The organism is Paenarthrobacter sp. YJN-D (genome assembly GCF_015040335.1).
Classification (GTDB): Bacteria; Actinomycetota; Actinomycetes; order Actinomycetales; family Micrococcaceae; genus Arthrobacter; species Arthrobacter nicotinovorans.
In genome coordinates this window covers 2,803,999-2,861,669 of the sequence record NZ_CP053549.1, presented here as the reverse complement: position 1 = coordinate 2,861,669, position 57,671 = coordinate 2,803,999, and the positions used below count along the sequence as shown (strand labels likewise).

The 57,671-nt window shown below is 63.4% G+C and carries 49 protein-coding genes and 2 tRNA genes (2 of these 51 only partly in view); 36 read left to right on the top strand and 15 right to left on the bottom strand.

Features of this window, described 5'->3' with window-relative positions:
• Positions 1 to 1,264, top strand: partial view of an ATP-dependent DNA helicase UvrD2 gene (locus HMI60_RS13225; protein WP_193589786.1) — the 3' portion only. It extends 869 nt beyond the left edge of the window; only the last 1,264 of its 2,133 coding nucleotides appear in the window; its start codon lies off the left edge, out of view; the stop codon is at positions 1,262 to 1,264.
• Positions 1,264 to 1,887 carry a M48 family metallopeptidase gene (locus tag HMI60_RS13220; RefSeq protein ID WP_055971893.1) on the top strand — a complete coding sequence of 208 codons (624 nt, stop codon included), beginning with the start codon at positions 1,264 to 1,266 and terminating at the stop codon, positions 1,885 to 1,887. Before HMI60_RS13225 ends, HMI60_RS13220 begins: the two co-directional genes overlap by 1 nt.
• Positions 1,888 to 1,944: 57 nt before the next feature.
• Here the strand turns inward: HMI60_RS13220 and HMI60_RS13215 are convergent, their stop codons facing one another.
• The gene (locus tag HMI60_RS13215) at positions 1,945 to 3,381 is read right to left on the bottom strand and encodes a zinc-dependent metalloprotease (protein ID WP_039242198.1); all 1,437 of its coding nucleotides are present in this window, start codon (positions 3,379 to 3,381) and stop codon (positions 1,945 to 1,947) included.
• A 213-nt stretch (positions 3,382 to 3,594) separates the two neighbouring features.
• Between HMI60_RS13215 and HMI60_RS13210 the strand changes: the two genes are divergently transcribed.
• From HMI60_RS13210 to HMI60_RS13190, 5 genes are all read left to right on the top strand, one after another.
• Positions 3,595 to 4,749 (top strand): PDZ domain-containing protein, encoded by a 1,155-nt coding sequence (locus tag HMI60_RS13210; RefSeq protein WP_018776488.1) that lies wholly within the window; start codon positions 3,595 to 3,597, stop codon positions 4,747 to 4,749.
• 126 nt (positions 4,750 to 4,875) lie between these two features.
• On the top strand, positions 4,876 to 7,860 hold the full coding sequence (locus HMI60_RS13205) for a UPF0182 family protein (protein WP_193589785.1): 2,985 nt from the start codon (positions 4,876 to 4,878) through the stop codon (positions 7,858 to 7,860).
• Positions 7,861 to 8,014: 154 nt separating this feature from the next.
• Positions 8,015 to 8,088 (top strand) — tRNA-Met (locus HMI60_RS13200).
• A 317-nt stretch (positions 8,089 to 8,405) separates the two neighbouring features.
• Positions 8,406 to 8,479, top strand: a tRNA-Met gene (locus HMI60_RS13195).
• Positions 8,480 to 8,608: 129 nt separating this feature from the next.
• Positions 8,609 to 9,433, top strand: coding sequence for a GntR family transcriptional regulator (locus HMI60_RS13190; protein ID WP_227453531.1), 825 nt, complete (start codon positions 8,609 to 8,611; stop codon positions 9,431 to 9,433).
• A gap of 80 nt (positions 9,434 to 9,513) precedes the next feature.
• Here the strand turns inward: HMI60_RS13190 and HMI60_RS13185 are convergent, their stop codons facing one another.
• Together HMI60_RS13185 and HMI60_RS13180 are read right to left on the bottom strand one after the other, a co-directional pair.
• Positions 9,514 to 10,302, bottom strand: coding sequence for a PspA/IM30 family protein (locus HMI60_RS13185; RefSeq protein ID WP_018776485.1), 789 nt, complete (start codon positions 10,300 to 10,302; stop codon positions 9,514 to 9,516).
• Between the two features lie 99 nt (positions 10,303 to 10,401).
• The gene (locus HMI60_RS13180; RefSeq protein ID WP_018776484.1) at positions 10,402 to 12,456 is read right to left on the bottom strand and encodes a TPM domain-containing protein; all 2,055 of its coding nucleotides are present in this window, start codon (positions 12,454 to 12,456) and stop codon (positions 10,402 to 10,404) included.
• A 321-nt stretch (positions 12,457 to 12,777) separates the two neighbouring features.
• Here HMI60_RS13180 and HMI60_RS13175 point away from each other — a divergent pair, with 321 nt between their 5' ends.
• From HMI60_RS13175 to HMI60_RS13150, 6 genes are all read left to right on the top strand, one after another.
• Complete coding sequence (locus HMI60_RS13175; RefSeq protein ID WP_193589784.1) at positions 12,778 to 14,433, top strand: S1C family serine protease; 1,656 nt, start codon at positions 12,778 to 12,780, stop codon at positions 14,431 to 14,433.
• 233 nt (positions 14,434 to 14,666) lie between these two features.
• The gene (locus tag HMI60_RS13170) at positions 14,667 to 15,470 is read left to right on the top strand and encodes an electron transfer flavoprotein subunit beta/FixA family protein (protein WP_035733182.1); all 804 of its coding nucleotides are present in this window, start codon (positions 14,667 to 14,669) and stop codon (positions 15,468 to 15,470) included.
• A gap of 14 nt (positions 15,471 to 15,484) precedes the next feature.
• Complete coding sequence (locus HMI60_RS13165; RefSeq protein WP_018776480.1) at positions 15,485 to 16,438, top strand: electron transfer flavoprotein subunit alpha/FixB family protein; 954 nt, start codon at positions 15,485 to 15,487, stop codon at positions 16,436 to 16,438.
• A 5-nt stretch (positions 16,439 to 16,443) separates the two neighbouring features.
• Positions 16,444 to 17,223 carry a PIG-L deacetylase family protein gene (locus HMI60_RS13160; protein ID WP_018776479.1) on the top strand — a complete coding sequence of 260 codons (780 nt, stop codon included), beginning with the start codon at positions 16,444 to 16,446 and terminating at the stop codon, positions 17,221 to 17,223.
• 74 nt (positions 17,224 to 17,297) lie between these two features.
• Positions 17,298 to 17,843, top strand: coding sequence for a gluconokinase (locus tag HMI60_RS13155; RefSeq protein ID WP_193589783.1), 546 nt, complete (start codon positions 17,298 to 17,300; stop codon positions 17,841 to 17,843).
• On the top strand, positions 17,840 to 19,243 hold the full coding sequence (locus HMI60_RS13150) for a gluconate:H+ symporter (protein WP_193589782.1): 1,404 nt from the start codon (positions 17,840 to 17,842) through the stop codon (positions 19,241 to 19,243). Before HMI60_RS13155 ends, HMI60_RS13150 begins: the two co-directional genes overlap by 4 nt.
• 81 nt (positions 19,244 to 19,324) lie before the next feature.
• On the opposite strand, the gene HMI60_RS13145 is transcribed toward HMI60_RS13150, so the two are convergent.
• The 4 genes from HMI60_RS13145 to HMI60_RS13130 form a co-directional block, all read right to left on the bottom strand.
• Positions 19,325 to 20,158: an anti-sigma factor gene (locus HMI60_RS13145; protein ID WP_039242163.1), complete on the bottom strand. Its 834-nt coding sequence runs from the start codon at positions 20,156 to 20,158 to the stop codon at positions 19,325 to 19,327.
• A 1-nt stretch (position 20,159) separates the two neighbouring features.
• Positions 20,160 to 20,876, bottom strand: coding sequence for an ECF RNA polymerase sigma factor SigK (gene sigK, locus HMI60_RS13140; RefSeq protein ID WP_144401306.1), 717 nt, complete (start codon positions 20,874 to 20,876; stop codon positions 20,160 to 20,162).
• Between the two features lie 77 nt (positions 20,877 to 20,953).
• Positions 20,954 to 21,421: a tRNA (cytidine(34)-2'-O)-methyltransferase gene (locus HMI60_RS13135; RefSeq protein WP_039242162.1), complete on the bottom strand. Its 468-nt coding sequence runs from the start codon at positions 21,419 to 21,421 to the stop codon at positions 20,954 to 20,956.
• Between the two features lie 66 nt (positions 21,422 to 21,487).
• A complete protein-coding gene (locus HMI60_RS13130; protein WP_039242159.1) occupies positions 21,488 to 22,426 on the bottom strand; it encodes a J domain-containing protein in 939 nt (312 codons plus the stop codon).
• Between the two features lie 120 nt (positions 22,427 to 22,546).
• Here HMI60_RS13130 and HMI60_RS13125 point away from each other — a divergent pair, with 120 nt between their 5' ends.
• From HMI60_RS13125 to HMI60_RS13060, 14 genes are all read left to right on the top strand, one after another.
• On the top strand, positions 22,547 to 23,479 hold the full coding sequence (locus HMI60_RS13125) for a diacylglycerol kinase family protein (protein WP_227453530.1): 933 nt from the start codon (positions 22,547 to 22,549) through the stop codon (positions 23,477 to 23,479).
• Positions 23,480 to 23,574: 95 nt separating this feature from the next.
• Positions 23,575 to 24,249 carry a hypothetical protein gene (locus HMI60_RS13120; RefSeq protein ID WP_055971925.1) on the top strand — a complete coding sequence of 225 codons (675 nt, stop codon included), beginning with the start codon at positions 23,575 to 23,577 and terminating at the stop codon, positions 24,247 to 24,249.
• 46 nt (positions 24,250 to 24,295) lie between these two features.
• Positions 24,296 to 25,519 (top strand): cysteine desulfurase family protein, encoded by a 1,224-nt coding sequence (locus tag HMI60_RS13115; protein WP_193589781.1) that lies wholly within the window; start codon positions 24,296 to 24,298, stop codon positions 25,517 to 25,519.
• 129 nt (positions 25,520 to 25,648) lie between these two features.
• A complete protein-coding gene (locus HMI60_RS13110; protein ID WP_193589780.1) occupies positions 25,649 to 26,566 on the top strand; it encodes a LysR family transcriptional regulator in 918 nt (305 codons plus the stop codon).
• A 153-nt stretch (positions 26,567 to 26,719) separates the two neighbouring features.
• Complete coding sequence (locus tag HMI60_RS13105; protein WP_193589779.1) at positions 26,720 to 28,063, top strand: MFS transporter; 1,344 nt, start codon at positions 26,720 to 26,722, stop codon at positions 28,061 to 28,063.
• Positions 28,060 to 28,965, top strand: coding sequence for a shikimate dehydrogenase (locus HMI60_RS13100; protein ID WP_193589778.1), 906 nt, complete (start codon positions 28,060 to 28,062; stop codon positions 28,963 to 28,965). The genes HMI60_RS13105 and HMI60_RS13100 overlap by 4 nt, the downstream gene beginning before the upstream one ends.
• Positions 28,966 to 28,967: 2 nt before the next feature.
• Positions 28,968 to 29,738, top strand: a complete 771-nt coding sequence (locus HMI60_RS13095) for an SDR family NAD(P)-dependent oxidoreductase (protein WP_193589777.1) — start codon at positions 28,968 to 28,970, stop codon at positions 29,736 to 29,738.
• 82 nt (positions 29,739 to 29,820) lie between these two features.
• A complete protein-coding gene (locus HMI60_RS13090) occupies positions 29,821 to 30,945 on the top strand; it encodes a Gfo/Idh/MocA family protein (RefSeq protein ID WP_193589776.1) in 1,125 nt (374 codons plus the stop codon).
• 9 nt (positions 30,946 to 30,954) lie between these two features.
• On the top strand, positions 30,955 to 33,024 hold the full coding sequence (locus tag HMI60_RS13085; RefSeq protein ID WP_193589775.1) for an FAD-dependent oxidoreductase: 2,070 nt from the start codon (positions 30,955 to 30,957) through the stop codon (positions 33,022 to 33,024).
• Positions 33,021 to 33,890, top strand: a complete 870-nt coding sequence (locus HMI60_RS13080; protein ID WP_193589774.1) for a sugar phosphate isomerase/epimerase — start codon at positions 33,021 to 33,023, stop codon at positions 33,888 to 33,890. The genes HMI60_RS13085 and HMI60_RS13080 overlap by 4 nt, the downstream gene beginning before the upstream one ends.
• Positions 33,887 to 34,726 carry an aldo/keto reductase gene (locus HMI60_RS13075; RefSeq protein WP_055971943.1) on the top strand — a complete coding sequence of 280 codons (840 nt, stop codon included), beginning with the start codon at positions 33,887 to 33,889 and terminating at the stop codon, positions 34,724 to 34,726. The genes HMI60_RS13080 and HMI60_RS13075 overlap by 4 nt, the downstream gene beginning before the upstream one ends.
• A gap of 13 nt (positions 34,727 to 34,739) precedes the next feature.
• Positions 34,740 to 36,578 (top strand): FAD-dependent oxidoreductase, encoded by a 1,839-nt coding sequence (locus HMI60_RS13070; protein WP_193589773.1) that lies wholly within the window; start codon positions 34,740 to 34,742, stop codon positions 36,576 to 36,578.
• 110 nt (positions 36,579 to 36,688) lie between these two features.
• A complete protein-coding gene (gene mnmA, locus HMI60_RS13065) occupies positions 36,689 to 37,810 on the top strand; it encodes a tRNA 2-thiouridine(34) synthase MnmA (protein ID WP_229778574.1) in 1,122 nt (373 codons plus the stop codon).
• 93 nt (positions 37,811 to 37,903) lie between these two features.
• Entirely contained in the window at positions 37,904 to 39,529 is a 1,626-nt protein-coding gene (locus tag HMI60_RS13060; protein WP_146230279.1) for a hypothetical protein, read from the top strand.
• Positions 39,530 to 39,568: 39 nt separating this feature from the next.
• On the opposite strand, the gene HMI60_RS13055 is transcribed toward HMI60_RS13060, so the two are convergent.
• Positions 39,569 to 40,396 (bottom strand): caspase family protein, encoded by an 828-nt coding sequence (locus HMI60_RS13055; protein ID WP_018776457.1) that lies wholly within the window; start codon positions 40,394 to 40,396, stop codon positions 39,569 to 39,571.
• A gap of 246 nt (positions 40,397 to 40,642) precedes the next feature.
• On the opposite strand from HMI60_RS13055, the gene HMI60_RS13050 reads away from it, so the two are divergent.
• The 4 genes from HMI60_RS13050 to HMI60_RS13035 all read left to right on the top strand — a co-directional run bounded on the left by HMI60_RS13050 (position 40,643) and on the right by HMI60_RS13035 (position 46,209).
• Complete coding sequence (locus tag HMI60_RS13050) at positions 40,643 to 42,271, top strand: ABC transporter substrate-binding protein (protein WP_026266945.1); 1,629 nt, start codon at positions 40,643 to 40,645, stop codon at positions 42,269 to 42,271.
• Positions 42,272 to 42,395: 124 nt separating this feature from the next.
• Complete coding sequence (locus HMI60_RS13045; RefSeq protein WP_018776455.1) at positions 42,396 to 43,487, top strand: ABC transporter permease; 1,092 nt, start codon at positions 42,396 to 42,398, stop codon at positions 43,485 to 43,487.
• Between the two features lie 2 nt (positions 43,488 to 43,489).
• On the top strand, positions 43,490 to 44,506 hold the full coding sequence (locus HMI60_RS13040) for an ABC transporter permease (protein ID WP_035733098.1): 1,017 nt from the start codon (positions 43,490 to 43,492) through the stop codon (positions 44,504 to 44,506).
• Positions 44,503 to 46,209 (top strand): ABC transporter ATP-binding protein, encoded by a 1,707-nt coding sequence (locus HMI60_RS13035; protein WP_018776453.1) that lies wholly within the window; start codon positions 44,503 to 44,505, stop codon positions 46,207 to 46,209. The genes HMI60_RS13040 and HMI60_RS13035 overlap by 4 nt, the downstream gene beginning before the upstream one ends.
• Positions 46,210 to 46,280: 71 nt before the next feature.
• Here HMI60_RS13035 and HMI60_RS13030 read toward each other — a convergent pair whose 3' ends face one another.
• Positions 46,281 to 46,937 carry an NADPH-dependent F420 reductase gene (locus tag HMI60_RS13030; protein WP_193589772.1) on the bottom strand — a complete coding sequence of 219 codons (657 nt, stop codon included), beginning with the start codon at positions 46,935 to 46,937 and terminating at the stop codon, positions 46,281 to 46,283.
• A 92-nt stretch (positions 46,938 to 47,029) separates the two neighbouring features.
• On the opposite strand from HMI60_RS13030, the gene HMI60_RS13025 reads away from it, so the two are divergent.
• Complete coding sequence (locus tag HMI60_RS13025; RefSeq protein ID WP_018776451.1) at positions 47,030 to 47,419, top strand: chorismate mutase; 390 nt, start codon at positions 47,030 to 47,032, stop codon at positions 47,417 to 47,419.
• A gap of 3 nt (positions 47,420 to 47,422) precedes the next feature.
• Positions 47,423 to 48,457: a hypothetical protein gene (locus HMI60_RS13020; RefSeq protein ID WP_018776450.1), complete on the top strand. Its 1,035-nt coding sequence runs from the start codon at positions 47,423 to 47,425 to the stop codon at positions 48,455 to 48,457.
• Here the strand turns inward: HMI60_RS13020 and HMI60_RS13015 are convergent.
• The 6 genes from HMI60_RS13015 to HMI60_RS12990 are packed head-to-tail and all read right to left on the bottom strand — an operon-like array spanning position 48,454 to position 54,500.
• Positions 48,454 to 49,173, bottom strand: a complete 720-nt coding sequence (locus tag HMI60_RS13015) for a DUF4166 domain-containing protein (RefSeq protein ID WP_193589771.1) — start codon at positions 49,171 to 49,173, stop codon at positions 48,454 to 48,456. The two genes, HMI60_RS13020 and HMI60_RS13015, sit on opposite strands and share 4 nt — an antisense overlap.
• 24 nt (positions 49,174 to 49,197) lie before the next feature.
• Positions 49,198 to 50,490 (bottom strand): DUF58 domain-containing protein, encoded by a 1,293-nt coding sequence (locus HMI60_RS13010; RefSeq protein ID WP_193589770.1) that lies wholly within the window; start codon positions 50,488 to 50,490, stop codon positions 49,198 to 49,200.
• Between the two features lie 29 nt (positions 50,491 to 50,519).
• Positions 50,520 to 51,638, bottom strand: coding sequence for a MoxR family ATPase (locus HMI60_RS13005; RefSeq protein WP_039242139.1), 1,119 nt, complete (start codon positions 51,636 to 51,638; stop codon positions 50,520 to 50,522).
• Positions 51,635 to 52,834 (bottom strand): DUF4350 domain-containing protein, encoded by a 1,200-nt coding sequence (locus HMI60_RS13000; protein WP_193589769.1) that lies wholly within the window; start codon positions 52,832 to 52,834, stop codon positions 51,635 to 51,637. Before HMI60_RS13000 ends, HMI60_RS13005 begins: the two co-directional genes overlap by 4 nt.
• Positions 52,831 to 53,469, bottom strand: a complete 639-nt coding sequence (locus HMI60_RS12995; protein ID WP_179128288.1) for a DUF4129 domain-containing protein — start codon at positions 53,467 to 53,469, stop codon at positions 52,831 to 52,833. The genes HMI60_RS13000 and HMI60_RS12995 overlap by 4 nt, the downstream gene beginning before the upstream one ends.
• 50 nt (positions 53,470 to 53,519) lie before the next feature.
• Complete coding sequence (locus tag HMI60_RS12990; protein WP_193589768.1) at positions 53,520 to 54,500, bottom strand: glycerophosphoryl diester phosphodiesterase membrane domain-containing protein; 981 nt, start codon at positions 54,498 to 54,500, stop codon at positions 53,520 to 53,522.
• A gap of 530 nt (positions 54,501 to 55,030) precedes the next feature.
• On the opposite strand from HMI60_RS12990, the gene mtrA reads away from it, so the two are divergent.
• The 3 genes in view from mtrA to HMI60_RS12975 are tightly spaced (each overlapping or abutting the next) and all read left to right on the top strand, a layout consistent with a single transcriptional unit that may run on beyond the window.
• Positions 55,031 to 55,705, top strand: a complete 675-nt coding sequence (gene mtrA / locus HMI60_RS12985) for an MtrAB system response regulator MtrA (RefSeq protein ID WP_018776443.1) — start codon at positions 55,031 to 55,033, stop codon at positions 55,703 to 55,705.
• Positions 55,677 to 57,635, top strand: coding sequence for an MtrAB system histidine kinase MtrB (gene mtrB / locus HMI60_RS12980; protein WP_026266943.1), 1,959 nt, complete (start codon positions 55,677 to 55,679; stop codon positions 57,633 to 57,635). The genes mtrA and mtrB overlap by 29 nt, the downstream gene beginning before the upstream one ends.
• On the top strand, positions 57,632 to 57,671 hold the beginning of the coding sequence (locus HMI60_RS12975; RefSeq protein ID WP_018776441.1) for an LpqB family beta-propeller domain-containing protein. Its footprint extends 1,679 nt past the window's final position; the window shows 40 of its 1,719 coding nt (coding positions 1-40); it begins with the start codon at positions 57,632 to 57,634; the stop codon falls past the right edge of the window. Before mtrB ends, HMI60_RS12975 begins: the two co-directional genes overlap by 4 nt.

Here is a 57,671-nt window from a genome sequence, read left to right as displayed (position 1 = left end):
GCTCATCCGTGACTACCGGTCCACACCCCAGGTCGTGAAGCTGGCCAACGATCTTCTCGGATCCCGGCGGAGCGGGGGACCCGTCGCCGATGCCGCATGGGCGCCGCCCCTCAAGCTCGTGGCCCAACGACCGTCCGGTCCGGAACCGAAGTTCATGGAGTGCCCGGACGACGAAGCCGAGGCAGCTGTCGTCGCAGGCAGGATCCAGGAGCTGCTCGATGCCGGGGTCCAAGCCAGCGAGATAGCCATCCTTTTCCGTACCAATGGCCAATCCGAGGCTTACGAACAGGCGTTGGCATCTGCGGGCATCGGTTACCAGCTTCGGGGTGGTGAACGGTTCTTCGCCCGAAAGGAAGTCCGTGATGCCATCCTGCAACTCCGGGCTGCCACCCGGGCCGTTGCGGAGGGCCCCCAGGAGCCCCTGGGCCAGATCGTTCGGGACATCGTAGCGTCCCTGGGATACACCGAAGCTGCGCCGCATAACGGGGGAGCCCTCCGTGAGCGCTGGGAATCTTTGGCCGCGCTGGTCGCCCTGGCTGACGAGTTGGCTGTGAGTCGCGGTGAGCCATTCACGTTGGCTGAGTTCGTCAACGAGCTCCAGGAACGTTCCGTGGCCCAACATGCCCCGACGGTCCAGGGTGTCACGCTTGCCTCGCTCCACTCTGCCAAGGGCCTCGAATGGGACGCAGTGTTCCTGGTGGGCCTCAGCGAAGGCCTGATGCCGATCTCCTTCGCCGATACGCCCGAAGACGTGGACGAGGAACGGCGGTTGCTCTACGTGGGCATCACCCGCGCACGTGAACACCTGAACCTGTCATGGTCAACGGCACGCACACCCGGCGGGAGGGCCAACCGTAAACCATCGAGGTTCCTGGACGGCCTTCGCCCCGACTCCGTGGCGTCCGCAAACGCCCGTAGCAAGACAGGCCCGGTGCGCAGGAAAGCTGCCGCACCGGCGTCGTGCAGGGTGTGCGGAAGCATGCTCGCCACCGGCGCTGAACGGAAGGTGGGACGCTGCAACCAATGCCCGCCCTCTTACGAAGAACAAACGTTCGACGCCCTGCGGCAATGGCGCAAAGACGAGGCAAAATCCGCCGATGTCCCTGCCTACGTCGTTTTCACCGACGCCACCTTGACTGCAATCGCCGAGGCCAAACCGACCTCCCTGGAAGAGCTGGCGGGCCTGGCCGGCATCGGACCGTCCAAGCTGGAGCGCTATGGCGAAGCTGTCCTGGCGGTCTTGGCGGAGAGCGCTGTTCTCTGATGGCAGGCGCGCGGGCAGGGGACCGCGACGTGCCCCAGGTGACCGACGACGGAGCTCCGGTTGTCGTGCGCCGGTCAACAAGGCGGCGTCGAACGGTCGCAGCGTTTTGGGAAGACGGCAACGCCGTGGTCGCTATCCCGGCGAGCTTCACCAAGTCCCAGGAACGTGAATGGGTACGGCGCATGCTCGCCAAACTCAAGAAGCAAGGCGAGCAGCGGTCCGGCAGGAGCAAGCGCCGCCCCGCAACTGATGAAGTACTTGCTGAGCACGCCGCGCATCTTTCGCGTACCTACCTCGGCGGGCGTGCTGTCCCGTCGTCGGTCCGTTGGGTCGGTAACCAGAACTCGCGGTGGGGTTCGACGACGCCCGCAGATGGCAGCATCAGGTTGTCCAACAAGCTCCAACCCATGCCGCAGTGGGTGATTGATTACGTCCTGGTACACGAGCTCGCGCACTTGCTTGTCGCAGGGCATAACGCGCACTTTTGGTCGTTGGTTGATGCCTACCCCGAGACCCAGCGGGCCAAGGCCTTCCTGGAGGGAGTGGCCTTCGCGACGTCGAGGGGGCTCACCGGAGAAGCCGGCCCCGAAGACCACTCCGATACAGCCTCGGACGAGGATTAAAGCAGCAACGGCCGCCTTTCGAGGCGACCGTTGCTGACGGTTGTGTTTGGGACCCGGTTATTTAACCGGCGGCTGGGGATCGTTGCCGTCGGAGTCAGGCTCGTCGGCCGGGGTGTCGGAAGATTCGGTTTCACCAGCGTCGTCGGCTGTTTCGTAGCCGCCGTCCAACAGTTTCTGAAGGGCATCGTCCACTTCACTGTCGCTTGCCTCGGCGAGGCGCCTGCGCTCGGAGAAGCCCTTGGGATCGTCCAGGTCGGCGCCGGTGGGCAGCAGGTCCGGATGGTGCCAGATGGCATCGCGTCCGGCGATGCCGCGCTCTTCCTTGAGGGTGGCCCACAAGGTGGCAGCCTCCCTGAGGCGTCGAGGACGCAGCTCCAAGCCGACCAGTGAAGAGAAGGCATGTTCTGCCGGTCCACCGGTGGCGCGCCGGCGTCGGACGGTCTCACGCAGGGCGGTCGCGGAGGGCAGGACCTTGTCGGTGGCCTCAGCGGTAAGTTCGTCCACCCAACCCTCGACAAGAGCGAGGGCAGTCTCAAGCTTTTCCAAGGCGGCCGTCTGCACGGGGGTGCGTTCCGGAGTGAAGACGCCCTGGGACAGAGCCGCCTGGATGCCTTCGGGGTTGCTGGGATCGAGATCCCGGGCCAGGTCTTCAATGCGGGACATGTCGATGTGGATGCCGCGGGCGTAGGCCTCGATGGCACCGAGCAAGTGGCCACGCAGCCACGGAACCTGCACGAACAACCTGGCGTGCGCTGCTTCACGGACGGCCAGGAACAAACGGACGTCGTTCTCCGGCAGGCTGAGCCCTTCGCCGAACTTGGCTACGTTCGCCGGCAGGAGTGCCATTTCCAGGTCCGCCAATGGGACACCGATATCAGTGGAACTGACAACTTCCGCGGACAGGGCACCGATTGCCTGGCCCAACTGCATGCCGAAGATCGCTCCGCCCATGTTCTGCAGCATGGAGGAGGCTCCGCCCATCATGGACTTCATTTCCTCGGGCATTTGTTGGGTGAGTGCATTGGACAAAGCGTTGGCAACGCTGTTCGCTACCGGTTCGGTCAGCCGCTTCCAGGTCCCAAGCGTCGCTTCCACCCATTCAGCGCGCGACCAGCCGCGTCCGATCAATCCTGTGGCGGACAGGTCAGTGACGGGGTCGAGCCATAGTTCGGCGAGCCTCAGGGCTTCGTCGACTTCCCTGGCTTGTTGGGCAGTGACCGATGGGTCGCTGCTGGAGGCGGCCACCCGGCGGGCGTTCTCATGCGCAAGCTGCCAATTCACGGGGCCCTCGGAGGTGGAACTCATCATGGCCTGGACCTGGGCGAACATTTGCTGGAGCAGCTGGGGATCGTTGGGCAGGCCCGCAGCCTTGGCCAGTTCAGCGGGATCGATGTTGCCCATGCCCTGTCCGCCCATAAGGTTCTGCAGCATTTCTGCCAGGGGATCCTTGGGAGTCTCGTCGTCGTTGGACGGGTTGTTTGGGTTGGAAGTCATGGTGCCGCCGATCGTCGAACTGGCTGGTGATCTCTTTCACCGTACCGCGCGGCCGGAAAGCTGTCTGCCCGGACGCGGCGTCGTTCGCTGTAGGCAAAGCAGTACAGCTGCGCCGTACCGCGTAGTGTTGATGTTTGGTATGTGCTGCCGCCGCCTGCGGCGGGAGCAAGCCATAGGAACCGGTCACGCCATGCCGGAAAAAGAGAGGCCTCAATGCTTACTTCACCCAGCCCCGAGGGCTCCTTTACCTCGCGCCAGAGCCAGGATCCGCGTCAAAAGTCCGACGCCGATCCCTCCACGGTGCCTCCCGCACCGCCGGGTAACGGCCGCTACATGATCATGGTGATTTCAGGGCTGTTGGCTTTGGGCCTCGGCATCGGGGCGGCCGCGTTGCCGGTCCCGTACGTCATTGAGTCGGCCGGCCCGACGTTCAATACTCTGGGCAAGGACGGTGACAAGCCGGTCATCAGCATTTCCGGCCACGAGGCGTTCCCGGCCAAAGGGAACCTTGACCTCACTACGGTGGTCATGACCGGCGGTCCCAAGACTCCCGCCACCATTTTCGATGTCTTCCGTGCCTGGCTCGACAGTTCCAAGGCGATCTACCCCGAGGAACTCATTTATCCCAAGGGCACCACTGCAGAGCAGACGGTCCAGCAGGGCGAAATCGACATGGAGACATCTCAGGAGAATGCAGTGGCCGCAGCGTTGCGGCAGCTGGATATTCCCTTTGAGCAGCGGCTGGATGTTGCCGGCTTGTCGGACCCTTCGCCGTCCGCCGGCAAGATCAAGGAAGGTGACCGCCTGAAGACCATCAACGGGAAGGCCATCACCTCGATGGCCGTAGTGCAGGCCGAACTTGCCGCGGGCGCGGGTGCTCCGGTCGCCGTCGGGGTGGAGCGGAATGGCGCCCTCGTCACCGAAACAGTTACCCCCACCAGGAACCAGGCTGACCGGTATGTCCTCGGGGTGCTGTTGTCGAGCGATTTCACCTTTCCTTTTGATGTCAGCATTTCGCTGGACAACGTTGGAGGTCCCAGTGCGGGAATGATGTTCGCTTTGGGGATCGTGGACAACCTGACACCGGGTGATCTGACCGGGGGCAAACACATCGCCGGCACAGGCACCATCACCGCCGACGGCAACGTGGGCGCGATTGGCGGCATTGCGCAGAAGATGATCGGTGCCCGCCAGCACGGAGCCACTATGTTCCTGGCTCCGGCGGCGAATTGTTCCGACGTCGTGGGGCATGTCCCGGATGGACTTCAGGTCGTCAAAGTGGAGACGTTGGCCGACGCGACCGCTGCCGTGGAGCGACTCGGGTCCGGACAGGACACGGCGGGCCTTCCCACCTGCACAAACAACTAGACTGGCGGTGGAACTTAGCTCCACCGCCACTCGTGGCATATATGACGGCCTCCGCCATATCCCAGCGGCAGAGAATGTCAAGTACTCGCACACCGACTGTTCACTGACACCAATGAGGTACAGAGTTTGTCCCGTCCCGCCAGCTCCAACCCGCCCGGAAGATCACCGCTGAGACGAGGTGCCCTGACTCCGACGCTCATTGTCGTGGCCGTGGCCGTCGTCGGGTTCATTTTCTTCGCCAATGTGTGGACTGACGTCCTCTGGTACCAGCAGCTTGGTTTCTTCGAAGTTTATCTTCGGGAGAATCTTGCCAGGATCATCACGTTCCTGGTCGGTTTCGCCATGATGTTCGCAGCGGTCTTCTTTGCCATCAGGATCGCGTACCGTTCACGCCCCGTCTACGCTCCTGATGCGGAGTCCCGGGATAACCTCAACCGCTACCAGGCGCAGCTCGAGCCTGTCCGTCGGGTGGTCATGATCGGCCTGCCTATTCTCTTCGGACTCTTTGCCGGAAGCGCGGCAGCCAGCCAATGGCAAAAAGCCTTGTTGTTCTTCAACCAGGAGCCCTTCGGCCAAACGGACCCCCTGTTCAACCTCGACATCAGCTTTTACCTGATGTCGTTGCCGTTCCTGGGTTTCGTCACCGGGTTCCTCATCAGTATTACCGTGGTGGCCGGCATCGCCGGCATCCTCACCCACTATCTCTATGGCAGCATCCGCCTCATGGAGCGGGGCATCTTCACCAGCCGTGCAGCGCAGATCCACATTGCGGTGACGGGCGCGCTCTTCCTGATCCTGCTGGGCGTCAACTTCTGGCTGGACAGGTACACCACCGTCCAGAGCAACTCCGGCCGCTGGGCCGGCGCCTTGTACACGGACGTCAATGCCGTGGTGCCCACGAAGGCGATCCTCGCAGTTGCCGCGGCTTTGGTAGCCATCCTGTTCATTATTGCTGCGGTGATCGGCCGATGGCGCTTGCCGGTCATTGGTACCGCGATGCTGGTAATCACGGCGATCCTCGCCGGCGGCGTCTATCCCTGGGTTATCCAGCAGTTCCAGGTCCGCCCCTCGGAGAACACCCTTGAGCGGGAATTCATCGACCGCAACATCAACATGACGCGGTCTGCCTACGGCCTGGACAAGATTGATGTCTCTGCCTACAACGCCACGACGACGGCGACAGCCGGTGCATTGGCCGCGGACGCGCAGACCGCAGCCAACATCCGGCTCCTTGACCCGAACCTCATCTCATCGGCCTTTGCCCAGCTTGAGCAGTTCCGCCCGTACTACCAGTTCCCGCAGACCTTGAACGTCGACCGCTACATGGTGGACGGCAAGGTCCAGGACACGGTGATTGCAGTCCGTGAACTGAATCCCGACGGCCTGAGCGCGAACCAGCAGACCTGGGTCAACAGGCACATCGTGTACACGCACGGCTACGGCGTGGTGGCTGCAAAGGGCAACAAGTTCACCGCTGACGGCAAGCCCGAGTTCCTGCAGTCCGGCATTCCGTCCAACGGTGTCCTGGGCAACGACACTACCTACGAGCCCCGGATCTACTTCGGTGAGAACTCGCCCGAGTACTCGATTGTTGGTGCCCCGGATGGCGCTCCGAACCGCGAGCAGGACCGTCCGGCGAGCCGCGAAGGCGGGGGAGAGACGCAGTACACCTTCAATGGCAATGGTGGCCCGAACGTGGGCAACTGGCTCAACCGAATCCTCTACTCCATCAAGTTCCAGTCTTCGGACCTGTTGCTCTCGGACGGCGTCAACGCTGAATCGCAGATTCTCTACGACCGCAATCCCCGCGAACGGGTGGAGAAACTTGCTCCCTACCTGACGGTGGACGGCAATGCCTACCCGGCAGTGGTTGACGGCCGCGTAAAGTGGATTGTCGACGGCTACACCACCAGCCAGTACTTCCCGTATTCGCAGCCGCAGCAGCTGCAGAACGCCACGGCTGACTCGCAGACCAGCGCCGGTCGGACCGTTGCCCTGCCGAACAGCTCCGTGAACTACATCAGGAACTCGGTCAAGGCCACGGTTGATGCCTACGACGGTTCGGTAAACCTCTACGCCTGGGACGACCAGGACCCCATCCTGAAGGCATGGCAGAAGGTTTTCCCGACCACTATCAAGCCGTACTCGGAGATGTCCGGCGACCTCATGAGCCACGTCCGCTACCCGGAGGATCTCTTCAAGGTCCAGCGTGAACTCCTGGGCCGCTACCACGTGACGGATCCTGACAACTTCTACCAGAACAACGACGCGTGGAGCGTTCCGAACGATCCCACCGTTTCCGAGGCAGTAAAGCAGCCGCCGTTCTACATGTCCCTGCAGATGCCTGACCAGGAGAAGCCTGCGTTCCAGCTGACCTCGTCGTTCATCCCGCAAACCGTGAACGGAAACGCCAGGAACATTCTGTACGGCTTCCTTGCGGCAGATTCCGACGCCGGCAACGTCAAGGGCGTCAAGGCAGACAGCTACGGCAAGCTGCGGCTCCTGCAACTGCCAACCGACACACAGGTTCCTGGTCCGGGACAGGCGCAGAACAAGTTCAACTCGGACCCCACAGTGTCACAGGCGTTGAACCTCCTGCGCCAAGGTGCGTCCGACGTTCTGAACGGCAACCTGCTCACCTTGCCCGTTGGTGGCGGCCTGCTGTATGTCCAGCCTGTCTACCTGAAATCCACGGGTGAGACGTCCTACCCGACACTGCAGCGTGTCTTGGTTGCCTTCGGCGACAAGATCGGTTTTGCGCCGACGCTTGACGCGGCCCTGGACCAACTGTTCGGCGGCAACTCCGGAGCCACGGCGGGCGACTCGGCCAATAATGGCCAGACGCCCGCCACGCCCCCGGGAACAACTACCCCGCCAGCCGGACCTACGGATGCCAAGGCTGACCTCAAGGCAGCCTTGGAGGCGGCCAATAAGGCCATCCAGGACGGTCAAGGAGCCCTTGCCAAGGGTGACTTTGCCGGTTACGGCGAACAGCAGAACAAGCTGTCAGAAGCCTTGAAGAAGGCCATGGACGCTGAAGCCCGACTGGGGACATCGTCGACGCCGTCAGCTACTCCAAGCGCGACGCCGTCACCATCGCCGAGCAGCTAAGGCCGCGCGTCGATTGAAGGCCGGCACCCGCTCCTTATGGAGCGGGTGCCGGCCTTTTTTGCACGTGCCGACCATCCGTGAGGCGGGGGGAGATGCACATCACGTCGCCAGGATTTGGTCTGCCATTCACCGGACGGTAATGTTGTTCTTGCGACGCGGGGTGGAGCAGTTCGGTAGCTCGCTGGGCTCATAACCCAGAGGTCACAGGTTCAAATCCTGTCCCCGCAACTGGAGAAAAGGTCCGGATCAGTTATAGCTGATCCGGACCTTTTGTTTTGCCTCCAACCCTTGCTCACGTCCCGCGTGTTTGCCCCCAACCCTTGCTCACGTCCCGGCTGTTTGGGCGCGACCCTTGCTCACGTTCCGGCTGTTTGCTCCCAACCCTCGCTCACGTCCCGCGTGTTTGCTCCCAACCCTTGCTCACGTCCCGGCTGTTTGGGCGCGACCCTCGCTCATGTGGACCAAGACTGCAGCGTGATCTGCGGCACCTTTGATGGCCTATGGTCAGAGACACCCTGAACCGTGGGGTAGAGTTGTTCTTGCGACGCGGGGTGGAGCAGTTCGGTAGCTCGCTGGGCTCATAACCCAGAGGTCACAGGTTCAAATCCTGTCCCCGCAACTGGAGTAAAGATCCGGATCAGTGAAACTGGTCCGGATCTTTTGTTTAACCCAGGGCGCTGAAAGATGTCGTTGACGACGTGGGTGCTAGCATCGAATCCGGATTTGCTGAGGCAGGAAAAATTCTTCGATGGGACAGCCTATGGTCAATGGTGACGTCAACTCAGGCCCCGAGCACAAAACACTTCAGAGGGACAGCCCTGTAGCGGTGTACCAGCAGGTGGCTGACGTCCTGACGGACCAAGTGAGCCGTCTGGAACCGGGATCGCGCATTCCAACCGAAGAGGCCCTCATGGACGAATATGGGATCAGCCGAACGACTGTCCGGAAGGCAATCGAAACGCTGGTGTCCAAGGGGCTGCTGGTCCGTCGGCAGGGGAAGGGCACTTTCGTGATGGCCCAGCGCCCGGTGAAGATGCTGAATCGACTGGCACCCTTCATGGAAACCTTTACCGCTGCCGGCATGAAGACCGTCAAGGGCCTCATCGAATACAAATGGATGGAAAAGGACCGCAGTGTTCCAGCGAAATTGGTTTCCGATGACAACCTGGTCTTGGTAATCCGACGTTCCTACTCGAGTGCTGGGTGGCCGTACGCAATTGCGGAGATTTTCATTCCCTCACATATTGGGCGGCACATCAGCTTGGCTGACGCCGAGCGGAATTCCATCTACCAGGTCATCCAGGACAGAACGCTGAAGCCCCTCCATCGTGCCGAGATCACCGTGACCATGCATGCACCCCCTGAGCACCTTGCAGACGCTCTGAACGTGCGTGGGTTCGCGATGGTGCCCAGGCTCGAAAGGACCACGCTTGGACCCCATGGAGAGGTCCTGGAGTGCACAGTGACCTATTTCCATCCGAAGAGATTCGAAATTCGCGCCGAGGTTGCAACAGATGCCAGCCCGGGGCAAGAAACGCCGTCATCCACCGAAGGACAGGCGGCCAGCGCTTAAAACGAAGTGGGCAGGACCCCTCGGGATCCTGCCCACTTGGCTGTCAGCAACGCGTGGAAGGGGGTACCCTCCCGTTCGGCCTAGAGTTTGTCGAAGTCAGCTTCGTCGACCGTCGCCTCGGCGGATGCAGGGGCTCCGGCGCCGATTGCCGGCTTGGAGCCGCCGGACTTCAGTGCAGCAAGACGGGCTTCGATCTCCGTCTGCTCACCAAGGTCCTCAAGCTGGTTGAATTGTGCGTCGAGACTGGAGCTGGCAAGCTCCTGCTGGCCGAGGACCTTGGCCTCTTCCCGGCGGATCTTTTCCTCGAAGCGGCCAACCTCGCTCGTGGGATCCATGATGTCGATGCTCTTGAGGGCATCGTGTACCTGGGACTGCGCGGCAGCCGTCTTGGAACGTGCCACCAGCTCATTGCGCTTAGCTGTGAGCTGGTTGAGCTTGTTCTTCATCTGGTCAAGCCCGGTCTTGAGCTTGTCCACGACCTCGGTCTGGGACGCGATGCTCGGTTCGGCCGCCTTTGCCTCGGACTCTGCGGTCATCTGGCGCTGGATGGCCACCTTGGCCAGGTTGTCGAACTTCTGGGCATCCACGGTGTCGCCAGCTGCGCGGTACTCGTCGGCTTTCCGGGACGCGGCCAAGGCTTTGTTGCCCCAGTCCTGTGCGTTCTTGATGTCCTCGTTGTAGTCCGCCTGCAGCATCCGGAGGTTGCCGATGGTCTGTGCCACGGCGGACTCGGCTTCGGCAATGTTGTTCGTGTAGTCGCGGACCATCTGGTCCAGCATTTTCTGCGGGTCTTCTGCTTGGTCAAGCAAGGCGTTGATGTTGGCCTTTGCCAGCTGCGAGATCCGACCGAAAATGGACTGCTTAACCATGGTGTTGCCTTTCGTCCTGCTCAGTGATGCCCACTGAATTCAGTGATCAGTTGTTGTACCGCTTCTATGCGGGGCACGGACCCCACTTAGTCTGTTGGGTCAGAAGCTGCCGGAGTCGCCGCCGCCGAAGTCGCCCCCACCGCCGCCGAAGTCGCCGCCGCCTGAGTCGCCGCCGAAGAAGCCGCCGCCTCCACCGCCGTCGTTGTGGCCGCCGCCCCAGCCACCTCCGCCGCCATTCAGGATGGAGTTGATGAGGATTCCACCTAGGATTGCGCCGCCAAGGCCCCCGCCACCGCCTCCGCCGCCAAACATGCCGCCGCGGCCATAGCCTTGGTCGGCGTAGCCGAACTGGTCGACATCGGATTGTGCGAGCTGGGCGGCCTGTGCCGCCAGCGAGTGGGCCTGCTGAGCGTAGGTCAGCGCGGTCACCGGGTCATTGCGGGAGATGGACAGGGCGTAGTCGAGATTGCGCTGGGCTTCGGCCAGCCGTGTCCTGGCTTCTGTACCAACGCCACCACGACGAGCCGTGATGTAGTCCGAGGTCGCACTGATCTGGGCCTGTGCAGCCATGATGGTTTGCTGCAGTGAGGCCTGCGCACGACGGGCCTGCTCCTGCTGATCCCGGATACCGGAGAGCGACTGGTCCAAGGCCTGGTGGGCCGACTCAACTCGGCTGAGAGTGGCAATGGGATCGATCTTGCCGCCCTGGATTTCGGTCTTCACCTGTGCCAAAGCGGCTTCCACACCGGCCACCGGTCCCGCGAGTTCCGGATGGGCACCCGATTGGATCATCGCCCTTGCCTGGGCGAGGTCCTGACTGGTCTCGGCTACGGCACCATCGAGGGAGGCGCGTGCTTCATCCAGGCTGCCGGCAGTCTTGGAGATGGCCTCGATCAGGATGTTGGTCTGGTGAAGGCTTTCCTCAGCAGCGCGCACAGCAACTGCTGCCATGCTGCTCTCGCCAGCCGTCAGCTTCTCCTCTGCCGTGGTTGCTGCGTTCTGGACGAACGCCAGGCGTTCCTTGGCCTGCAAAATGTTGTCGGAGACCTGGGTCAACGCGGATTCAGCGTACTTGGCACGGAGGCCGTCGAGAGACTGCTCGGCGTTGGCGATCTTGGCGTCGGCTTCCTTCGCCCCGGCCGTCACTGCTGCCAAGGCCTGCGGCGCGTTTTTTTCCAGTTCGCGCAGGGAGTCGAAATCAGCCTTCTGGTCACGCAAGGACGCCAGGGCTGCTTCGGAACGACGGATGATCTCGCCGAGCCAGCTGCGCTGCTGTTCTTCAGTGTCCGGGATGTGGTCGTCCAGTTGCTGCTGAAGCTTGAAGGACTCCGTCATGTGGCCCTTGGCCTCTTCCAGGGCCTTGGTGAAGTTGCCAATCGCGGTGTCACCGTACTGCGCCTGCGCAAAGCCCAGCTCCTGTTCGCTGGAGCGGATGGCGTCGTCTGCTTCGATCAGCAGCGAGCCGCTCTTCTGACGCAGTTCCGGGATACTGAGGCCCGCGAGCGGGTCAAGCTGTTCGCCTTGCGGTCCGTAGCTGGCGCTGACGGCTTTGGTACCGCCCTTCTTACGCCGGTTTCGGAGATACAGGTAGGTTCCCGCGCCGCCGGCAGCTACAACACCGATTCCGACAAGGACGCCGACGCTTCCGTTTCCGCTCGGAACAGTCCCGCTGCCTCCGCCTGCGGCATCACCAATGGCGGCTGCAGTATCGATCGCGGCCTGGGCAAAGTCTTTCTTACCCCCTGCGAGATTGGCGGTCACCGCGTTCTGCGTGATGTTGGCCTGTTTGGAGGCAATTGAACTCGCCGAGTTCACTACGAAGTTGTACTGGCCAGCAGCGGAGATGGCGAGGATGGCGTCTGCCTTGCCCATCTTCTTCGCTGTCGCGACGGCCTTTGTCCATTCTTTGGGATCCGTCGGGTTCTCGAACGAATCCACCGTCACCACGTACAGGTTGTACTTGTGGTCCTTGAGCGTCTTCTGGATGGCGTCCTGGACTTCACCCTTGCGGCTTCCCAGGAGGTTTGCATCGTCCACGATGTTTTGACCGGACGGGATTGTGACTGGATCCGCGGCCCAAGCCGCGCCGGCCGGTAGGGCCAACAATCCAGCCACGCCAATGACAGCGAGTACGCGTTTAAATATTGACCGCATGTGCAACCCTTCAGCACGTCTGCGACTGGAACAAGGCGTACCAATCGTCACAGAATGCTCAGCGCCCCCACGCATGGTGTAAAGCCGCAGGTCGCTGTGGCAATTCCTCTTGATTCTATGGTGCACCCCATGGCCCGTCCACAGGGGTGAATATGCCACCAGCGAAATATAGGAGAAACATGGATTGTTGCCTCGTTGAGAGGCATCTAGGCGGCCCCGCAAGCGCAGACCTTAGCCTTTCAGGAAGCTCCCAGCGAACGTCCCCTTTTGTTCCAGTTATTGGGTACATAGTTGTTGAAGACGAGGACGAAAGGAAGACCCATGACGGAGAACCCAGCGCAGGGCAACGGACCGGAAGGTCGAGAGCCATCACAGCCCCATGCAACGTCGGGCCAGCACAATGATGCCAGCGGGCACAACGATGGCGCCCAGCAGCAACCTGCCTGGACTTCAGGGCAAAACCAGGGCGCGGATGGCGCGTCCCAGGCCACGACGCCCCTGCCGGCGTTCCAGCCGCAGGCCCAGGACCAGCAGCAGGACCAGCAGCAGGGCCATGGTCAGCAGCAAGGCCAGCCGCAGAACCAGCAGCCCTACTACGGCACTCCACAGCATCAGGATCCGGCGCAGCGCCCCAACTACCCGCAGCACCAGCCCTTCTACGGTGGCGGAGCAAACCCGGGCGGCAACAACCCCGGCCCACAGTTCCAGAGCACCCAGGGCCAGCACCCCCAGGGCCAGCACGCTCAGGGAGTCCATCACGCGACCGTAACCACCAAACGCAAGCCCGCGTTCGGAGTGGGAACACTTGTGGCGAGCATGCTCGCAGCGGGCCTCATTGGCGGTGGAGTTGTCGCGGGCAGCAACGCGTTGTGGGACAACCCCGCGCCGGCAGCGTCCACGGGTGGCCAGTCCAGCACCGTCATCGTGAACAACAAGGATGATGTCAACGTGATCACCGCCGCGGCCGCCAAGGCTTCACCCAGCGTGGTCACCATCAAGGCCACCAGCGGAAATGAAGGCGGAACCGGATCCGGAGTCATCCTGGACGATCAGGGCCATATCCTCACCAACACCCACGTCGTGACATTGGATGGCGCTACGTCCAACGCCGCCATCGAGGTCCGTACCAGCGACGGCAAGGTCCTGAAGGCAACCGTTGTCGGAACGGATCCGTTGTCCGACCTCGCCGTCATCAAGGTCAGCGACGCCTCGGGTTTGGTTCCTGCCACCCTGGGTGACTCGTCGAAGATCAACGTGGGGGACACCGCCGTCGCAATCGGTTCGCCCTTGGGCCTGACCGGTACGGTGACGGACGGTATTGTCTCCACCCTCAACCGCACCATCAGCGTGGCTTCTTCGGCAGCGCCGAAGGAGGGCACCGACAATTCGCAGGGCGGCGACCAGGGCTTCCAGTTTGCGCCGCCGAACGGCCAGCAGGGTCAGTCCACCGCCAACGAAGGTTCCATTGCCATCAACGTGATCCAGACGGATGCTGCGATCAACCCGGGCAACTCGGGCGGCGCGTTGGTGAACAGCAAGGGCGAGATCATCGGCGTCAACGTCGCCATTGCATCCGCCGGCAGCGGCACGTCCGATTCGTCGAGCGGCAACATCGGCGTGGGCTTCAGCATCCCTATCAACCATGCCAAGCGCGTGGCCCAGGAAATCATCGATTCCGGAAAGGCCAGCCACGGCCAGTTCGGCGTTTCGGTCCGGGCGAAGTCTGCGACCAGCAGCGACTCAGGGTTCAGCGTGGGCGCGGAGGTTGCCTCGGTGACCTCCGGTTCTGCCGCAGCAAAGGCCGGCATCAAGGTTGGGGACGTCGTCACGAAGTTCGGTGACTACGCTGTCAGCGATCCCAACCAGTTGACTGCAGCGGTGCGGGAGCAGCCTGCAGGCGCCAAGGTCAAGGTCACCATCCAGCGTGGTGGCCAGAGCCAGGAAGTCGAGGTCACCCTCGACGCGGCGCAGCAGTAAGGCCCGGGAGAGGCAAACCATGACGACGGCCGGCACCTTTGAGGTGCGGGCCGTCGTCGTGCCGTCCCGGAGTGGTTCCGCAGGACTGAAACAGGGGTTAACGCTGGGAGTGGTTTTCTGCGGGCAATATGCTTAGCTAGGACGAGCCCACGCGCTGGGCAATTCACGGCCACGCTGTTGCGGTTGGCCGTCCACAAGCATGGAAGGCTGCTTCGAAGACAGTGGAAGAGACATTGAAGATTGTCGTTCTGGTCAAGCACGTCCCGGACGCGCAGTTCGACCGGCATATCACCGGACCTGCCAACACAACCGACCGTGAAGAGAGCATCCTGTCCGAATTGGACGAGTATGCCCTCGAGGCAGCATTGCAGCTGGCCGAGGAACGCGGCGGACCGAAAGCGGGCAACGAGGTCATTGCCCTGAGCATGGGCCCGTCGGGTGCGGTCAACGCGGTCAAGAAGTCGCTGCAGATCGGCGCATATTCGGGAGTCCACCTCAGCGATGACGCTTTGGCAGGCTCGGATGCTGCTGCCACGTCGCTGGCGCTTGCCGCTGCGATCCGGCACCTCTCGGCCGACGGACGTCCGGTGGACCTGGTCCTGACGGGCATGGCATCCACCGACGGTGAGACGTCGCTGGTCCCGGCCCAGCTGGCCGAGCGTTTGTCCCTCCCGCAGGTGACCTTCGCGTCCAGCCTGGAGATCGCGGGCGGCCGCGTCACGGCACGCCGGGACGCAGGTCCCTACTCGGAGACGGTTGAGGCTGCGCTTCCGGCCGTTGTTTCGGTGACTGACCAGATCAACGAGCCCCGCTATCCCAACTTCAAGGGCATCCTGGCGGCCAAGAAGAAAAAGATCACCTCCCTGGCGCTGTCCGACATCGGTGTGGACGCCTCGCAGGTTGGCCTCGCCGGGTCCTGGACCGTGGTTGAGTCCGCCGAAGCACGGCCGCCGCGCACTGCCGGCACCATCATCACCGACGAAGGCGACGCTGGCATCAAGCTGGTCGACTTCCTTGCCGCCCAGAAGCTGCTCTAAAGGGGACTCCAACCATGGCAAATGCACTTGTTTTCATTGACAACCCGGGAGCCGCTCTCAAGAAGAGCAGCCTGGAGCTCCTGACCATCGCCCGCTCGCTGGGGGAGACCGCCGTCGCGTTCACCGGTGAGTTGTCCGACGACGTCGCCGCCACCTTGGGTGCCTACGGCGCCACGACGGTCTACCGGCCGTCGACGGACGACCTCGATAACTACCTCGTGGGTCCCAAGGCTGCGTACCTGGCTGCCGCCGCCGCAGCGTCCGGAGCCACGGCCGTCCTGCTCGACAACTCTCCTGAAGGCAAGGAGATCGCCGCCAGGCTTGGCATCAAGCTGAACGCCGGAGTCATCACGGATGTTGTGGGAGTGGAGCCTGACGGAACCGCGCACAAGTCGGTCCTGGCCGGCTCGTACAACACCTCCGCGAAGGCCACAACTGCAGTGACGGTCCTTTCGGTCAAGGCCAACAACGTTGAACCGGCACCTGCCGGCGCTGCAGCTGCCCCCGCCACGGCGACGGTGGACGTCCCCGGCGACGCCGTTGCGAATGCGGCCCGTATTTCGGCACGGGCCGAGAAACCGGTCAGTGGCCGCCCGGATCTCAGCGAAGCCAGGATTGTGGTGGCCGGTGGCCGCGGCGTGGACGGCGACTTCGGTCCGTTGGAAGAGCTTGCGGACGCCCTCGGTGCCGCTGTGGGCGCTTCCCGCGCCGCCACGGACGCCGGATGGATCGGCCACGATGCCCAGGTGGGCCAGACCGGTGTCACGGTTTCGCCGCAGCTGTACATTTCCGCCGGGATCTCCGGAGCCATCCAGCAGAAGGCCGGCATGCAGACGTCCAAGGTGATTGTCGCCGTCAATAAGGATGCCGAGTCGCCGGTGTTCGAAATCGCCGACTACGGCATCATCGGTGACCTGTTCAAGGTCATCCCGCAGGCCACGGCCGAAATCAAGAAGCGGAAAGGCTGATCCCTTTGCCCACTGACGCCACGTCAGCAAAGAGCCCGTTCGATGCCTCCACGGAGCGCGTCGAGCGGGTGCTTTGTTTTACTGCCCATCCTGATGACATTGATTTCGGTGCCGCAGGAACCATAGCCGCGTGGACGGCCGCGGGCGTCCAAGTCAGCTATTGCATCATGACCGACGGCGACGCCGGCGGTTTTGATCCCGCGGACCGTGCCAGGATCATTGAGCTCCGGGCCGAGGAGCAGCAACGGGCTGCCGCGCTGGTGGGTGTCACGGATATCCACTATCTTCACGAGCGCGACGGCTATCTGGAACCGTCACACGGCGTCATCAAGCAGGTGGTGAAGCTTATCCGCGAAATCCGCCCGGACATTGTTCTGACCATGCACCCGGAACGCAACTGGGACCGTCTTCAAAAGAGCCACCCCGACCATTTGGCCGCGGGGGAGGCGGTGACCCGGGCGGTATATCCGGCAGTCGAGAATCCGTTCGCGTACCCCGAACTGGCGGAGGCTGGCCTTGCGGCCTACAAGCTTCCGTGGCTGTGGTTCATCTCGAGTCCGGAGTCCAGGGAGAACCATTTTGTGGACGTATCCGCCCACGTGGAGGCCAAGATCGAGGCCATTCGGGTTCACGCCAGCCAGCACCCCGATGTCGCCGGGATGGAGCGGGTGGTCCGGGGAATGATGCTGGCGAATGGAGAGCGGGGCGGCCTCCCTTCGGGAACCAGCGCTGAGGCATTCCACGTGGTGTCAGTCAACGGATCCAGTACCATCGCCGGCTTCTGACGTTGCCGTGGTGTAACCCGTGTCATATGCTTGATCTCGGTTAAATCATATTTATTCGAGGAAGGCAGACTTTGATGGCGAAGACTGCGCAACAACCCGTTCTGGTGATTATGGGAGTCTCCGGCTCAGGGAAGTCCACCGTGGCCGGCGTACTGGCCGGCAAACTGGGATGGGATCTGGCCGAAGGCGACGATCTGCACCCCGAAGCGAACGTAGCCAAGATGCACTCGGGACAGGCGCTCACTGACGAGGACCGCTGGCCCTGGCTCGGCATCATCTCGGAGTGGATCCGAGAGCGTGCTGATACCGGAGTGCCGGCCATCATTACGTGCTCAGCCCTGAAAAAGAAGTACCGTGACGTGCTCCGGGGCGAAGGTGTGGTGTTCGTGTTCCTGCAGGGAAGCAAGGACAAGATTTCCGACCGTCTCGCTTCCCGGCATGGACACTTCATGCCGCCGTCGCTTCTGGAATCGCAGTTCGAGGCGCTGGAGGAACCCACGGAAGACGAGAACTACATCTCGCTGTGCGTTTCGGCCTCTCCTGCCGAAGAAGCTGAAGAGGTCATTGAACGCCTGGGGCTGCACCCTGTGACCGGGGACTCCGAAGCGGGCGTTAAGTGATTGCCCTCCAGACGGCGTCGCAGGTGCAGGAATGGACCGGGCACGACACCCAACTGCTTGTGGTGGCAGCGCTGGGCATTGCCCTGATCGTGGTGCTGATCGCCAAGCTCAAGCTTCATCCGTTCCTGGCCCTCGTCCTGGGTTCCGCCTTCGTTGGCCTGGCGTCCGGTGTTGAACTGGGCAAGGTCATCACCAACTTCGAGGACGGTGTGGGAGGTGTCCTCAAGGAGGTCGGGCTGCTGATCGCCCTCGGTGCCATGCTGGGGAAGCTGCTCGCGGATTCCGGCGGAGCAAACCGCGTGGTGGACACCCTGCTTGCCAAGGCAAGCGGCAACAAGCTGGTCTGGATGATCACGCTGGTGGCCGTCATCATCGGCTTGCCGATGTTCTTCGAAATCGGGCTCGTCCTGCTGCTGCCCGTGATTGTGCTGGTGACGCAGCGATCCAAGATGAAACTCATGAGGATCGCGATCCCGGCGCTGGCCGGCCTGTCCGTACTGCATGGGCTTGTGCCTCCGCACCCGGGACCGTTGATCGCCATCAGTGCTGTGAAGGCTGAACTCGGAACTACCCTCGGCCTGGGCATCCTGGTGGCAATCCCCACAGTCATCATCTGTGGCCCGCTGTTTTCGCGTCTGGCTGCACGCTGGGTTCCTGTCGATGCGCCGGCTGTGGCTGGCGGTATTGATACCCGGCACACGACGGACCTCAGCGAGGTCAAGCGCCAGCCTTCGTTCGTGGTCACCCTGCTGACCATCATCTTCCCGGTCGTCCTGATGCTGCTGAAGGCCCTGGGCGGCATCATCTGGCCAAATCCCGACACCGCACCGGCCATCCGGATCTTCTTCGACTTCGTTGGCCAGCCGCTGGTGGCCATGACCCTCGCGGTCCTGGTGGCCATCGTGACCTTCGGCTATGCCGTGGGATTCACGGGCAGCAGGATCACGGCCAAGCTGGGTGAGAGCCTTGGTCCGATCGCTGCGATCCTCTTGATCGTTGGCGCAGGCGGCGGTTTCAAGCAAACGCTGATCGGTGCCGGTGTGGGTGACGCGGTGAAGAAATGGGCCGAGGGCGCCAATATGTCCGTCCTGGTGCTGGGCTTCATCGTTGCCGTAGCGCTTCGCCTCGCAACCGGCTCCGCCACGGTGGCAACCGTGACAGCTGCGGGCATTGTGGCGCCGCTGGCCAGCAGCCTGAGTCCGACCCATGCGGCGTTGCTCGCGTTGGCAATCGGTGCGGGTTCGCTGTTCCTGTCCCACGTCAATGATGCGGGGTTCTGGCTGGTCAAGGAGCTCTTCGGGCTCACCGTAGGCCAGACCTTCAAAACGTGGTCCGTGATGGAGACGCTCATTTCCGTAGTCGGGTTCGGCTTCGTGATGCTCCTGTCGCTGGTGCTGTAGCTCCAGGAACCAGCCGGCAAACACTGACGGCGGCCGTCCCTAAGGTGGGACGGCCGCCGTCGTGCATTAATTCCTTGCGCCTCAGGTGCTGAGGGCGACCACCAGGACCGGAGCGCTCGTGGGAGCCTGCGACCCGCCGGCTGGTTCAACGGTGATGGCAACGGACGACGCCGAAGACAAGCCCTTCACCACCGCCGGCTTCGAGAGCGTCTGGGCGTCCATGGTGCCCTGCGGAACCGGCGCGGAGCCGTCCTTGGGCAGCGTCCACAGCTGGTAGACCTTGCCTTCAGGAGCGGGGGCCACCCCGTCCATCAGGACCACGAACGAATCCTTGGCCGATGACGCGGAAATCGTGGCAGTACCGCCGCCGGGAACAGGGGCGGACTGCTTCTGCACATCCTGCGCCTGCAGGACCTGGTTGACGGGATCGTTCTGCGCCGAGACATAAGCTCCCACGCCGATTCCGCCGAGGCCGATCACTGCGGCTGCCGCCACTCCCACGATCCAGCGGCGTGCACCGCCGGCCCGCTGCCGCTCTTCGCGTTTGGCCCTCGCCGCTGCGAGGTCGTCGACGGCGGGACTCACCGCGGCCGGTGCCGCCGGTTCCGCAGCTGCCGGGGCCGTTGCCTCCTGGGTTATCCGTTCCATGATGTTCCCGAAGAGGCCTGCGGGAGGCTCGTCCTGGGCGGTGAAGCTCACCGCCAGGGTTTCGCGTGCCTCGCGGACCCGCTGGAAGAACTCGGCTCCCTCGGGAGCGTCCTTGACGTAGTCGTCAATCATGGCCCGTTCGTCGTCACTGACGGCGTCCAGGGCGTAGATCTCAGCGAGTTCGAGCACTCGGCCCTCAGCGAGATCTGTAGCGATGTCGTTGGCAAACATTCTGCGGATAAAGCCTCCACCGGTGTTCTCAGTCATATCAGCCCACCCCCAGGCAGGTCTTCAGCCGCAGCAATCCATCGCGGATGCGCGATTTGATGGTTGGCACGGCCGCGCCGAGATGTTCAGCCACTTCCCGGTAGGTCAGCCCGCCATAGTAGGCCAGACGGACGGATTCACGCTGGGTGTCCGTCAAGGTGCCGAGGCAGCGGCTGACGGCTTCGGCCTCGAGGTTGCTGTCTGCTTCCTCGGCCACCAGGTCCCGGTCCAGGTCCTGGCTCGCGGCGCCGTAGCGGGCCTCGCGGTCTGTGGCTGCCTGGACAGCCCGCACACGGTCGATGGCCCGGCGATGGGCGATGGTCATGAGCCACGCAAGCGGCGTTCCCGCGCTGCGGTCGAAATTGGCCGCACCCTGCCACACCTGGATGTAAACCTCCTGGGTGGCGTCCTCACTGAGGTCCGGGTCTATGAGCACGCGCCTGGCCATGCCGAAAACACGCCGCGAGGTCAGTGCATAGAACTCGGCGAATGCCTGCTGGTCTCTTGCTGCCACCAGCTCAAGCAGGCCGGTCAACTGCGTATTGAGGTCAGTGGCAGTGCTGGTAGCTTCGAAGACCGGTGGGCCGGGGTTGTTGGGGGTGTCCATTACAGTCCAGCATATGTTGTCGCGTCTGAATCCGGCAGCACTGCGGGGTCGCGTTGCGGGTGCGGCGATATGGCCGTGTTGTGTTAAGGCCCTGGTCTGCAACGCGCTCACGGAGGCTCCCTCAATGAATGTCCCTGACAGGATTGTCCCTGCGTAAGGTATTCGGTGCTGTGGCCGCCGTGGATGGGCTACACCTTGGCGCCGGCAAAACCGTTCTGCCGCCATGCCTCGAAAACGGCGATGGAGGCGGCATTGGCAAGGTTGAGCGAGCGCAACGACGGCCTCATGGGGAGCCGTACCCGTGCAGTGACATGCGGGTCCCGTTTGAGCCATTCCGGCAGGCCCACGGATTCGGGTCCGAACATCAGCACATCACCAGGGCGGTAGTCGATGTCTGTATAGGACGTCTCGCCGTCGGAGGTATAGGCGAAGACCCTCTCGGGCTGCAGGGCTTCCCAGGCGGCCTCGATGTCTTTGTGGACTGTGACGACAGCGAGGTCGTGGTAGTCCAGGCCGGCCCGCCGAAGCTTGGCATCGGAAAAATCGAAACCGAGGGGCTCCACCAAGTGAAGCTCGGCGCCCGTAATGGCGGCGAGCCGAATGGCGTTGCCGGTATTGCCCGGGATTTCTGGAGTGTGGAAGAGGATGCGGAACACCGTCCCATCTTAGTCAGGCGTGTGTTGGACACCTGACACAGGCCGGGAGCCAGGGCATGCCAGGAGCTAGTGCATACCCCGAAGCAGCCTGGCCAACACGGGAACCACAACCGTGTTTGGCGCGGGTCCCGAACCCAGGAATTGCTTCAGGCCACGGACAAGACCTGCGCCGTTGACAATCTCGACGGCGCTGCCCTGGCCCTTGCCGTAATGATCAATGACGGGCTCATGCAGGTTGCCGTCGGGGCTGTGCAGGACTACCCAGCCCGTGACGTTCAACTCCGGGAAGATGTCCTGCATGTGGCGGACAATGTGGGCCAGTTGCGGGGGAGCGACCGAGCGGCCGCCATGGCGCAATGACTGTCCGTCCCAGGCGTATGCGCCCTTGGGCAGCAGCATGGAACCAACCAATGCCAGCCTGTAGCCGGACAGGACAGCGTGGTCGATGTGGTTGTTGTCCGACGGCGAGCGCAGGCCGTTTATCAGCCGGGCGGCCGGGATGGCCGGGAGGACCTGGCGGCTGATGAGCTGCACCGTGCGCATTTCCCGTTGGATGCGGGCCTCGGCGCCGAAGATTCCGCGTTTGCGGGGGAGGCCGTGGACTTGTTGGGCCGCTTCGGCTGCCGAAACAAGGGGGACTTCGTTGGGGTCGTCGAAGGCGGGAACGTAGACCGGTGGATCGCCGGCAGTGTTGCGCTGCGTTGGAGGCCGCTTGACGTTGGTGCTTGCCGATGGTCCTGGCGCCGCCGTGCCCGAATAGTCTCCGGGCCGGGCCTGGGCGCGTTCGGTGGTACCGCTGGCATAACGGCGATCGTACTCGGCCCTGCGCCGGGGGTCGATGAGTGTCTCGTACGCGAGGGTTACGCGCCGGAACATCTCTGCCTCTCCACCGTGATCGGGGTGGGCTTTCCGGGCAGCCTTGCGGTAGGCCACTTTGATCTCTTTGTCCGTCGCGGTGACGGCTACTCGGAGAACCTGATAGTGCGAACTGCTGCCCTCGGCCAAGCACGGGCCCTTCTCTAGGATGACGGCCGCTCCATCGGGGCGGTATTGGCAAGTTTATCCAGCCACTATGTGAACGTCGGTACGGGGGCGCGTGGTTCCCCGGCTGGCATAATTCGGGCTGTGACTCCTCCGGAACGTTCCCGGCCCTCCGTGGCGCAGGGAAAGATTGTGCTGGCCGTAAACCCGGCGGCTTCTTTTGGCAGGTCCCGCGGGGCGGGGGACGAGGCCGCAGAGTACTTTCGCGCCGCCGGTTGGGCCGTCGTCGTTCTTCAGGCCGGCGGCTATGAGCCCTTGGATGCGCTGGTGCGACAGGCGCTGTCCTCTGATGAGGAGGTGGCGGCGCTGGTAGTGGTAGGTGGTGACGGAATGATCCACTTGGGCGTCAACGCGCTCGCAGGCCTGGAGGTGCCGCTCGGGATCATTCCCAGTGGAACGGGCAATGACGTGGCCAGGCTTTTGGCTTTGCCGTTGAACAGTCCCGCTGGTGCGTGCCGGCGGGTCCTGGACGCCTTGGCGGCGGGCGGACGGAGGGTCGACGTCGGCAGGGTCAGGGCAGGAGGGAAGACCACCTATTTCGCGGGGGTGCTGTCGGCCGGGTTCGATGCCGCAGTGAACGAGCGCGCCAACTCCTGGCGCTGGCCGCGGGGGAAAAGCCGTTACAACCTGGCCATGCTGAGGGAGCTTGGGTCTTTTCGCCGGATTGAATACAGCGTCTGTGCTGACGGTGTGAGTTGGAACCAGCGGGCGTTGCTTATTTCCGTGGCAAACGGGCAATCCATCGGCGGTGGCATGCGCATCACCCCGGATGCCTTGCCGGATGATGGTTGGCTTGATCTCTTCGTGGTGGAGCCGTTGTCGCGGCTGAAATTCCTTGCCATTTTTCCGAAGGTCTTTGCGGGCAAGCACACGGCCAGGCGCGAGGTGATGATCCGCCGCGTCCGGGAGGTCCGGTTGGAGGCAGAGGGCGTGGTGGCCTACGCGGACGGTGAACGGCTCGCGGCGTTGCCGGTGGACATCGATGTCCTTCCGCTTGCGCTGCACGTCCTTGCCTAGATTGCCTTGCCCAGGCGGAGGATTCCATGCGGGCGGCTAGACTCGGACGCGGCAGGGCGCAGTCAGGCGGCAGGGCATAGAGGCGGGAGCATCAGGTGGCGTTTAGCGTTCGACGGCGGCTGGCGGGGTCAGTTGCCCTGGGAACCGTGGGCGTCTTGCTCGCTTCCTGCAGCGTGAACGTCCCCGACCCTTCAGCGCCGAAACCGGCGCCGTCGCAATCCACTCTCGCCACTCCAACCATCACGCCAGGGCATGATGCAGAGGCCGTGGCCGCGAAGGACTTGCCGTTGGCGGCGGGGGGCACTTTGGCTCCCGGTGATCCTGTGACGGTGTCGAGCAAGCTGGAGGAGGTGCCGGGCTGGTCCGTGGTGCACTCAGGCCTCCAGGGCGAGGCCCGGTTCAAGAAAACAGACGGGTGCACGCTCGCAGCACGTGTCAGCGTCAACCAGGGCCCCTTGGTTGTGGCAGGTGACGATGTTGCCTCCACCAAGGGACTCTTTCATTACCTTGATGCGGGAATTGACGTGGAGAAACTGAAGCCTGCCACATTGCGGTGGGGTCAGGACTCCGATAAACCGGTTCGCAGCGTGGAGTTCCTGGCGTTGGAGTCCTCCGCAGCCTCAGGCGGCAGTCCAGTGGTGGTGCTGGCCAGGCTTTTCAGCGCTCCCGCATCTTCGGTGTATATCTCGCTGGCCTGTCCGGATGACGCTTCCCTGGCCAAGGCCCGGGCCGAGGTCGAGACGAAGCTGGCGGTGGTTCCGCCCTCGTAGTGGGACGACACTGAGCGCCGGGGCGCGGCATCGGTAGAATGGCAAGGTGCCTGTATACCTTGACCATGCCGCCACCACGCCTCTTTCGGCGGAAGCGCTCGCCGTCATGACACGCGAGTTGGCGAAGACAGGAAACCCGTCCTCCCTCCACGGTGCCGGCCGCAGGGCGCGGCGCGCCGTCGAGGACGCCCGCGAAACGCTCGCCGCCGCGGCGGGGGCCCATCCTTCGGAAGTCATCTTCACTTCGGGTGGGACAGAAGCCGACAACCTGGCCGTCAAGGGACTTTACTGGGCCCGCCGCGACGAAAACCGCCGCCGGACCCGGATACTCTGCTCCGCCGTCGAGCATCATGCGGTCATGGACACCGTCGAATGGCTTGAGCGCCACGAAGGGGCGGACGTTACGTGGCTTCCTGTGGACAGCGAAGGCGCGGTCCGGCTTGACGTCGTCCAAAAGGAGATCAGCCGGGATCCCGAATCGGTTGCCCTGGTAACGGTCATGTGGGCCAACAATGAGGTTGGTACCATCCAGCCGGTCACCGACATCGTGGAGCTTGCCAGGCCGCACGGCATTCCGGTCCACTCGGATGCGGTGCAGGCTTTCGGATCGGTTCCAGTCGATTTCCGGGCCTCGGGACTGTCTGCCATGTCCGTCTCGGGACACAAGCTGGGCGGTCCCGTCGGTGTTGGTGCACTGTTCCTTGGCAGGGCGGTGAAACTGACTCCTGTCCAGCACGGGGGAGGGCAGGAGCGGGACGTACGCTCGGGCACTTTGGACACACCCGCGGTCGCCGCTTTCGCCGCTGCAGCAGAAGCCGTCACCGCGAAGCTGCCGGAGGAGCGGGAACGACTGGCGGCGTTGCGTGACCATCTCATCCGGGGAGTCCTTGAAGCTGTTCCAGACGCCGTGCTCCGTGGCGCCACGGGTGAGCGCCGGCTTCCCGGCAACGCCCACTTCACCTTCCCTGGCTGCGAAGGCGATTCACTGCTGTTCCTGCTGGATCTGGCAGGCGTTGAGTCCTCAACGGGTTCGGCGTGCACGGCCGGAGTGCCGCGGCCCTCGCACGTCCTGCTCGCGATGGGACTGGACGAGGACACCGCCCGTGGTGCCCAGCGCTTCACGCTGGGACACACGTCCACTGAAGCTGATGTTGAAGCCTTTCTGAAAGCACTTCCGGAAGCTTGCTCCAGGGCGCGGCAAGCAGGGATGGCAGGTCATGAGTCCTCCATCCAGACAGCGGCGACTGTCGCCCGGCGGGGTGTGGCCTAAGCCGCCACTACCGTCGGTCCATCCAGGCAGGAATTCGTCGAGGGGAATGTCCGGGTCGTTGGCGAGCCGGCTTGTGTGTGCTCGAAGCCTGCACCCTGTTGGACGGTGCAGAGGGTACATTCTGAAGACATGACAGAGATCCGCTGGTTGGAAGCGTTTGTCGCCGTCGCCGAAGAACTGCATTTCGGCCGTGCCGCGCAGCGCCTGCATACTTCACAGTCACCGCTGAGCCAGACGATCCGGAAGCTCGAGGCGGACCTGGGGTCCCGCCTTTTTGAACGCAACACCCGCAGCGTTGCCTTGACATCTGCCGGGTATGCCCTTTTGCCGCGCGCGTACCGGGTACTTCAGGAAATGCGTCTGGCCCGGGAAGCAGCCCAGGCCGAGATTGAAGGCGTCAGGGGCAACATCAGGATCGGATTCTCCGGAGCGGTCAACCATCTGACCCTCCCGCCACTGACCCGTGCCGTGAGGAGGCGCCATCCGGACATCACGATGGACCTCACCAGCAGTGTCCGCACCACGGACGGATTGGCCAGCGTGGCAAACGGCACGTTGGACCTCGCCTTTGTCGGCCTTCCTGACGCTCCCGTCCCCGGGGTGGTGACGCGGCTGGTTGCAAGCGAGGAAGTCGGCGCGGTAGTGCCATTGGATCATCCGCTGGCGCAGGAACAATCCATCCCTTTGCAGGCACTGGCGTCCGATGACTTCATCTCTCCGCCACTGGATGGTTCGTCCTCCATGACCGAAGTGATGCTCGCATCCTGCATGGCGGCCGGCTTCCGCCCGCGTATCGTCCAGGAGCTCTCGGACCCCTACATGGTGCTGACGTTCGTGGCCGCAGGAGTGGGGGTGACACTCATGAGCAACGGGATATCCGGGATCATCCCCTCCGGCGCCACCTACATTGCCTTGGAGCCGCCACGGCACTTCATGAATCACTCCATCGCTTGGTCGGAGGAAAACGATTCCTCCGTGCTTGCGGCCGTGCTCGCAATCATCGAAGAGATATTCCCGGAGATCCCCAGGCCACCGCACACCATTTAGTTGGTTTTCAGCATAGTTATAGATGAATTTAGTCGTGGACACACTAAGTGATCGCCCCCACACTGGATGGAGAAGCCGCACCAAGCGCGGCAAACCGTTCCGCAGCCGGCCCGCCCGACGCTGCCAACGGTCCCGTTACCAGAAGGGAACACCATGTCAGTGTCGACATCGGCGCCAACACAAACCAAGAACAACGCGAAAATCGCAGCAGTTTCAGGGTTCGTTGGCAGCGCACTTGAGTACTACGATTTCTTCATTTTCGGCTCTGCGGCAGCCCTGATCTTCGGCAAGCTATTCTTCGCACCCGGCCCCTCGGCGATGCTGCTGTCTTTCGCCACCGTTGGGGTTGCCTACATCGCCCGCCCGCTGGGTGCGGTGATCTGCGGCCACCTGGGTGACAAATTCGGCCGCAAAAGGATCCTGCTGCTCACGCTCCTGCTCATGGGCGCTTCAACGTTCCTCATCGGCTGCCTGCCCACGTACAACGACATTGGAATGGCTGCGCCGATCCTGGTTGTGGCCCTCCGTCTCATCCAGGGCTTGTCCGCCGGCGGTGAATCACCGGGCTCAAGCTCCCTCACCCTTGAGCACGCACCCGAAAACAAGCGGGCTTTCTACACCAGCTGGACCATGAGCGGAATCATGTTCGGCATCGTCCTCTCCACCCTGGTGTTCATCCCCGTCGCGTCGATGCCGGAAGACCAGTTGCTTGCGTGGGGCTGGCGCGTCCCGTTCCTCGCCAGCGCTGTCGTTACGGTCATTGCCTTCGTACTCAGGCGGCTGCTGGAAGAGCCTCCCGTTTTCGAGGAAGCCAAAGCCCAGGACGAAGTCGTCAAGGTTCCGCTCGTCACGCTGTTCCGGCACCACTGGATCACAGTCACCCGCGTCACCGCGATGTCGTTGTTCACCATCATCAACACCATCATCAACGTCTTTGCCCTGTCCTACGCCACCTCCGTTGTCGGCGTTGACAAGGGCCTGATGCTGACAGTCATTGCCGTCGCCAACCTTGCCGCTGTGGCCATGGGCCCATTGGCCGGCATCCTCTCGGACCGGATCGGCCGCAAACCAGTTTTCGTCTCGGGCCTGGTGCTGCAGATCGGCATGATCTTCCTGTTCTTCATGGCATTGTCCGCAGCAAACCTTCCGCTGATCTTCGTCACGGGGATCCTCCTGATCGGCGTTGCGTACACCTGGTCCAACTCCATCTACCCCGCATACTTCCCGGAGCAGTTCCCGGTCAAGGTCCGCTACTCCGGCATGGCCATCAGCCTGATGTTCGGACTGCTCCTGGCAGGATTCGCACCCGTCATCTCCGAATTGCTGATCGGTGGCGACAAAGCCAACTGGGTTCCCGTCGCAACATTCGCCGCCGTGGCCTGCGCCATTTCGGCCGTCGCCGCGCTGCTGGCACCGGAGACGTTCAAGACGCCCACGGCCATGCTGGGACTGAAGAAGACAACCCCTGCCGCAATTGCCGATAAGTCACGGGCATGAACCAGCGAACACTGGCGGACCCCCGTGGATTCCGGCACGACGGCGATGGCAACCATCGGTTCCTGGTGGGTTTGCTTGGCTCAGGGATTGCCGGGTCCCTCACTCCGGGCCTGCACGAGACGGAAGCCGACCGGTTGGGCCTGAACTACACCTACCGCGTCATCGATCTGGACGTCATAGGACAAGCCGCGGAAAACTCCGCAGCGCTCGTCAGGCAGGCAGCCGATCTGGGATTCGACGGCCTGAATGTCACCCATCCGAGCAAACAGCTGGTGCAGGACGGCCTGGACGAACTCTCCGCGGAAGCCCGGATCCTCGGGGCCGTCAACACCATCACCTTTCACCAAGGCAAGGCCGTCGGGCACAACACAGATCACATCGGTTTCATCGCGGGTCTCCACGCCGGCCTCCCAACGGCTGCCACCGATTCCGTAGTGCTTCTCGGGGCTGGGGGAGCCGGGGCAGCGGTGGCCTTCGGTCTGCTCCGCAACGGAACCAGGCACTTGGTGATCGCGGACATTGAGCCGGGCAGGGCCGAAGCCCTTGCCCTTCGGTTGTCCCCGCACTTTCCGGACAGCCGGCTATCGGTGGACGGAACGGATGCCGTCGCCGGAAGTATCAGGACAGCCACCGGTTTGGTGAACTCAACGCCGATCGGCATGACGGGCCACCCTGGACTGCCCATCGACCCCGATGTGATCCACTCCCGGCTGTGGGTAGCCGACGTAATCTACAGGCCGCTCGAAACCGAACTGATCAAGGCAGCCCGTGCCAAGGGCTGCAAAGTCCTGGACGGCGGCCGCATGGTGGTGGGCCAGGCTGCCGCAGCCTTCGAGCTCTTCACCGGCATTCCCGCCGACGCCGAGAGCATGCTGGCCACGTTTCGACGGGAGGTCAGTTAGTCATGGGTTACCGTGCGCCAACCACTATCGCCGAGTCCCGCTGCCTGGTCATCGGGGCCGCCAGCGGAATCGGGCTGGCGACGGCTGAACGCCTCAGGTCTTCCGGCGCCACAGTCATGGGTGCGGATCTGCCATCGCCCACCTGGCCTGCCGGAGCAAGGACCTCGTCACCTGCAAGCACCTTGTCACCTGCAGGGGATGTCGCCGTGGACGTCACAGACCCGGCATCGGTTGCGGCCGCGGTCTCCGCGGCGGTGCTGGGCATGGGAGGCCTCGATGCCGTGGTCAACTGCGCCGGGATCCTCGGCCCCGTTGCCCCGGCAGCCGCAACATCCGTCGAGGACTTCGAACGCACCGTGCGGATCAACCTGACGGGCGCTTTCATTGTCTCCAAGGCCGTGTTGCCCGGTATGGCCAAGGCAGGATACGGCCGGTTGCTCCATATCTCCTCGACGGCGGGCAAGGAAGGCGTTGTCAACATGCCGGCGTACTCCGCCAGCAAGGCGGGGATCCTGGGCCTGGTTAAGTCACTGTCCAAGGAGTTTGCCTTGTCCGGCATCACGGTCAATGCGCTCGCTCCGGGCAATGTGGTGACCCCGCTGTTCGCCGAAGTGCCGGCAGAACAGCAGGCGGCGCAGGCTGCCAAGATCCCCATGGGCAGGTTCGGAACTCCTGCCGAAGCGGCTGCCCTCATCGAATTCGCCGTGTCGCCCGCGGCGTCCTACACCACCGGCTTCGTCTTCGATCTGTCCGGCGGCCGGGCAAGCTACTGACCCAGCCCTACTGACCCCGTCGCACGCCTCCGGCTGGAGCGCACCACGAACTCCGGCCAGTACCAGAAAGTTAGCCCCGCTGATGACCACACCATCACCTCTTACCGCCGAACCCCTGCGCATCGGAATCGCAGGATGCGGCGCAATCTCACGCAACCACTTGGAAGCCTTCAACGCCCTTGCAGACGCCGTCATAGTCGGCGTCTGCGACGTGGACCTCCAGCGCGCCCGGGACACTGCCGAAGCCCGGGGAATCCCAGCCGCAGTGAACAGTGTTCCGGAGCTCCTCGGTCTCGGGGTGGACGTTATCTCGGTGTGCACGCCGCACCCCACCCACGAGGAAGTGGTGCTCCAGGCCGCTGCCGCGGGAGTCCACGTGCTCTGCGAGAAGCCCATATCCACGGACCTGGCCTCAGCGGAACGCATGGTCAAAGCCTGCGACGACGCCGGCGTCAAGCTCGGAGTCCTCTTCCAACGACGCTTCTGGCCGGCCGCGCAACGCATCCGCGCAGCGATCGACGACGGCACCCTTGGCCGGCCCATCATGGGCCGTTGTTCTGTGATGCTTCACCGTGAGCCTGAGTACTACTCCCGGGACGCCTGGCGCGGGACCTGGGCCGGCGACGGTGGCGGGGTGCTGATGACCCAGGCCATCCACTACATCGACCTCATGCAGTGGTTCATGGGAGAAGTGGCCGAGGTCTACGGCAAGATCAACACCTTCAAACACAGCGGCCACATCGAAGTGGAAGATTCCGCGACTGCGGTCATCACGTTCGCTTCCGGGGCCATCGCCACCCTGGAAGCTTCGACGGCGGTGTCCCCGAGCCTGGGCGTGCAGATCCGGATCACAGGAGAAACCGGAGCATCGGCTTCCCTGACTGAATTCCCGGAAGGCAGCGACGGGCGGGTGGACCTGTGGGCCGCGGCCGGGACGATCTCCTCCGAACCCGTCTTCCCGAGCGGGGTTGACCCGAACGTCAGCCTGGCTACGATCAACGGCCAGCTGATCCCACACCACACCGCCCAGGTCCGCGACTTTGTCCGGGCACTCCGGAACGGCTACGACCCAGCGATCACCGGCCGGGATGCGACGAAAGCACTGAGGATACTGCTGGCGGTCTACGAATCATCGCGCACGGGAGTCCCCGTCCGCTTCGACCACGCGCCTGCAGGCACACGAGCACCCGCAGAACTTGCAGGCTAAGGAACACCCATGGAACAAACAACACGCTATTCAGCCCGCCCCCTGGCACTTGGCCGCAACGGCCGCACCCCGAAAACCCTCCGGAACCGCCTGGCCTCCGCTCCCATGGAACGCAACTACGGCACCCCTGACGGGCGGATCACCGATCAGTACATCGATTACCTCGTGACCCGGGCAAGGGCCGGACTCGGCATGGTGACTACCGAAGCGACTTACGTTCGCGCGGACGGAAAGGGCCGAACCCACCAGCTCGGACTGCACAGCGACGCCATGATCCCGGACCTGCGGAGGCTCACTGACGCATTGCACGCCGAAGATGCGCTCGCCGCCGTCGAACTCAACCACGGTGGGCGAACCGCGCAGGCCGCGGTCTCGGGGCATAAGAACCTTGCCCCTTCACCGGTAGCGTGCGAAGTTGCAGGTGGCGAGGTTCCCCGTGAACTCACAGCCGGGGAGTGCCATGAGCTGGTGGAAGCCTATGCGCAGGCCGCACGCCGGGCGGTGGCCGCAGGCTTCGACGTGATCAACATCCACGGCGCCCACGGCTATCTGATCCACCAGTTCATGTCCCCTCTGTCCAACCACCGCACGGACGAGTTCGCGGCTCCGGAGCGGTTCATGAACCTCGTCATCGATGCCGTGCGGGAAGCCGTCCCGGACACTGTGGTGGGCATGCGCGTCTCCGTCGTGGAGGGACCTGCAGACGGCATCACCGCCGAACAGCAGGTGGCCATCATCGCCAAGGCCCACTTGGAGCATCTGGACTTTCTGGACATCTCCGCCGGGAGCTATGAGGCCGGTGAATGGATCGTGCAGTCCGGTGAGTGGAAGCCGGGAATCCTGGCCGGCTATGCCAAGGCGTACCGGCAGTTTGGTCTTCCTTTGGGCATGGCCGGCCGCTTGAACTCGCCGGCCATTATCGAAGAGGTACTCCGGGACGGCAGCTGCGACTTCGTCAGCCTTGCCCGGGCGATCCATGCCGACCCGGGGTTCGTAGGCGGCGTCCTGCGCGATGACCGTTACCGGCCCTGCATCGCCTGCAACGTGTGCATCGACAACCTGGGCCTCGGCCAGGTGACCTGCACAGTCAACCCGGCGGTGGGGCGCTCCCGTGTTCCCGTACCGACGCCCTCTATCCGCGAGGGGTCCCGCGTGGTGGTTGTGGGCGCCGGACCCGCAGGTCTCACTGCCGCGCGCGAACTCGCCGAAGCAGGAGCGACGGTGACCTTGTTCGACGACGGCGTCCGCCCGGGTGGCCGGTTTGCCCTCGCGGAAAGGATGAAATCCACCCCGGACTTCCACCGCTTCGCTGAATGGTCAGCGGAGGAGAACGCCCGGCTCGGCATCGAGGTCCGCCTGCGTTCGCACGTGGACACGGCGCACCTTGGCGGAGTGGTCCGCGACACCGCGGCAGACGCCGTCGTACTGGCCACCGGCGGGCTCCGACCCGAGGCGGGCTTCAATGGCGGAGACATGTCCAACGTCCTTGACGTGCGCGACTGGCTCGCCGCCCACCTGGAAGTGCTCGAGGGCGGCACCGAGGACGTAAGCGACGTACCCGAAGCCCTGACGATCTGGGGTGCCGACTCGGTGGCCATGAGTGTGGCGGACACACTGGCAGACCGGGGGACTGCCGTCCTGTTGATCGGCCCGCAGCAGGCCATCGCCCCCGAGTCGGGGCGCCGCGCCAAAATCCTGGCAGTGCCCCGGCTTGAAGCCAACCCCCGGGTGCGGATCCGCCTCGGCGTCGTCATCGAGGAGTTCGACGGGGGTCGTGTCCGGATCAGCGGCCCGGACCTCCCTGCCGGAGGCGAATGGCTCGATGCGCCCGGACCGCTCCTGGTGTCACGGTCCGTCGCTCCCTTGGACAGCACTATTCCCCGAAACATCCGGGACGCAGAGTTGAGCCGCGTCGCCGGAGTGCCTGTGACATTGGCCGGAACCGTCGTGGACCAGACACCGGCCATTGCCTCCAACGCCGTCAAGAGCGGCTACGACGCGGCCCAGCGGATCGCCTTCCTGCTCGCTGCAGACGCTGCCGCCACCAACGAATTGACACTGAACGGAACAAAGCGATGACCCGAAACGTGCACAGGTCGATCGGCCTGGCCCAGTTGTCCCTGCTTCACACCCCGCCTCCTGCCTTGGTGGATGTTGCCGCCGTGGCGGGTTTCGATTTCGTTGGACTCCGGGTCCGCCCCGTGACACCGACTGAAAGCCCCTACGACCTTCAGCCGGGGTCGCGGATGCTGCGCGAAACGTTGTCACGGATGAAAGACACGGGCGTGACCGTGCGGGACATCGAATTCCTTCTGCTCGACGGCACCGACCAACGTGACACGTGGCTGCGCATGATGGAAGCGGGCCAGGCCCTGGAGGCGAGCTCCATCACCGTTGCCGGTGCCGATCCGGACACTGCCCGACTGGTCGGAACACTTGCCCGGATGACAGAGGACGGCCGCGGATTCGGGATCACCCCCACGCTGGAGGCGATCTCCTACCAGCCCGTGGCCTCGATCGCCCAGGCCGCAGACATCGCACGGCAGGCTGGTTGCCGGATCGTGGTGGACACCCTGCACTTCAACCGATACAACGGTCCGGGCGCAGCCAGGCAGTGGGACGCGTTGCGCGCCAACGCCGACCTCGTGCCGCTCCTGCAGTTGTGCGATGGGCCGCTTGCCCGACCCGGGACCCGGGATGGACTGGTGACCGAATCCCGCTCGGAGAGGGGTATACCCGGCGAGGGCGAGTTCGACCTCGCGGCCGCGGTTGCAGTATTACCGGCGATTCTTCCGGTCAGTGTGGAGGTACCTTCGGACCGGCGGGTCGCCGAACTCGGCGATGCCGGCTGGGCACGCCTGCTGAGGGCAGGGGTTGACGCCGTGCTGACCCGGGGCTGCAGCCTTCAGCCAAGCGGCTCTCCCGATACGGCAGGTGCAAAATGACCTGCAAGGGCACAGAGACCACGACGACGGAACTCGCCAATGGCGTCCGCGTACCTCTGATCGGCCTGGGAACCTGGCCACTCAGGGGCGAGGACGCCGCCGCGGCAGTGTCCCAGGCCATCAGCAACGGCTACCGGCACATCGACACCGCAGAAAACTATGCCAACGAGTCGGCTGTAGGGGAGGGCATCCGTCGCAGCGGCATCGACCGGTCGGAGCTGTTCCTCACCACCAAGTTCAACACCCGGTGGCATAGCCGGAGCGGGGTGCGGGAGGCGTTCGGCAATTCGGTGCAGCAGCTCGGGACCGACTACCTGGACCTGTTCCTGGTTCACTGGCCCAACCCGGCCCAAGGTCGATACGTCGACGCCTGCGAAGAACTGCAAAACCTCGTCGACGACGGTTCCATCAGGGCCTGGGGTGTTTCCAACTTCAAACCGTCGCACCTGAAGGCTGTCCAAGGGGCAGGCCTGGCAGTTCCGTTGAACCAAGTGCAAGTCGACCCCGAGCACGGCCAACCCGATCAGCTGGCCTACCACCGCGGACACGGGATAGTCACTGCGGCCTACAGTCCGCTGGGACGAAGCGGCGGATTCCTTAGCCACCCGGCAGTCGACGGTCCCGCGAAGGAACTGGGCAAGACTCCAGCCCAGATCGTGCTGCGCTGGCACGTCCAGCACGGCCGGGTAGCGGTACCCAAATCGGCAGACAGCCAACGCCAACAGCAAAACCTGGATGTCTTCAATTTCCGCCTGAACCAGCAGCACATGGCTGCGATCGACGCACTCGAAACCGGCGCGGCGCCCCGCCTGGACTCTGACACCTACTTCCACTGAGAAAGCACTGAACATGAATACACCCCTGGATTCTTCCTCTGCCCTGCCCGCCGTGGACTGCGACGTCCTGGTCATAGGCTCCGGCGCGGGCGGCCTGTCCGCAGCTGTGACCGCCGCCTATCACGGGCTGAAGGTGGTGGTTGTTGAAAAGGCCGACGTCTGTGGCGGCGCTACCTCCTGGTCCGGCGGTTGGGCCTGGACCCCCGGCAATCCCTTGGCAAAATCAGATGGCGTGGTGGAGGACCGCGAACAGTTCCGCACCTACCTGCGCCACCGGCTCGGAAACCACTACCAAGAGGACAGGGTGGAGGCTTTCCTGGAAGCCGTGCCCCACATGGTGGGATTCTTCCAGGACAAGACAAGCCTGCAGTTCGTACCCGGTACCGAGATCAAAGACATCTACGGCGACACACCAGGAGCGGGCACCGGGCACCGTTCCGTCGGGCCCAAGCCGTTCAACGCACGCAACATCAGGCCCGGGCTCCGCGCGATGATGCGCCACCAGCTCTACGAAACCTCATTCCTTGGAATGGGCATCATGGCGGGTCCGGATCTGCGCAAATTCCTCTCCGCCTCCCGAGGCAATGTCAAAGGCATCTTCCACGCCGGCTGGCGGGTTGCCTTCCATCTGCTCGATCTCGTTACACACCGGCGGAACATGCAGTTGGTCAACGGAACCGCGCTCACAGGCAGGCTGCTGAAGTCCGCTGATGACCTTGGTGTGGAGATCCGCGTCTCCACGCCGGCCAAACGGCTGGTGACGGATGCCTCGGGAAAGGTGGCGGGCGCCGTCGTCGATTCTCCCCAAGGGGAACTGCAGATCAACGCCTCCCGTGGCGTCGTCCTGGCGGCCGGAGGCTTCCCCAATGACGTCGCCCGCCGCAAGACATTGTTCCCGAAGACGCCCACGGGCCGGGAGCACTGGACACTGGCGCCGAAAGAAACCACCGGCGACGGCATTTCCATGGCACAGGCAGTGGGTGCCCGGTTTGAGACCGACGTTGAGTCGCCGGCCGCCTGGTGTCCTGTCTCCCTGGTCCCATACATTAATGGACGCACCGGAACGTTCCCGCACATCATGGACCGGGCAAAACCGGGCAGCATCGGCGTCCGACGGGACGGCAAACGATTCGTCAACGAGGCCCAGGGCTACTACGACTACGTCCAGGGCATGTTCAACGCCACTCCTGAAGGTGAACCGGTCGAAGCGTGGCAGATCGCTGATGCAGCGTTCGTGCGAAGGTTCCCGTTGGGGATGGCCAAGCCCCTTCCCGTGCCGCTCTTTCCCTACCTGCGCTCCGGTTACCTGAAGAAAGGCAACACACTCGAGGAGCTGGCTGCGGCATGCGGCATCGATCCGCAAGGACTGGCAGAGACCGTCGCGGCATTCAATGACAACGCCCGCAAGGGCATTGATCCCGATTTCCAACGTGGCAGCAGTGAATTCAACCGCTATGGCGGCGATCCCGGAAACAAGCCCAATCCTTCGCTGCGTGCTTTGGAGAAGGGTCCGTTCTATGCTGTCCGGATTGTCCCCGGTTCGTTCGGTACCTTTGCCGGGCTCGCAGCAGATTCCCGGGCACGCGTCCTTGACACCCATGGCCAACCCATCGGCGGCCTTTATGTCGCGGGTAATGACCAGGCCTCAGTCATGGGCGGCCATTACCCCGCAGGAGGCATTAATCTCGGACCGGCCCTGACTTTCGGGTACATCGCAGGGCGCGATCTCGCTGACGCCACCATCTACGAGGACGACGGCGTCGCTGCCCCTTCGCACCGACGGAACCTGGCGACGCTTGCCGAAAGAGCCGAAGGATTGGAAGCCGACGGTGGGTCAATCACAAGGATTTAGCTCTGGCGTGGTATCGCACGCTAGAATGGATGGGCGTCCACGGCCGTCAAAAGCCGGACAGGCCGCCACATCCCTTGATCCAGAAAGCCAGCATGCGAGTACTTGCAGCAATGAGCGGCGGAGTGGACTCCGCCGTGGCCGCCGCCCGAGCCGTTGAGGCAGGGCACGACGTCGTGGGGGTCCACCTCGCGTTGTCCCGCATGCCGGGGACCCTTCGCACCGGCAGCCGGGGCTGCTGCACCATTGAGGATTCCCGTGACGCGTGGCGGGCCTGCGACGTCCTGGGAATTCCCTATTATGTGTGGGATTTCTCCGAGCGCTTCAAGGAAGATGTCGTCCAGGACTTCATCGACGAATACGCCGCCGGACGGACGCCGAACCCGTGCATGCGCTGCAACGAGCGCATCAAGTTCGCGGCATTGCTGGAGAAGGCGATTGCCCTTGGTTTCGACGCTGTTTGCACCGGCCACTACGCCAAGGTGATCGAAGACGCTGACGGCAACCGTGAACTCCACCGTGCTGCCGACTGGGCCAAGGACCAGAGCTACGTCCTGGGCGTCCTGACCCATGAGCAGCTGAAGCACTCCATGTTTCCGCTGGCGGACACGCCCTCCAAGGCAGAAGTTCGTGCCGAGGCTGAGCGGCGCGGCCTGTCCGTGGCCAACAAGCCGGACAGCCACGACATCTGCTTTATTTCCGACGGCGACACCCGGGGCTGGTTGGCCGAAAAGATCGAGATGACCACCGGTGACATCGTTGATGAAACCGGGGCCAAGGTCGGCGAGCACCCTGGCGCCAACGCCTTCACCGTCGGGCAGCGCCGCGGGCTGAAGCTGGGCACTCCGGCCGCTGACGGCAAGCCCAGGTTCGTCCTTGAGATCCGTCCCAAGGAAAACAAGGTAGTCGTGGGCCCCGAAGCCCTGCTGGCGATCGACGAGATCCGCGGCATCAAGGTCTCCTGGGCCGGCCTGCCCATCCCGGAGGTCGCCACCGGCGCCAGCTTCGAATGCCACGCCCAGGTCCGTGCCCACGGCGATCCCGTCCCCGCAGTCGCGCACGTGGAAGCCGTCGAGGACGGGTCCGGCGTGGAACGGGCACAGCTCGTCGTCACCCTGACCGACCCCCTGCGTGGCGTGGCTCCCGGCCAGACCGTGGTTCTCTACCAAGGCAGCAGGGTCCTGGGGCAGGCAACCATCGACGCCGCGCGCTCACTTCAGCGGGTAGCCCTCTAGGAGCCATTGCCTCCCGAATGCCCCGACTCCATACTGGGCTAAGCAGCGTTTCCGCTGCGGTGTTTGGGGTCCGCATTCGGGACGGCGATGACTGTGGCATTTCCAAAGAAGAGCCCGGGAGACATCAAAGCCGGGCAGATGGTCTCCTTGACCATCCTTGCTGAGGGGCCGATCGCCCCCGCCGGGGGTGCGCCGCTGACGGCACAGGTACGCATACCGGTTGAACGGTTGCGGCGCGGTCCCACGGGCCACCGCTACGCCATCCATATCCGGAAGTGGCGGGGGACCACCGTATCCCCGGTGAGCCTGACGCAGCCGGGAGATCCTTGGCGTTTGATTTCCGAACCACCACCGGCCGGCCTGCGCGAGCTCCTGGACGACACCCGCTTCCTGGCCCAGCACGTCTACGGTGTCGCGATGAGCACGCTGGAAATCTTCGAAACCACCCTGGGCAGGCGCATGCCGTGGAACCCCGAAGGGCGTGTGGTGCTCAAAGCCCGTGACCTGGTCACCGCAACAGACACCGGGTACGAGCGGGGCACCAACATCATCCGTTTCGGGTCCGTGGACCGGATGGGATACAAAGTCCCGACTGCCCTGTACCGCGACATTGTTGCCCATGAGGTGACACACGCGATCCTGGATGGGTTCAGGCCGGCCTGGGCGGACCAGATGGCCACCATGGAACAGCTGGCCATGCACGAGGCTTTGGCCGACATCGTGGCCATCCTCTCCGTGTTCTCTTCCAAGGAAGTTGTGTACCGGCAGCTCGAAGCCGCGGCAGGAGGTTTCGAAGCGGGCCAGACCGTTGATGACGCAGTGCTGATGCGCTCGCTCTTTGACTTCGCCCGGGATCTCTTTGCCCGTGGGCCACTGCGCGAGCCGTTCGTCGGTGCCGCGCCGGAGGGCTGGCAGTTGCTCCCCGAACCCCACGCGCGGGGTGCTGTCGTGGTGGGTGCGGTGCTCCGGGCCGTCCAGCGCTTATGGTCCGAAAGGAATGCCCGCTACGGCGGGTTCCACAGCCTCCAGCAAAAGGCCGAGTCCGGTTCGATTGTGGCAACCAGGATCCTTCGCATGGTGATCCGGGGCCTGTCCTACATGCCGCCGGTGGATGTTTCCTGGCGCGATCTTCTGCGCGGAATCATAGCCGCCGACCTCGACATGGTTCCTGACGATGTCCATGGATACCGGGAAGCACTCCAAACCGAGTTTTCCGCAATCGGCATCCGCCGGGTTTCGTTGAACAACATCAGCGGGGTTGAGAACTACAGCGGGCTCCGTTACCCGATCCGCCTCTCGGCACTGGGATCAGACCCCCAGGAAGTACAGCGCTTCGTGTGGGAGAACCCGCGGCTCCTGGAGGCCGCCCGTCTCGAGCGGCGCACACCCCTGAGTTCCACCCGGGTCCGGACGTCCGAACGCGTATCGCCGGACGGGTTCATCATTTCCGAGATCGGAGCATCCTTCATCCAGACGGTCCGGATGAGCCGAAGGGAAGCCTATGTCCGCCTTGGGGTGAAGACCGGGCGGGACTTCATTGACGTCCGTGGAGGAGGACTGTTGAGGTTCGACGCCGGTGGCCGCCTCGTCTATGCCGCGCTCAAACCCGTCATGGACAGGGAACGGCAGGGCCAGCTGTTCGGTTCCGACCAGCACCACGAAGCCGAGCAAGCGGCCTCATCCGGGGTGCGCAACAAATTCCACGGCACGGGGGACTAGGCAGGCCGGAACGGCAGGGACCTGATGCGGGAACTGAACTCAAGCTCCCCAGGCCGCTTTGCGCGCAGCCCTCGACGCCTCAAGCTGCGCCACCTGGTCGAAGCCGCCGGCCTTCAATCCCTTGCTCACTTCTTTGAGGAGGTCAGCCCGCCCCAAGCCTCCGTCGCTGCGCAGGGATTTAACGAGGTTGTACGTGAACGCGCCGTTGTACCGGCCTTCCATCAGGGCATCCGCTGCGGTTTGGTCGGATCTGCAGGCTGCCATGAGGACCGGCGTGGACAACTTGGCGGTCTTGACAATATCGCGCAGGGTCCGGGTCTCCAGGTCCTCGTTCGCCATGACGGCCCGGGGCGTTGGTCCAGGCAGGAAGCGCGGGCGACGGCCGGGAATCAGGTCCAGCGACTTCAGCCCGGTACCACTGTGGCAGGTATCAAGCAGCACATCCATCAGGACGCCATCAGGAAGGCGGCCGAACACGGCAGCCAGTTCGTCGTCTGAAATGACCGTTCCGGGGTCCCAGGAGTCACCGGCATCGTTGATGTCGTGGCAGGCAAAGGCCTCATCAAGGCTGTCGTCTTCGTCGCCACCGGTATCCGGAATCTGCGTGCCATGGCTGGAGAAGGTGAACACGATCTGCTGGATGGTGCCCTCGACCGCCGCGTCCACCAGCTTGTTGACCTCCGCCAGAACCATCTTTTTGGTGGCTTTGTCATCTCTCAGAACGGTGACCTGTGATGCTGGGAATCCGTAGCTTTCCTCGAGCAGGCCGGCCAGATCCTCGGCATCGTTGACACAGCCGTGAAGCCAGCTGGACTCCGGAAGGTACTTGAATTTGTTGATCCCCACACAAAGGGCTGCCTTTTCCATGAGCCTGACTTTCGACGTGTGATCCAGCGGTTGAGCACCCGGGATAAACCATATTCCTGTCCCACCTGTCCGGCAATGCTCCCGTAGTGCCTGGGGAAGCTACTGGAAAGTAAATTTTGTGTCTCAAATCACCAAAACGGGGGTTCGCGGGCTTCGAAGTCTGGTTGAATCGAGGCACTAAGAGTGTGCTCCGTCACAAATATCCCACGGCGGAGCATCGAATCCATCGAACAGAAGGTTCACCAGATGGCACTGAACAAGAAGGCCCTGCACGGCGCTATCGCGCTGGCGGGCATCTCCGCATTCGCCTTAACGGCATGCACGGGCCCCTCCGGTGGCGGCTCCTCGTCTGCTCCGGCGGCCGCAGGCCCCATCGCCTACGGCACAACAGACAAAGTCACATCACTGGACCCCGCGGGTTCCTATGACAACGGTTCATTCATGGTGATGAACCAGGTCTACTCCTTCCTCTTGAATTCCAAGCCGGGTGGCGCGGAACCCGTACCGGACCTCGCCGAGTCATCGTCCTTCACGGCCCCTTCCGAGTACACCGTCAAGCTCAAATCCGGGCTCAAGTGGGCCAACGGCCACACATTGGACTCCAAGGACGTGAAGTTCTCCTTCGACCGCCAGGTGGCCATCAATGATCCTGCCGGACCGGCATCCTTGTTGACGAACATCGACAGCGTCAGCGCGCCCGATGCCACCACCGTGGTTTTCAAGCTCAAGAACGCCAACGATCAGACTTTCAGCCAGATACTCAGCAGCCCTGCCGCACCGATCGTCGATGACGAGGTCTTCCCGGCAGATAAGATCCTCTCCGATGACGAGATCATCAAGGCGAACGCGTTCTACGGCCAGTACACCATCGACAGCTACAAGAAGAACGAACTTGTCAGCTTCAAAGCCTTTGCCGATTACAAGGGCGTCCTCGGGAAACCGGCCAATGATGCAGCCACCATCAAGTACTACGCCAGCCCCACCAACCTGAAGCTGGAAATCCAGCAGGGAGCGATCGACGTCGCCTTCCGCAGCCTGAGCGCTACGGACATCGACGATCTCCGCAAGGACTCCAAGGTCAAGGTACTGACGGGTCCGGGCGGCGAGATCCGCTACATCACCTTCAACTTTGACACCATGCCGTTTGGAACCAAGGCAACCGGAGCGGACCCCGCCAAGGCTTTGGCAGTACGCCAGGCCGTGGCCAACCTCGTAGACCGACAGGCCATCGCCGACCAGGTCTACAAGGGCACCTACCTGCCCCTGTACTCCAACGTCCCCAGTGGATTCCTCGGCGCCAACGAGTCGTTCAAGGACGCCTACGGCGATGCCGGCAAGCCCAGCCTGGACAAGGCCAAGAAGGTCCTTACCGATGCTGGAATCACTGACAAGGTGGCATTGAACCTGCAGTACAACCCGGACCACTACGGCGGATCATCCGGTGACGAGTACGCCATGATCAAGGAGCAACTGGAGAAGTCCGGACTGTTCACGGTGAATCTCCAGTCCACTGAATGGGTCACCTACAGCAAGGCAAGCCGTGCCGACGAGTACCCGCTGTTCCAGTTCGGGTGGTTCCCCGACTTCAGCGACGCCGACAATTACCTCACCCCGTTCTTCCCCGACGGCGGATTCCTCAAGAACCACTACAACAACCCCACGGTGAACGACCTCATTGCCAAGCAGCTCACCGAGGCCGACAAGACCAAGCGTGAGGCGGACATCAAGGACGTCCAGAACGCGCTGGCCAAGGACATCTCCACCCTGCCGCTGCTTCAAGGCGCCCAGGTGGCTGTTGTCGGAAGCGGCGTGAACGGCGTCGACAAGACGCTGGATCCTTCCTTCAAGTTCCGTCTCGGAACCGTGTCCAAGTAACAACGCTCTGTGATGGGGGAGGCGGGCCACTGATCCAGTGTCCCGCCTCCCTTGCTGACCACCATCGTGGCCGGCGCGTATCAGCCAATCCCGCGCAATCCACGGGCAGGAAATACAGGTAACAATGACAACAGTTATAGAAGTACCCGAGGCTGAGCCCGGGGTAGTTGCTCCCAGGAGCAAGTCCAAGGGCGGGGGTGGACTCGGCAGGTACATCGTGATCCGGTTCTTCCTGATCATCCCCACCGTCTTCATTTTGGTGACCCTCGTGTTCTTCCTGATGAGGGTCATCGGCGACCCCATCACGGCAGCACAAGGTGGCCGGCTTCCTCCCGATGTCCTGGCCCAGCGGATCCACGACGCCGGTTACGACAGGCCGGTCCTCGTGCAGTACTTCGAGTACCTGGGCCAGCTCCTCACCGGCAACTTCGGCACCACCATCACGGACCGGCGTCCGGTCGTCGAGGTACTCTTCACTTTTGGCGCAGCAACGCTCGAGCTTTCCATCAACGCGCTGATCGTCGCGCTCGCCGTCGGTATCCCCTTCGGCCTCATCGCTGCCCAGCACCGGGACAAGACCCCGGATGCCTTCCTGCGGTTCTTTGCAATCCTCTGCTACGCAACGCCGGTGTTCTTCTCAGGGCTGCTGCTTAAGCTGACCTTCTCCGTGTGGCTCGGGTGGCTCCCTGTAGCCGGCCGTGCGTCAACGCGGACTGAACTGACCATGAGCAGTCTCGCGGCGCCGTCGGGCATCTACTGGCTTGATGCCATCCGCAGCGGCAACTTCACGGCACTGGGCGACGTCGTCTCCCACGCCATCCTTCCCGCAATCGCCCTTGGTTTGCTCACCGCCGGCGTCTTCCTGCGGCTGGTCCGCACCAACGTGATCGGGACCCTGGGCAAGGACTACATCGAGGCAGGACGCTCACGGGGTGTCAGCGAGTTCCGGCTCGTGACCAAGCATGCCTACAAGCCGGCCCTCATCCCCATCATTACCGTGATGGGCCTGCAAATAGCGCTCATGCTGGGCGGTGCGATCCTGACGGAGACCACCTTCGAATGGAAAGGCCTCGGATACCAGCTCGTCCAGTACTTGAATGCCCGTGACTTCGTCGCGGTACAGGGCATCGTCGTCCTGCTGGCCATCATCGTGGCCGTCACCAACTTCATCGTGGACATCATTGCCGCGCTCATCGACCCCCGAGTGAGGTACTGACCATGAGCACCCCCACACTCACCCCGCCCAGGCAGCCGCTTTTCTCCCGGCTCCCGGTCATCTCGCATCTCAAAAAGAGCGTCGGGCTCCAACGCGGCATGCTCGTTGTGGGCGTCGTCCTCAGCGGGCTGTTCATCCTCACAAGCATCTTCGCGCCGCTGCTGGCGCCATACGGCTACTCCCAGCTCAGCGATGCATCTGGTTCCTTCCCCACCCAGCAAGCGCCGGGCGGCAAGCACCTGCTGGGAACCACTGTTGGCGGCTACGACGTCTTGTCGCGTGTCGTTTGGGGATCGCAGACCGCTGTAACGGTCATTATTGTCTCCGTTGCCATGTCACTGTTCCTCGGCGTCGCCCTTGGACTGCTTAGCGGTTACTTCGGCGGGTGGCTGGACCGGATACTGGTTGTGGTGGCCGACGCCATCTATGCCTTCCCCACCCTGCTTCTGGCAATCGTCATTTCCATCGTCATCAGCCGTGGCCAGTCCAGCTTCTGGGGCGGTATCTTCTCCTGCGCGTTCTCCATCACTGTGGTGTTCGTTCCCCAGTACTTCCGGGTGATCCGCGCCGAAACCATCAGGCTCAAGGCCGAACCGTTCGTTGAGTCGGCCAAGGTCCTTGGCGCCTCCAGCATGCGCATCATCGGGCGCCACATTTTCAAGAACGCCACCCGGACCCTGCCGCTCATGTTCACCCTCAACGCCTCCGAAGCGATCCTCACGTTGGCGGGCCTGGGCTTCCTGGGCTTCGGCATCGAGCCCACCTCCGCGGCGGAATGGGGATTCGACCTCAATAAGGCACTGGCAGACACCTCCTCCGGTATCTGGTGGACAGGTGTCTTCCCCGGCATCGCGATCGTGCTCACTGTCCTGGGCCTCACACTCGTGGGCGAGAGCATCAACGACCTCAACGACCCCCGTATCCGGGGACGCAAACGTGCCGGGGGTGCCACCTCCACACCAGGAACGCCATCCGCACCAGGAACGCCGTCCACACCGGCAGAGGCAGGTAAACCATGACCACCAACCTTGGCCAGGTTTCGGACCAGGCACCCACAGGCCAGCCAGTACTGACCATTGACCGGCTGCAAGTCACCTTTGCCACCGACGGCGGAGACGTCCACGCAGTCAAGAACGTCAGCCTGGAGGTGAACCCCGGCGAAGTTGTCGCGATCGTGGGGGAGTCCGGCTCCGGAAAAACCGTGACAGCCAAGACCATTCTTGGCCTGCTTCCGGAAACAGCCATCAGCTCGGGCGCAGTTCTGATCAACGGCAACAACGTCATCAGTGTCAGCAAGTCCGCGCTGCGCAAGATCCGTGGCCGCGACGTGGCGATGGTGTTCCAGGAACCTTCCACTGCCTTGAACCCGGTCTTCACCGTCGGCTGGCAAATTGCCGAAGGCATCCGGGCGCATGCATCCGACGGCAGGCGCATCTCGGCCAAGGAAGCGAAACTGAGAGCCACCGAGGCACTGCGCAAAGTGGGCATCCCCGACCCCGAAACCCGGGTCAACTACTACCCCCACCAGTTCTCCGGAGGACAGAAGCAACGCGTGGTCATCGCTGCCGCGCTCGCCTTGGATCCGGGGCTGATCGTTGCCGATGAGCCCACCACCGCGCTCGACGTCACCGTACAAGCCGAGATCCTTCAACTGCTCCGGGATCTGCGGGACAACTACGGGACGTCCATTGTGCTCATTACCCACAACATGGGCGTCGTGGCCGACCTGGCAGACAGGGTGGTCGTCATGTACCAGGGCGATGTGGTGGAGGAGGCCCCCTCCAAAGTCCTCTTCGCCGAGCCCCGCCAGGAGTACACCCGCAAACTCCTCGCCGCAGTGCCTCACCTGGGCCGCCATTCGGCCTCCGAAGGAGCCCGCAGCAGGCTTCACCAGGACGGAAAAGTCCTGGTGGAGGCAAAGAACCTCACCATTGAATACCCGGGCCGTTTCGGCAGGCATGGGTTCAAAGCGGTGGACAATGTCAGTTTCACTGTTTCGGAGAACGAGGTCTTCGGCCTGGTAGGGGAGTCGGGTTCAGGCAAGTCCACCATCGGACGGGCCATCGCCGGCCTGAACCGGACAACGGGCGGCAGCCTGAAGGTGCTGGGTTACGAAATGCTGGACTTCAAGGAGCGGACTTTCCGGCCGCTGCGCAAGGAGATCGGCTTTGTATTCCAGGATCCTGCAGCGTCTTTCAACCCGCACCTCACCATCGGTGAGTGCGTCGCCGAGCCGCTGATGATCCACACCAAGCCAGGTGCGGCTGAGGCGCGGAAAAAGGTCGGCGAGTTGCTCGAGTCAGTCCAGTTGCCGGCGTCGTACGCCCAGCGGTACCCGCACGAGCTCTCCGGCGGACAACGCCAGCGCGCCTCCCTGGCACGATCCCTGGCGCTGAACCCCCGGCTGCTGATCGCCGACGAACCGACGTCCGCGCTGGATGTGTCGGTGCAGGCCAAGGTACTGGACCTGTTCAAGGACATCCAGGAACAGTTCGGATTTGCTGCCCTCTTCATCAGCCACGACCTCGCAGTGGTGGACATGCTGTCCCACTGGGTGGGTGTCCTCTACAAGGGACAGCTGGTGGAGCAGGGGATCGGAAACCACGTGATGGGCTCACCGCAGCATGAGTACACCAAGCGTCTGATCGCCTCCTTGCCGGTGCCGGACCCCGAAGAACAAGCACGACGGCGGGAAGCGCACCGGGCACTGCTGGGCGGCTGACTCCCGGAGCCGAGTGCAGAAAGGCGCGTCCTGCGGTGCGGGGCGCGCCTTTCCGGGCTGTGGCTGGGCAGCTACTCGGAGACGATGGCGATGTTGAACATCTTCCCTTGCGGCTGCTGCATGAAGATCCGCAGCCACAGCGGCAACCACATTTCCATGCCCCGTGCCGCGTCCAGTCCACCCAGGTCCCGGATGTGCCCGGGTTCCCACGCAAATTCCTGCAGCAAAGCAGAAACGGTGGACTTGGCGTCCAGGTCGTTGCCCGCAATGAACATGTCATGGGGACCGGGAAGACGGCCCGGATCCACCATCACCGGTGCACTGACCGTATTGAGCGACTTGACCACACGGGCCTTCGGGTAGCTCCGTTGGATGGTCTCGGCGATGCTGTCCGTGTTGCAAACCGTCAGAGGGGGCGGAAAGCCTTTGGAGCCATCCAGCGGGTTCGACACGTCCAGAAGGACCTTTCCGTTGAGGTTGTCCGCACCCGCCTCGGCAAGGACGGCCAGGCTGACTGTTCCCGGCGTGGCATTGATGATCAGGCCGGACCGGGAACACGCTTCCGCAAACGAGCCCGCATGCCCCCGGGCTCCCGCCTGTTCCGCCCACTGCATGCCCTTGGGGTTGCCTGATTCCCGGGACCCCATGGTTACTTCATGGCCCAGCTCCACCAGCTTGCCAGCCAATGCATGGCCCACCATCCCCGTGCCCAGAACCGCGATTTCCATGAAAGCTCCTTTGCCGAAACTGCAGTGATGGTGCCATTGTGCTCCGCTTCATACGCGGAAAACACTGCGTCCCGCACCATAGACTTGGATGCATGACCGAGCAGAACAATGCCCTTCCCCATGACGACGATTCCTTCAACCCGGCCGCGAGCTCCCTGGCCGGCCACGTTGACCGCTCCGTCATGGACGAACTGCTGTCCATCCGGTCCAGCATCGACAACATCGACGCAACCTTGGTCTTCCTGCTCGCGGAGCGATTCAAGGCGACGCAGAAGGTGGGAGTGCTGAAGGCAACCCACAAGCTGCCGGCCGGGGACCCGGGCCGTGAAGCTGCCCAGATAGCCCGGCTCCGCCGTCTTGCCGAGGACGCCCACCTTGATCCTGCCTTCGCCGAGAAATTCCTGAACTTCATCATCAGCGAAGTGATCCGCCACCACGAGGCCATCGCCGAGGATCACCAGATTTCCAGCCAGCAGGCCTGATCCATGTCCTCTGTGACTGACCTGCGTGCAAGCGCGACTGCCCTGGGGCCGTGGCCGGGCAACGATCCCGCCGAGGCCATCCGGATCATCCGCGGGGAGCTGGGGGACCCGCATCTTCCTTTCCTGCCCGAACTGCCGGCCCGCGGGGTCGGTTCCGATGCCGTCGGCCGGACGGGTTCACTGCTCGTGGACCTGGACATCGACGTCCAGCCGCATGGATGGCGTTTGGTGGACAGGCCCGGCAAGGATGAACGGCGCGCGAGCTCGGCCCTGGCAACGGACATCAACATTCTGGCCGACGTGGCCGGTGCCGAGGACGTCTCAGCGACTGAACTCAAGATCCAGCTGATGGGCCCGTTGAGCCTGGCCGCCAGCCTTCACCTGCACAACGGCGAACGCGCGCTGCTGGACTACGGCGCCAGGCGGGACATTGCGGATTCTTTGGCGGCGGGCGTAGCGGAACACCTCCGCAAACTCTCCGCGGCCGTACCTGGCGCCCGCCTGGTGGTCCAGGTGGACGAACCGGAGATCGCTTCAGTCATGGCCGGGACCATCCCGACGGCGAGCGGTTACCGAACGCTGAGATCCATCGACGGCGAGGAAGTCACTGGCGCGTGGCGGTTGGTGATCGACGCACTCAAAGCTGCGGGCGTCGTCGAGACCGTCATTTCCGTCCCGGAAATCGAAGCACCCATTGATCGGATACTCGCCGCGGGTGCCGACGGCGTGGCGGTGCCGTTGAGGGCGCTGACTACACGCCAATGGGAGCAGCTCGCCGGTGCCGTGGAGGGCGGGAAGCGGGTATGGGCCGGTGCGTTGCCGACCGGCGATCCCAGGGCCCTGCTACCCAAGACCTCCGACGTCGTGGAGAGCATCTGGAAGCCTTGGCGCCAGCTCGGCCTGGAGGCGTCCGGCCTTGCCGGTCTCCGGGTCACACCTTCCACGGGGCTGGCGGACTTTACGCCGTCGGCGGCCAAGGACGTGCTGACGAAGCTGACTAAGGTTGCCGATGGCCTGGACCAGCTGGCCCAGGGCTAGATCCGCGGCTCCCAACGGTCCGGTTCGGCATAGCGCGGAAGGGCCGTGCCCGGGACGGCGCCCGGCAGATAGGGCGCGAGCCGGTAGTCGAAACGACCCGCGTACACCAGCACCAGGCCGATCTGCGGCTGGATCACTTTGACTTGGATGCGGTGCTTGCCCTCGGCCTCATCCCACCACTGTTCTGCATAGGCTTTCGCATCCAACGCGGCTGGGAGGGGAAGGCGCAGCGGTCCCAGGAACAGCCGGCTCGCCCTGGAAATACCGCGAAGGCGGCCTTCATCGGTAACCGTGACGTCCAGGTCCGTGACCAGGCGGCGATACCGGCCAATATGGTCCACCAAGCGCGCCCGTTCGTTGGGTTGCTGTCCCGACGGCAGGACGGCGCTCGTCGTATCGTGGAACAGCCGCGTGCCGGTGGGGAAGTAGATCTCCCGCCTGGCCGTCAGGGCCGGACGGCCGAACGGGTCAACGTGTGCGTGGTTCTCGATGCGGAAAGGAATGCCCTCACCGTACTCCGGGAAGAACGCTTGCTCGCTCCCCGTGAGGGCGAGCAGGGGCCGCAGCCACCTCTGCCGGCAACCGACGACGTCAAAAACACCCTCCCCGATGCCATACGATCCGGAGCCGGCCGCCAGGGAAAAGTACTCCTGCACTTCCGGAGCCAACCTGGTGAAGTCATCACCGAGGGCAAGCTGGTAAATTGGCGCGTTCATGGCTGTCCTTCCTGGATCTGGAAACTAGAGACGACCGGCTGCTTTGAGCCTTATGTAGGTATCGGCGAGCAAAGGCGGCACGTCCAGCGGTTCGGCATCCACCACTTCGGCGCCAAGCTGGCGCAATTGGGCAGTGACTGCCGCGCGCTCAAGAAGCGCGCGTTCGGCAGCGGCGGCCCGGAACACCTGGCTGGCCGTGGTCCGTTCGGCCTTCATCGCCGCAAGCAGGGGATCGCGAACCGAAGCAACAATCACCACGTGCTGGCGGGACAGTTGCGCCACGGTGGGGAGCAGTCCTTCTTCGGGGGCCCCGCCGTCGAGCGCCGTCAAAAGCACCACCAGCGAACGGTGCGCCGACACGGCGCGTACTTGCCCCGGGATCTGCTGCCAGTCAAGTTCGATCAGCTCTGCTTCCAACGGCGCCATTGCCTGGACGAGTTGCCCCAGCAGGTTCCCCTTGGATGCCGACTCGACCCTGGCGCGGAGCCTCCGGTCATACGCAAGGAAGTCCACGCGGTCCCCGCCGCGTTCGGCCAGCACCGCAAGCAGCAGCGCTGCCTCGATTCCCGTATCGAGCCGCGGTTCGTCCTCTATCCTGGCGGCCGCTGTTCGGGACGTGTCAAGCACGACGACGACGCGACGGTCGCGTTCCGGGCGCCAGGTCCTGACCACCACGGACGTGCGGCGGGCGGTGGCGCGCCAGTCGATGGACCGGACGTCATCGCCCCGGACGTAATCCCGTAGCGAGTCGAACTCGGTTCCGGCACCGCGGATCTGCACCGCTGCGCGGCCGTCCAGTTCACGGAGCTTCCTGAGCTTGGAGGGAAGATGGCGTTTTGAATGGAATGGCGGCAACACCCGCAACTGCCCGGGGAGCGGCCGGGTGCGTTGTCGGGCTGCCAAGCCCAAGGGCCCCAACGAGCGGATGGTCACATGCGGGCTTTCCAGATCCCCGCGTCTCCTGGGAACCAACGTCACAGTCATCCGGCGACGCTCGCCCGCAGGAACGGACAAGCGTTGCACGGGATTCGTGGCTCCGGCGGACGGCTGCCACGCATCCCGGATGACGGCGTTCAGTTTCCGTCCGGTGGCGTTGGTCACCGACACCACAGATTCCGCGCTGCCTGCCAATGTGACATTCCCGGGTTGCAGACGCTCCAGGACAAGCTTTGCCGGGGACGCTGCCAGAAGCAGATCCAGAACAAGCGCCATTACCAGGACCACGCACAGCAGCAGTACCGTCGGCCAGGACGGGAACAGCACCAGTGGCACCAACCCTGCCAGGGCCAGCACTACGAAGCGACCGGTGATGGCCATTCAGGCCCCCTCGGCCAAGCGGACTCGGATCACCGCGGCACCGGAACCGAGGCGAGAATGCTCCCCAGGACGTCGTCCACCTGGATACCGTCCATTTGGGCTTCGGGCCGGAGCCCCACCCGGTGCCGGAGGCACGGAAGTGACAAAGCTTTGACGTCGTCGGGTGTCACGAAGGTCCGGCCGGACAGCCAGGCCCACGCCTTGGCCGTATTGAGCAGTGCCGTGGCACCACGGGGGGAGACGCCCAGTTGGAAGGACGGAGCGGACCTGGTCGCGCGGACAATGTCGACGATGTAAGACAGAAGTTCCGGAGCAACGGCAACCTGTGCAACTGCAGCCTGTGCCGATGAAAGGTCCGAGGCTCCCGCCACCGGCCGTACCCCGGCCGCAGCAAGATCCCTCGGGTCAAAGCCATTGGCATGGCGTCGAATGACCTCGATCTCCTCCGCCCGTCCGGGCAGCGGCATGGTCAATTTGAGGAGGAAGCGGTCAAGCTGAGCTTCCGGGAGGGGGTAGGTTCCTTCGTACTCCACCGGGTTCTGGGTTGCCGCCACGATGAAAGGGACAGGGAGGGGACGCGAGACGCCATCAACCGACACCTGCCGCTCTTCCATCGCTTCCAGCAATGAAGCTTGGGTCTTGGGCGGCGTCCGGTTGATTTCGTCGGCCAACATGATGTTGGTGAAGACAGGGCCCTCGCGGAACGTGAATTCCGAGGAATGGGAGTCATAGACAAGCGAGCCCGTCACGTCGCCCGGCATCAAGTCCGGGGTGAACTGAACACGCTTGGTGTCCAGGCTCAGAGCCGTGGACAACGCCCGCACCAGGAGCGTTTTCGCCACACCTGGAACACCCTCCAACAGGACATGCCCGCCACAGAGCAGAGCGATCAGCATCCCGGTCACAGTGGGATCCTGCCCGACGACGGCCTTGCCGACTTCATCACGCACATTCAGCAGCGACTGGCGCGCCGGGTCCCCGGCAACCTGACGCTGGTGGCTTTCGTCGCTGGCCGGCACTTGGTTGTGCTGTGTCGAGGCATCGCCTTGCGGCGCGGCGTCGTCTTGTGTCATCGGGGCGTGTCGTGGCATCGCCCCGCCCGTGTACTGGCTGTTTGAGTCCGTGTAACTGTTCGGCTGGCTGCTCATCGGCTCCTGGCCTCCTGTTCTATTCGTTCAAGCTCTTGTGCCCACTGCACCAGTTGTCCTTCGGTTCCCGGCCTGAAGTCGACCAGGACTGACCGAACTTCCGGGGTCGGCCTCCCCAGCCGCCGGGCGGATGCGTCCACTACGGCGTCCGTGCTTGCGTCCGCTCCGAGGTTGAAATGGCGGGCAAGGCGGGTCAGGGTGCCCGCTCGCAGGTTCCCGGCCGCTCGTTCCACTGCCCGCGCATCCTGGTAAAGCCGTGCCCTTCCTTCGGCCGTTTCGGCTGCCTTGACCACAACGGGAAGTGGTTCGAAAACAAGGGGTCCAAGCCGCCGCCCACGCCAGCCGATGGCCAGCAGAGTCACGATGCCCAGCCAAGGCCCTGCGTAAGCCAACCATTTGGGTGCAAGTTCGCTGAGTGTGGGAGCCGTATCGGTCGCGGAGATGTCCTTGACTCCGGGCAGATACCAGATGAGGTCGGGGTTGTTCCCCAGTGTACGAAGCGCCAGTGCGGCGTTGCCCTGCGTGGCAAGATGCTCATTGTCCACCAGGTCCGTGCTGCCCAGGACTATCAACCGGCCGTCGGTTGATGCTGCATACAAACCGGGCCCGTCACCGCGGCTGGAGTAGCACATCTCGGGTCCCGCATAGACGGAGCCCTGCGCTGACACCGGGCCCGAGACCGTGGCATCCTCCACGGTACAGGCAGGTTCGATGACCGTTTGGCCCTCGGGAATCACACCGCCGGGACGGAATCCGGGACCAAGCCCGTTGAGTGTTCGCAGCCTTGGCTTGACCACCACCACGCGGTCTGCGGCTGCCGCGAGGTCCTGAATCCGGGATTGGTCGAGGTACCCGCGGGGGTCATAGAGAAAGACCGTGGTCTGGTCCTTATCCGACAACGCCGACACCGTGTCGTCGTATGATTCCGTGGTGGTCAGGGCCACTCCGTGCCGTCCCAGGATCTCCGCCGCGGCCATTGCCCCATCGGGGGCCGGGTTCCGCGCGGAGAGCGCCCGGGAGTCCGTCCCGCCGGACATGCTGGTGACGGCAAGATACGTCACCAAACCCACCAGAAGTGCGCCGAGCGCAATCCACGTCAGGTGTTTCCGGAACCATTGGGTGAAAGCCTGCCCGGGGGAGGGGACAGGGGATCCTGCCTCATGATCCTGAGCGGGCTGTTTGGCGGTCAGTGTCATCGGGGCACCGCGAATCCAGTGTGGACGGCGCCGTCAAAGTCGGGCTTCATCGTCAGCAATTCGGCATCCAGCCCGCGGGTGGACTCATAGTCGGCGCGGGTTGCACCCTGCTCACCGTAGCGGACGGCATCGAACAGGAGGGCTGCTGCACCCAGGCGCGGTTGCACCGTGCTGAAGACCTGCCCCAGTTGCGCCGATGCTTCATCCGCGGTCCTGCCGGCCCGGACATCGATGATGTCCCGCTCTTCCGCCGATCGCACCAAAGCCCGGAACTGATCGACGACGGCGGCCGCCCAGTCGCCGTCGTTGGCAGCAGCTGACGCCCGTCTCCGGTAACCGTCGGCGTCGGCGGTGGCGTCGGCACCATAAATGTCATCGGTACGGTTGGCGCGGCGGGCATTCAGCCGGGGTCGGACCACGAAAACCGCCACGATGATGAGCACCACGGCGATGGCAACAATCGCGGGCAGGGCGAAGTTGGTGCCCGGACCTGTTCCGTCGCCCTCCAACGATGAAAGCCAATCAAGGAAGTCACGCCATAGCTGGTCCAGCCATCCGGGGCGGGCATCGGAATATTGGGGTTTTCCAAGTTCTTCGATGGCCCAGCGCCGGGCTTCGTCGCGCTCCGGAGTCACAGGTGGTTCCATCGATAACAACGGAGTAATCACTGCTACGGGTGATGCCGTCATACCGTGGGCCAGCCGACAGGACCCGGCGCAGCCGAGGGGCCGCCGGGCACTCCGTCAGGGTTGGCGCCCGTCTCCAGCATCCTCATCAACTCAACATCAAGGCCGTCGCGCCGCATGCGGAGATCCATGTAGATCAACGCAGAGACAGAGGACTGGAAAGCGAACGTCACCGATCCCACGAGGGCTTGGATTGCGGCGGTGATGACAGTGGTGATGACAAGCATGGAAGTGGTGGTTTCAGCATCAGGATGGGGTGCCACGGTTTCGCTGATGAATGCTGCAGCCAGGGATGCCGGGATCTGGACAACCTGGGCGATGATGCCCAGCATCAGGGTCACCACCAGGGTGATCCCGAATATCCGCCACCAATTGTTTTTGGTCAGCTGCCAGGACCGGAGGAGGCCGTCGTAGACGCCCGTTTGCTCCACCACGATGACGGCCGGCGAAAGCATCAGTTTCAGGGCGATCCAGACAAAGACGACGATGGAGCCAAGGCCGAGGGGAAGGACAATCAACAGCGCACCGGGGCCCATCGCGGTCAACAGGAGCACTGCGATGCCCACCACGGCGGCCCAAGCCAGTATTCCGCCGATGGTCAACAGTCCGGCAACGCCCAACAAGGGAAGGATCCGTTTCCCGGCAAGCTTCCACATCTGTTTGAAGCCCGTCCGCCGGTTGAGGACGGAACGGGCGACAGGGACTGCCAGAACACCCTGAAGGACAGACCCGAGGAATCCAAGCAGCAGCGTGACCCCGAGGGCTCCCGCCATAATGGCGAAAATCGGGCCCATGGCTTCATTGAATTCAGCCATGGAGTCCACTGATTCCAGGGAGACCGTCATTTGGAGCATCACCAGTGAGATAACCCCGGTGAAGACTGCTCCCAGCGCCTGCACGAGCAACGCCGAGCCAAACATGGAGGCAGCGTTGCGACGGATCGTCTGGAAGGATCCGTCCAGGATTTCGCCGAACTGCAACGGACGCAGCGGGATGACTCCCGGTTTGGGAGGAGCTATGTACTGAGGCTGGCCATACGGAGGTCCCGGTGGCCATGCAGGACCAGGGGCGCCCTGCCAATTCTGTGCCTGGTTTTGGGGGGCCGTCCACGCCGGCGGTCCGCCCCACTGCGGTTGGTTACCCCACGCAGGCTGTGCCCCGGGCACCTGGCCGCCCGGTACTTGACCACCGGGTACTTGACCACCGGGCGGCATCCCGTATGGTGGCTGGTTTCCCCACGCCGGCTGGCCATCTGTCGGCGAATGATGGCCGTGGTCTGGCTGTGACACGTTTCCTCCCCATGAGGTCCGGTCCGCCGACAGTCGACGTCCCCCAGGCGGACCTTCGCACCCAGCCTATAGTCCCGCCGTCGTCCCTCATAGCCCGCCGCACGAGCAGTGTTTGCGGGCGTGCCGCGCCCCGGTGCAGTACGGTGGAACTGCCCCTTGGGCGCCATGCCGTGCACGGCGCCCAACAGGACAAAGACTTGGTGATAAGGGAATATATAACTATGAAGGCACGCATTCTGGTAGTTGACGACGACGAAGCACTCGCAGAGATGATTGGCATCGTCCTGCGGAATGATGGCTTCGAGCCGGTGTTCTGCGCAGATGGCGGCCAAGCACTGGACGTGTTTCGTTCGTCCAAGCCGGACCTGGTGCTGCTTGACCTTATGCTGCCTGGCTCTGACGGCATCGAGGTATGCCGGCAAATCCGTGGGGAATCGGATGTTCCGATCGTCATGCTCACCGCCAAGTCGGACACCTCGGATGTAGTCCGCGGACTCGAATCCGGTGCAGACGACTACGTTCCGAAGCCCTTCAAGCCCGCCGAACTGGTTGCCCGCGTCCGTGCGCGACTGCGTCCGGGCGACCAGAAGGCCCCCGAGACCTTGCGCATTGCGGACGTGACCATCGACGTCGCCGGTCACTTGGTGACCCGTGGGGGAGACCGCATCTCGCTTACTCCCCTCGAGTTCGACCTCCTGGTTGCCTTGGCGCGGAAGCCGTGGCAGGTCTTTACCCGTGAATTGCTCCTGGAACAGGTCTGGGGCTACCGGCATGCCGCTGACACGCGTTTGGTCAACGTCCACGTCCAGCGTCTGCGCTCCAAGATTGAACGCGATCCTGAAGCGCCCGAGGTCGTTTTGACGGTGCGTGGTGTCGGATATAAAGCAGGTTCCTGAGTCTCCGGTCGGGAAGACCGGCACGCCTGAAGAAGCCCAGGGATCATCAGGTCCTGACGCAGAAGGCGTGGGTACCGGGAGCCCGGCTCTGCCGTCCACACCGGAACCATCACCACCGCGGCCGGTCCGGAACCTGCCGTGGTTCTTCTCGCGTGCCCGGATCTGGACGCGTCGCGGGCTGATCCTGGTCCTTCGGGTTTCCCGCCTCGTTTCCATCGGCGTACGCCAGATCAAACCGGGGCTGCGCTTCCTGTGGCGTTCGATCCTCCGCCGCTGGCGGCGTTCCCTGGAGTTCCGCACGGTCCTCACCACCTTGCTGCTGGCCGTTACATCCTTCGCGATCGTTGGCGCCTACCTGTCCAACCAGATCGCCAACAACCTCTTCCAGGAACGCCTGGCCCAGGCTGAATCGGAGTCCCGCTACAACGTCAAACAAGTCCAGGACACGTTCGACGGCGCACAGGTCACCGACCAGTCGAGCGTCATCACCCTCGTCTACGACACGTTGACAGCAGTCGAAGGCCGCGGCTCGGTCATCCAGCGAAGGTATGTCTTCGAAGCGGCACCGGAGCAGACCAAACCCCGCAACCGGTGGGTCGAGTCGCGTGCTTCGGACCAGCTGACCATCCGGGTAATACCCCCCGACCTCCGCAAGGCCGTTCAAGAAGGTGGCAAGCAACAGTTCTGGGCACCTACCCAATTCCCTGTGGGCAATGAGGACCGCCCCGGCATTGCCGTTGGAAACAAAGTCACCTTCAATGGCACTGTCTATGAGCTTTACCTGATTTACGACCTCAACACCGCGCAACAGACCCTGGATGAGATCCAGAATGTTCTGTGGGCAGGAGGTGCAGCCCTTGTCCTGATGATCGGTGCCATTGCCTGGTACGTCACGCGAAACGTCGTCAGTCCGGTCAGCCATGCCGCCGTCGTCTCGGAGAAGCTGGCTGCAGGGCAGCTGCAGGAACGCATGGTTGTGAAGGGCGAAGACGAAGTAGCCAGGTTGGGCGCATCCTTCAACCACATGGCGGCAAGCCTTCAGGAACAGATCACCCAGTTGGCTACTTTGTCGCAGATGCAGCAACGCTTCGTCTCCGATGTGTCCCACGAATTGCGCACTCCGTTGACCACCGTGCGGATGGCGGCCGAAGTCCTCTTCGATGCCCGTGAGGATTTCGACCCCATGAACAAGAGGTCGGCCGAGTTGTTGTACTACCAGGTTGAGCGCTTCCAGTCATTGTTGTCGGACCTGCTGGAAATCTCCCGCTTCGACGCTGGTGCCGCTGTTCTCGACGCCGAACCCCAGGACATCTTCCAAGTCGTAGCCCATGTGATGGAAGGCGCGGCTCCCGTGGCCGTAGAGTACGGTTCGGAAGTCCGCCTCAACGCGCGGGAGAAGAACATCATCGTGGAGATGGATTCGCGGAGAATCGAAAGGATCCTCCGCAACCTGTTGCTGAACGCGCTTGAACACGGCGAAGGCAAACCGATCCATATTTCGGTCGCGGCCAACCACGACGCCGTGGCCGTGTCCGTCAGGGACCACGGCATAGGCATGAGCCAGGCTGAGGCCGCCCGGGTATTCGATCGTTTTTGGCGCGCGGACCCAGCACGTGCCCGGACCACTGGTGGCAGCGGCCTTGGCCTTTCAATCGCGGCCGAGGACACCAAACTCCACAACGGGTGGCTGCAGGCATGGGGCCAAAAGGGCTCCGGATCCAACTTCCGGTTGACACTGCCTCTCCGGCAGGGAGGTTCGATCGTCAAGTCCCCGCTGCTGCTTGAGCCTGCAGACATTGATTTCCCCGGTTCCGCAAGTGAGCGCCAAGTACTTGTGATCGGTACTGAAAACACCAGCACCGCGCCTGAATCCTCATCGGACAGCGAAGAGCCGGCCGCCCGGGATCACGAAGCAGGGGAGAAGCCATGACTCAGCCCGGACGCCGGCGCCGCGGGGTAATCCTCG

Excerpts from the sequence above, each read along its gene's own strand:
- HMI60_RS13020 (WP_018776450.1), top strand. The coding sequence starts at position 47,423 with ATGTCCTCTGTGACTGACCTGCGTGCAAGCGCGACTGCCCTGGGGCCG.
- HMI60_RS13030 (WP_193589772.1), bottom strand. The coding sequence starts at position 46,937 with ATGGAAATCGCGGTTCTGGGCACGGGGATGGTGGGCCATGCATTGGCT.
- HMI60_RS13080 (WP_193589774.1), top strand. The coding sequence starts at position 33,021 with ATGACCCGAAACGTGCACAGGTCGATCGGCCTGGCCCAGTTGTCCCTG.
- HMI60_RS13165 (WP_018776480.1), top strand. The coding sequence starts at position 15,485 with ATGGCAAATGCACTTGTTTTCATTGACAACCCGGGAGCCGCTCTCAAG.
- HMI60_RS13105 (WP_193589779.1), top strand. The coding sequence starts at position 26,720 with ATGTCAGTGTCGACATCGGCGCCAACACAAACCAAGAACAACGCGAAA.
- HMI60_RS13100 (WP_193589778.1), top strand. The coding sequence starts at position 28,060 with ATGAACCAGCGAACACTGGCGGACCCCCGTGGATTCCGGCACGACGGC.
- HMI60_RS13085 (WP_193589775.1), top strand. The coding sequence starts at position 30,955 with ATGGAACAAACAACACGCTATTCAGCCCGCCCCCTGGCACTTGGCCGC.
- HMI60_RS13050 (WP_026266945.1), top strand. The coding sequence starts at position 40,643 with ATGGCACTGAACAAGAAGGCCCTGCACGGCGCTATCGCGCTGGCGGGC.
- HMI60_RS13010 (WP_193589770.1), bottom strand. The coding sequence starts at position 50,490 with ATGGCCATCACCGGTCGCTTCGTAGTGCTGGCCCTGGCAGGGTTGGTG.
- HMI60_RS13185 (WP_018776485.1), bottom strand. The coding sequence starts at position 10,302 with ATGGTTAAGCAGTCCATTTTCGGTCGGATCTCGCAGCTGGCAAAGGCC.
- HMI60_RS13005 (WP_039242139.1), bottom strand. The coding sequence starts at position 51,638 with ATGAGCAGCCAGCCGAACAGTTACACGGACTCAAACAGCCAGTACACG.
- HMI60_RS13045 (WP_018776455.1), top strand. The coding sequence starts at position 42,396 with ATGACAACAGTTATAGAAGTACCCGAGGCTGAGCCCGGGGTAGTTGCT.
- HMI60_RS13145 (WP_039242163.1), bottom strand. The coding sequence starts at position 20,158 with ATGACTGAGAACACCGGTGGAGGCTTTATCCGCAGAATGTTTGCCAAC.
- mtrA (WP_018776443.1), top strand. The coding sequence starts at position 55,031 with ATGAAGGCACGCATTCTGGTAGTTGACGACGACGAAGCACTCGCAGAG.
- HMI60_RS13175 (WP_193589784.1), top strand. The coding sequence starts at position 12,778 with ATGACGGAGAACCCAGCGCAGGGCAACGGACCGGAAGGTCGAGAGCCA.
- HMI60_RS13210 (WP_018776488.1), top strand. The coding sequence starts at position 3,595 with ATGCTTACTTCACCCAGCCCCGAGGGCTCCTTTACCTCGCGCCAGAGC.
- HMI60_RS13055 (WP_018776457.1), bottom strand. The coding sequence starts at position 40,396 with ATGGAAAAGGCAGCCCTTTGTGTGGGGATCAACAAATTCAAGTACCTT.
- HMI60_RS13075 (WP_055971943.1), top strand. The coding sequence starts at position 33,887 with ATGACCTGCAAGGGCACAGAGACCACGACGACGGAACTCGCCAATGGC.
- HMI60_RS13090 (WP_193589776.1), top strand. The coding sequence starts at position 29,821 with ATGACCACACCATCACCTCTTACCGCCGAACCCCTGCGCATCGGAATC.
- HMI60_RS13000 (WP_193589769.1), bottom strand. The coding sequence starts at position 52,834 with ATGACACTGACCGCCAAACAGCCCGCTCAGGATCATGAGGCAGGATCC.
- HMI60_RS13215 (WP_039242198.1), bottom strand. The coding sequence starts at position 3,381 with ATGACTTCCAACCCAAACAACCCGTCCAACGACGACGAGACTCCCAAG.
- HMI60_RS13110 (WP_193589780.1), top strand. The coding sequence starts at position 25,649 with ATGACAGAGATCCGCTGGTTGGAAGCGTTTGTCGCCGTCGCCGAAGAA.
- HMI60_RS13190 (WP_227453531.1), top strand. The coding sequence starts at position 8,609 with ATGGGACAGCCTATGGTCAATGGTGACGTCAACTCAGGCCCCGAGCAC.
- mnmA (WP_229778574.1), top strand. The coding sequence starts at position 36,689 with ATGAGCGGCGGAGTGGACTCCGCCGTGGCCGCCGCCCGAGCCGTTGAG.
- HMI60_RS13040 (WP_035733098.1), top strand. The coding sequence starts at position 43,490 with ATGAGCACCCCCACACTCACCCCGCCCAGGCAGCCGCTTTTCTCCCGG.
- HMI60_RS13095 (WP_193589777.1), top strand. The coding sequence starts at position 28,968 with ATGGGTTACCGTGCGCCAACCACTATCGCCGAGTCCCGCTGCCTGGTC.
- HMI60_RS13015 (WP_193589771.1), bottom strand. The coding sequence starts at position 49,173 with ATGAACGCGCCAATTTACCAGCTTGCCCTCGGTGATGACTTCACCAGG.
- HMI60_RS13070 (WP_193589773.1), top strand. The coding sequence starts at position 34,740 with ATGAATACACCCCTGGATTCTTCCTCTGCCCTGCCCGCCGTGGACTGC.
- HMI60_RS13155 (WP_193589783.1), top strand. The coding sequence starts at position 17,298 with ATGGCGAAGACTGCGCAACAACCCGTTCTGGTGATTATGGGAGTCTCC.
- HMI60_RS13180 (WP_018776484.1), bottom strand. The coding sequence starts at position 12,456 with ATGCGGTCAATATTTAAACGCGTACTCGCTGTCATTGGCGTGGCTGGA.
- HMI60_RS13035 (WP_018776453.1), top strand. The coding sequence starts at position 44,503 with ATGACCACCAACCTTGGCCAGGTTTCGGACCAGGCACCCACAGGCCAG.
- HMI60_RS13025 (WP_018776451.1), top strand. The coding sequence starts at position 47,030 with ATGACCGAGCAGAACAATGCCCTTCCCCATGACGACGATTCCTTCAAC.
- HMI60_RS13220 (WP_055971893.1), top strand. The coding sequence starts at position 1,264 with ATGGCAGGCGCGCGGGCAGGGGACCGCGACGTGCCCCAGGTGACCGAC.